The organism is Clostridium estertheticum, from assembly GCF_018861295.1.
Lineage (GTDB): Bacteria > Bacillota > Clostridia > Clostridiales > Clostridiaceae > Clostridium_AD > Clostridium_AD estertheticum_D.
Map to the genome: position 1 here is coordinate 1 of NZ_JAHLDM010000029.1, position 57,671 is coordinate 57,671.

Below are 57,671 nucleotides of genomic sequence, written 5' to 3' on the forward strand. Positions count from 1 at the left end.
GAAAAGCTTTAAGACTTATGAAACAGGCAGAAAAATTTAAAAGACCTGTTATTTGTTTTGTTGATACTCCAGGGGCATATTGTGGATTAGGCGCAGAAGAAAGAGGTCAAGGTGAAGCAATAGCTAGAAACCTTATGTATATGTCAACTTTAAAAACACCAATAATTTCAATAGTCATTGGTGAAGGTGGAAGTGGTGGAGCTTTAGCAATGGCGGTAGCAGATGAAGTTTGGATGCTCGAACATGCAATTTATTCTATTTTATCACCGGAAGGTTTTGCTAGCATATTATATAAAGATGCAAGTCTTGCGAGTGAAGCAGCGAGTGCCATGAAAATAACAGCTCAGGATTTGATAAATTACGAAATAATAGATAGAATTATAAAAGAACCTCTAGGTGGAGCACATACTAATGTAGATGAGATGTCAATTAGTATTAAACGCAACTTAGAGGAATCAATTGGTAGGTTAATACAGGAACCTGTAGAATCCCTACTTACCAAAAGATATTATAAATTTAGAAAAATTGGCAATGTTGTAGAATATTAAAAAGGTGATTACTTTATTGCATAATTAAGATATATACCTGGCTGCTTTAGGAGTAATGATTTTAATTTGCTGCTTGACTCCCAAATTGACTATTATAGAGTTTTTCATAGAAACCACTCCTTTTCATTAATTCATTATGGGTTCCTTGCTCTATAATATTTCCTTGATCTATAACCAATATTAAATCTGCGTTACGAATAGTTGAAAGTCTATGCGCAATAACAAAGCTAGTTCTTCCTTTCATTATATTCCTCATAGCTTTTTGAAGTAATATTTCTAATCTAGTGTCAACTGAACTAGTTGCTTCATCTAATATTAATATTGCTGGATTTGATATTATAGCTCTTGCTATAGTCAAAAGTTGTTTTTCTCCCTGGGATATGTTAGAAGCCTCTTCATTTAGGTACATGTCGTATCCATCTGGAAGGGTTTTAATAAAGTGATGTACGTTAGCTATTTTAGCTGCTTCAATAATTTCTTTATTGCTAGCTCCAAATCTACCATACTCAATATTATCATGAATTGTTCCATTATATAACCAAGTATCCTGAAGAACCATACCGAATATAGAACGTAAATCTTCACGTTTCATATCTCTAGTATCAACTCCATCTATTTTTATAGATCCACCTTGAATATCGTAAAATCTCATTAATAAATTCACTAATGTGGTTTTACCTGCTCCTGTTGGACCAACTATAGCAACCATCTGACCACTTTTTATCTCTGCATTTAAGTCCTCAATTAGAACCTCATCTTTGTTATATCCAAATTTCACATGCTCAAAAGTTACATTGCCACGTGGATTCTCAAGTTTTATAAAATTCACTTTATCTGGAATCTCTTCCTTTTCATCTAATATTTCAAATACACGTTCAATTGCTGCAAAGGCTGATTGTATTGCAGAAGATAATTGCGTCACCTCAGAAATTGGTTGATTTATTTGCCAAATATACCGCATAAAAGCTTGAAGATTACCAACTGTCATTATTCCACTTATAACATATATCGCACCAAGAATTCCAATGACTGCAACTGCCAAATAAGTTACTAATGAAACTAGGGGAGACATTATACTTGATATGAATTGTGCTTTGAATCCAGTATTAAAGAGTTCTTCATTAATATTTTCAAAATCTTTTATAGCATCTTCTTGTTTTCCATATAATTTTATTTCATTAAACCCAGTATATATTTCTTGCACCTTACCATTTAATTTACCCAAAATATTTTGCTGTTTATTAAATAGGTTTTGGGATTTACTAACTATAAATTTTGATATTAAATAACTTATTGGCACTATAAGTATAACTAACAGCGCAAGTTTCATATTAATTGTAAACATCATAACACTGGCTAAAGTTAGTGCCAATATTGTATTTATAACTTGACTAAAACTTTGTTGAAGTGCATTAGAAATAGTATCTATATCATTTGTTATACGGCTCAGTACATTACCATAGCTATTTTTATCAAAATAACTTATAGGTAATTTTCTTATTTTACCTTGAACGGCATTTCTTAAATCTTTCATAGTATTTTGAATAGCATTAGCTAATAATAGACTTGCTAAATAAGTGGATAATGCTCCAAATACATAGATAAAAGCCAATATTATTAAGATCCTTAAAATATAATTAAAATTAACGAAAGTTCTATTTGTACCTTTCACTATATTCATAACATCTTTGGCAAGACTAGTTGTAATTAATCCTTCTATTCTTGGAGCAATAGTAGTGAAAATGGCAGCTATTACTATAAATAAAATTGCGGCAATAAATGGTTTCCTATATGGCTTTAAGAAGGGCGAAATTTTTCTTATAGAATACTTTAACTTTTTCATTGTGCAAGTTCCTCCTTTGTAAGTTGAGATGATGCAATTTCATGGTAGATTTCACAGGTTTTTAGTAATTCTTTATGAGTTCCTATTCCTACTACTTCTCCTTCATTTAATACAATTATTTTATTAGCATCAAGTATAGATCCCATCCTCTGTGCAACTATTAAAACTATGGACTCTTTAGTTTCGTCCTTTAATCTTTTTCTAAGCATTGCATCTGTTTTAAAATCTAGGGCGGAAAAACTATCATCAAAAATATAAATTTCAGGTTTTCTAACTAATGCTCTTGCAATAGACAACCTTTGCTTTTGACCTCCCGACACATTAGATCCACTTTCACTTATTAGTTCCTCAAATTTTTTTGGTTTACTATTAATAAAATCATAAGCCTGAGCTACCTTTGCAGAATGTTCAACTTCTTCTTTATCTGCATCATTTTTACCAAATCTAATGTTAGTGTCTATACTGCCAGCAAATAGCAATGTCTTTTGAGGTATAAATCCCATTTTTTCACGTAATGCCTTTAAATCATAATCTCTCACATCTACTCCATCTATCTTTATGCTACCTTTTGTAACATCATAAAATCTTGGAATTAAATTAATTAACGTACTTTTACCACTGCCTGTACTTCCTATAAATGCTACTGTTTCTCCTTTTACTGCTGTAAAGGAAATATCTTTTAATACTGGTATTTCTCCATCTGGATACGTAAAGGTAACATTATTAAATTCTACAATACCCTTAATATCGGTATCTTTAATACCATCTATAGGATTTTTAATAATAGGTTCTTCATCTAATATCTCTTGAATTCTATTGGCTGAAATTTGTGCTTTGGGATACATGATAAACACCATTGAAAAAAGAATAATAGAGAACATTGCATGGAACAAATATTCTATAAATGCTACCAATTGTCCAACTTGCAATGTTCCTAAATTTATCATTTTGCTAGAAACCCAAAAAATAACTAACACAGCGAAATTCAACAAGATAAAGAAAGCTGGTTGAGGAATTGACATAAGTTTATATAACTTTTTAGATACACTGGCATAATCATTATTTATCTTTTCAAATCTTTGGTTTTCATGATCATCGTTACCAAATGCCCTGATTACTCTAGTTCCAGTTAAATTTTCTCTTGAAATTCTATTTAATCCATCTAATTTTTTCTGTTGCTTTTCTGAAATCGGATAAGATTTTTTAGCTATAATAACTACTCCACCCACAATGAATGGTACAGTTATTGCTAATACTGCGGATAACTGTAAGCTGGTTCTAAGAATCATCACTAAACTTACAATAAACATAACCGGCGTAAGTAATGCTGTTCTTAACAGAGTATTTGTAAACTGTTGCAATTGAAAAACATCATTGGTTGTTCGAGTTATCATTGATGATATTCCAAACTTATCATATTCACTATGTGAAAATTCCTGAGATTTTCTAAAAATATCATTTCTTATATCTCTAATCATACTAGTAGAAATTTTTGAAGAACAGTACCCTAATAATATTGAACCCATAGACCCAACTATAGATATTACCACAATTACAATTCCCATATGCCTTATATATGCTATATCCTTATTAGCTATCCCTATGTCAATAACTCTAGCCATTATTGTTGGAATTCCGAGTTCCACTAATGCAAATCCAAAAATTGATATTACATTCAACACTAGAAGTAGTTTATATTTCTTTATGTATTTTAATATTAGTTTCATTCCTTCTTTTCACTCCTTTTTAAGTACCCTTGAAATATTATTGCAATAATATTATAATAAAGTATACAGTTACCGTATAGTCAAGAGGAGAAACAATCTATGAATGAAAAGTTTAATAAATATTTCACTACTGGAGATTTTGCGAAGTTATGTAATGTAAAGAAACAAACTCTTTTCCATTACGATGATATAGGCATTTTTTCACCAGAAATAAGAGATGATAATGGATATAGATATTATTCTCAACAACAATTTGATCTTTTTGATGTTATTACTAATTTAAAAGAAATAAACATGCCTTTGAAGGAGATTAAATCTTATCTCGACAATAGGAGCCCAAATGCATTAGTTAAGTTATTTAAAAATAAAATACTAGATATTGATATTGAGATAGAAAACCTAAAAAGAATACGTAAACTTATGGAAACAAAAATTTCTATAACAGAATATGCGTGTAAAATAGATTATTCTAAAATCCATTTAGAATTTTTTGATGAGGAGTATCTTCTTTTAAGCAATTCAATAGAAAATGTGAGCGATAATGAATATTTTAAAACATTGTCCGAACATATGAACTATTGCACTTCAAACCATATTAACTCTGGATATTCTAGTTGCATTATGATAAGTAAGGCTAATATATTAAAGGGAGTAGCTAAAAATTATTCATATTTATATACAAAGTTAAATTCTAAAGATGATGTTCCATTTACTTTTACTAAACCAAAGGGGACCTATTGTGTAGCGTATCATAAAGGGGACTATAACAATATCGACAAAACATATAATAAAATACTTCAATTTTTAAAAACCTCTAATTTTGATATAAAAAAATATTCTTATGAAGAATTTCTTTTAGATGAAATAACAGTAAAAGGATATGAAAATTATTTAACTCAAATTTCAGTTGAGGTTGAAAGCTTAATAGAAGGGGAGAATAGTATAAATATTTGACTAAAACAATAAAAAATACTCCATAATAGCTATGGAGTATTTTTACTACTAATAATATTATTACGCTTTTTTATTTCTGAATATAAACACGATAATATTAACAGCAGATAGTCCTACTAAGATGTATATAAATCTAGCAAGAAATGGAATAGCTCCAAAGATGGCGCTAACTAGATTAAAATTTAATAACCCCAAAAGTCCCCAGTTTAATGCGCCGACTAATACTAATATAAATGATAGTTTGTCTATATTATTAAGCTTATACATAATTACCCCCACACTATTATAATTATTTCTAGTTGTTTAAATTATATTAGAAATATAATATTTTAGAACTATTTAATGACTTCTTTAGAGTATTATTAATATGAGGGGAGATGAATTTATAATTTCAAAGTTTATTTAGATTTTATAGCTAGTATATACGAACATTTACATTACTATTTACAATATTGTATGTTATAATATGAATGATAATCGTTTTATATCTTAATACGTACGTGTGGAGGCAAAATATGAGAAATACTTATAATACACCATTAAATAGTAGATACGCATCAAAAGAAATGAGTTTTTTATTCTCAGATGATATGAAATTTAAAACTTGGAGAAAGCTTTGGGTAGCATTAGCTGAAGGTGAAAAATTATTAGGACTTAATATAACGCAGGATCAAATTGATGAGCTTAAAGCCAATGTTGATAATGTAAATTATGAAGTGGCTGAGGAAAAAGAAAAAGAAATAAGACATGATGTAATGAGCCATGTATATGCATACGGCGTACAATGCCCAACTGCAAAGGGGATAATCCATTTAGGAGCTACTAGCTGTTATGTAGGTGATAACACAGACCTTATCATCATGAAAAAGGCTTTATTATTAATTAAGAAGAAATTAGTTAATGTAATTAGTAAATCTTCAACATTTGCATTAAAATATAAAGATATTCCTACTTTAGGTTACACGCATTTACAACCAGCACAATTAACTACTGTAGGTAAAAGAGCAACACTATGGATTCAAGATTTAGTAATGGATCTAGAAAATTTGGACTTCGTAATTGATAATATTAAGTTACTTGGAGTAAAGGGAACTACCGGAACTCAAGCTAGCTTTATGAATTTATTTGAAAATGATGAGAAGAAGGTTAAAGACTTAGATAAATATGTAGCAAACAAAATGGGATTTGGTGATACATATCCAGTTACTGGTCAAACTTATTCTAGAAAAGTAGATTCTATAATACTAAATACACTTTCAGAAATAGCTCAAAGTGCTTATAAATTTAGTAATGATTTAAGAATACTTCAAAGTATGAAAGAAGTAGAAGAGCCATTTGAGAAAAAACAAATCGGATCTTCGGCAATGGCATACAAAAGAAATCCTATGCGTTCTGAGCGAATTAGTTCTTTAGCTAGATATATTATAGTAGATTCATTAAATCCTGCTATAACAGCTGCAACACAATGGTTTGAGAGAACGCTAGATGATTCAGCTAATAAGAGAATATCTGTGGCTGAAGCTTTTCTTGCACTTGATGGAGTTTTAAATTTATATATGAATATAGCAGGGAACATGGTTGTATATGAAAAGGTAATTACTTCTCATGTAAACCACGAGCTACCATTTATGGCAACAGAAAATATCCTTATGGAAGCAGTTAAAAAGGGCGGAGACAGACAAGATCTTCATGAACACATTAGAGTTCATTCTATGGATGCAGCTAAACGTGTTAAAGAAGAAGGTTTAAATAATGATCTTATAGAGAGAATTATAAATGATCCAATCTTTAAGATGTCAAAAGAAGAGATTATAGCTGTAATTGATCCAATTAAATTTGTTGGAAGAGCTCCAAGTCAAGTAGTAGACTTTATAGCTGAATATGTAAATCCAATACTCGCAGCTAATAAAGATGCAATTGGTGTTGAAACTTCAATAAACGTATAATTTAACTGTAAAAAGCTATCAGGAATATAAAACTGATAGCTTTTTAATTTTATAAAAATTAAAAGTAAATCACTATTAATACAATAGTAAAAACCATAGATAAAAAATAAATTTAATAATATTTTAAAATAAACATGATTTTACCCCCTCTTTTGTAGTATAATAATGTCGTGAAATGTAAGTTTCACGACATTATTACGTATTTTGGAGGTTACTATGAAATCTGATCTAAATGGTATTTATAACAATGAACTACCACCGTTTCTAAATGATTATTTTAATTATTTATCTACTATTAAAGGCTGTTCTATTAATACTATAGTTGCTTATACTGCTGATTTGTCATTACTTTTAAAGTTTCTAAAAATGTATAAAGGTTTAATTCCTTCAGATAAAAATATAAAGCTTGAAGACATTGTAATTAGTGACTTAACCTTAGATACATTAAAAACTCTTACATTACAGGATTTATACGCCTTTATCTCTTATCTTGGTAAATATAGGGCTAATGGCAATTATGCTAAGGCTAGAAAAATTGCATCCATAAAGTCCCTATTTAAATATTTAACTACTAAGGCTAAAGTACTAACTGTAGACCCAACAATAGATTTAGAGTCCCCTAAGATTGGAAAAAGAAGCCCGGTTTTTTTAACATTAAATGAAAGTAAGGACTTACTCGAGGCTACAATCTCTCGAGATAAACATTCTATTCGGGATCATAGTATTATTACATTATTCTTAAATTGTGGTCTCAGATTGTCAGAACTTTGTAGTATAAATTTATCCGATATGAAAGAAGATACATTATCTGTAATTGGGAAAGGAAATAAAGAGCGAACAATTTATTTAAATAAAGCATCACTTAGGGCAATCTATAAATATTTACCTATTAGAAATATGAACATAGATAAAATTCATGAGGAGGATAAAGATGCCCTCTTTATCAGTGGCAAGTTTGGAAGGATTAATAAAAGAACTGTTGAAAGAATTGTTAAAAAGCATATAGGAGATGCTGGGCTCAACAAAAATAAATATACTCCTCATAAATTAAGACATACTTCAGCCACCCTTATGTATAAGTATGGAAACGTAGATATTAGAAGTTTACAAGACATATTAGGACATGAAAATATTTCTACCACTCAGATATATACTCATGCTGACGATGAAAAACTAAGAAATGCTGTTAAGTCGAATCCCCTCTCTGATGAATAATAAAAAGGAGTATATACTATCACATCCGTGATAGTATATACTCCTATGCCCTCTTAATCTATACTTTTTATACCTTCTTTAGTCTTATAAGTCCTGGAAATTCCTCTTGAAGAAATTCTGAGTTATCTTCTTCATCCTCAAGTAACTCCTTTGCCCCATCTATATCATCTATAAATTCCCAAACTTCATTATTTTCAGGTATGTATTTATCTTTATTTAGCTTCTCTTGCTTTTCCTCTGCTAAAAACGCTTCGTAAGCTTCAATTTTTGATGCTTCCTCATCTTTAGATGTTTCTTCATCTTTATTTTCTATGGTCTCTTCAAAAGCAGATTCATCAATTTCATCCACGTTATAAATATCATCATCTAACTTTCCAGTGCCAGCATCCTCAAAGACTTCATCAATTTTTATAGCTTTAACATCAAAACCTTCAAGTTCTAAACATTTTCCGCAATTATCGCATTTCTTATTTGAATTTAATTCGCAGACTTCACAATCACCACAGTCATTACAAATTTTCTTATTATTAAATATACAGTTTTTAGACATACAACACCCCGCTACATTTATTTCTAATACTATTATAATAGACTATTATAACAAATAAGGTATCATTAATCAAATACTTATAACTTTTTATACGTATACCCTAAAATAGAACATTTGTTTGATGTTTTTGAACTTATATGGTATAATTATACCATGAATGAGAGGTGTTTACATGTTAACTCCAAAAAAAGATAAACAGAGTGAAATATATAACTTTATAAAAGATCAAGTTCAATTAAAAGGATATCCACCCTCAGTAAGAGAAATATGTGTAGCTGTAGGATTGAAATCCACCTCAACTGTTCATGGTCATTTAGAAAGATTAGAAAAAAAAGGATATATACGTAGGGACCCAGCTAAACCTCGTGCAATAGAATTATTAAAGGATGCTGTTATAAGAAATGAACTTATAGATATACCTATTATAGGAAAAATTACAGCTGGGGTACCAATCCTTGCGGTTGAGAATGTTGAAGATACATTTACTATACCTTTAAATTTTACAAAAACTAATAATGAGTTATTTATGCTTAAAGTTTCTGGTAGTAGCATGATTGAAGCCGGAATATTAGATGGTGATCTTGCTATAATCGAGAAAGTTAATTCAGCTAAAAATGGAGATATAGTTGTAGCACTTATTGAGAATGAAGCAACTATTAAAAGATTTTTTAGGGAAAAAGGACATATAAGGCTTCAGCCTGAGAATTCATCAATGTCCCCTATCATATTAGACGACTGTTCAATTTTAGGTATACTCGTCGGCATTTATAGAAAGTATTAATTATTTCATTAAAAGAAACAAAAGAGACTACAATGATTTTAATTGTAGTCTCTTTTTCTATCCTATATTGAAGTATTTACTCGAAATTTATATAACTTTTGAAAGAGCTATTAATATTCCAATTTTAGCATGATCAAATGTTAATCCACCCTGTAAATATGCTATATAAGGCTCTCTTATTGGCGCATCTGCAGATAATTCAATAGATGCTCCTTGAATAAAGGCACCTGCTGCCATTATAACCTTATCTTCATATCCTGGCATATCCCATGGTTCACACTGAGCAAATGAATCAATTGGAGAACCTGCTTGTATCCCCTTGATAAAATTAATTAGCATCTCCTTATTTCCAAATTTAATAGCTTGTATTATATCACTTCTTTTATCATTGTATTTAGGAAGAACATCGAACCCTGCAAGTTCCATAATCCTTGCACAGAAAATAGCACCCTTCAATGCTTCCATAGTTACGTGTGGAGCTAGAAATAATCCTTGAAATAAAGAACGCATTACACCAAATGTTGAACCACATTCTCCACCTATGCCTGGAATTGTTAGTCTATATGAAGCTTGCACTACGTATTCTTCTTTACCTGCAATATATCCACCCGTTGGTGCAATTCCGCCACCAATATTTTTAATTAGAGAACCCGCAACTAAGTCTGCTCCAACATCTGTAGGCTCTGTAGTTTCAATAAATTCTCCATAACAATTGTCTACAAAACAAATTACATTTGGATTTATAGATTTTGCTGCTTTTATAATTTCTTTTATTTCAGAAATTAACAAAGCTTTTCTCCATCCATACCCAGTAGATCTTTGAATATGAACGAGTTTTATTGATTTATCAGCAAGCATTGTTTTTTTCATTAGATCTATATCAACCTTAGAATTATTTAATTCTAATTGTTTATATTTTACGCCAAAATCTTTTAATGATCCTATATCTTTCTTATTAGTTATACCAATTATGTTATGTAATGTATCATAAGGCGTTCCACATACAGATAGCATTGTATCATTAGGTCTTAAATTACCAAACAATGCTGCCCCAATTGCGTGTGTTCCATTAACAAAATGTGGCCTAACTAGTGCACTCTCGCAATTGAAGATTCGTGCATATACTTTATCTAATGAATCTCGTCCTATATCGCCATAACCGTATCCAGAAGAGTTTGTAAAATGAGATTCGCTAATTCTCTCATCTTGAAGTGCAGTCAAAACCTTAAGTTGGTTAAACTCCCTTACTTCATCAAGCTTATCAAACTCCCATTGCACATCTTTTATTGCTATATCATAGAGTCCTATCGTTTTTGAATTTATTTTATATTTCTTTTGTAGGTATTCTTTTGTTATGTCTAACATGATCCATGTCCCCTTTGTATTATATATTTTAATTTACCTCATTAATAATAACATACATCTATACTATTTTATTAATATTGTGCCCTTTATTTGAATTACCTCAGAATTAATGGTTTCTTTATGTGGTTTCATCCGCTGCTTTGCTATATTGGGGTACAGCCACCCTCATGCTTTACTATTCTTAACCCAATAAACTAATAATGATGAAATTATTAGAACTACTGCTGCTACAAGCAGATAATACTTTTCTTTAAAGCTATTATTCATCAAAGAAAATAGAAACAAATTCTTTGTGTATTTACCCTTTGTCATGATATCAAAGACAAAATAAACTATTGGTATCATATACCCTATGCTTATATTTTCAGTAAGAGAAGCAACAAATAATCCTAATCCGCCTAGAAATAATGCAGATACAAATGTTCCCATTATCAACCTTCCTGAAGTAAAGGTTCCACCAAGATAAATCAATATATTAACAAATAATGCTATTAGTGATACTAGTAAGATTACTGCTATTAGTATTCTTATTATATAAACAAATATAGGAGAAATAGCCTTTGCGTTTATTGTCTCCTTTATATTTTCATCTTCCTCTGGTGTAAATATTGGCACTAGAATCACTACTCCAATCATTACAGTAAATTGCTCACATATCTTTGCAGCCATTGAAAAGTCCAGATTAGTAATGCTAAAGATTATTGGAGTTGAAATTAATATTGCAATTGAGAATAAAATATTATTTTGAAAAGTTATTCTTAAATTTACTTTTGAAATTTGTAAAATATTTCGAATACTTATCATAAAAATCAATCCTTCCTATTCTTTTTAAATTTAATATATAAATAGATGCAATCACAAAAATTGCCGATAGCGAAATAAAGAACATTCTATTTAAAAATATATTATATATAATGGAAACGAATTCATCTCTATGATATATAGTATTGAATCTTATCACTAATTGACTTAAATCATAACTACCAATCAATATGCCTTTAAATACAGAGGAGTACCACCAAATCATCTGAACTGGAATAGCTATTGCTGTTTCTGTAAGAAGAGTTAAAAACATCCCTACCGCAGTTACTGCCATAAGCGTTGGCATAAGCCATCCTATTGAATATTTAAAAAACGCAAAATAATCTACCGTTAAATTAAGTTTTTCACTAAAACTGACGGCCTGAAGTGTTGAGACGCCTGCAAGTAAGAAAATTGGAATCATCATCATTATAATTAACGCACTATATTTCGACAGGATTAACTTAGCAGAACTTACTCTTCTACTATAAATGAGCTCGTTCATATTGCTTTTTCTATCTTTCCTAATAAAAGGTACTACAACAAACACCGGAAATAAGCCCATTACGATTCCCATAAAATCAGAAAATAGCCTTGCAAACCCATTTGTAATCTTATCCTTTTCTATTAAATCTTTGTAAGTTTTCATTGATTCCTCATATGTTATTGGTTTAACTCCAAAACGCTTTAAATTTCCTTTTGAATAATTAGATTGCTTTCCTATTATATTATTAGCTTCCTCCATTAAATTTTTAAAGCTAGCATAGTCTTTTGAGCTGCTGCTAAAATGTATTTCATTCCATTTCCCATTCTTATTTAATTTATCTAACTCGCTTAGAGATGCTCCTGTTGTTTGACATAAAATTTCTTCTATCCTTTTCGTATGTTCTTTACTTAATTTAACCTTTTTAAGGAAATCATATGGATAGGCTCTATATATTCCTTGAGTATACTCTTCATATAGTTTTGATGTTGCTTTAGGCATAACTTGTTCTGGAATCTCTTCACTCGTAGTTCCATAAGGATAGATATTATTCTCTTTTTTGTACTTTTCAAGATTTTGTACATAAGAAGGCTTTAACAAAGCACTTCCTAGATACTGTGGATCATTTCCTTTTATACCTGAAAAGTATTGGGTAATATAAAATAATATGGTGATACAAATAAAAACTATATAAATCAAACTCTTACCTAATTGCGTGCATTCCTTTAAAAATAGATTAAACATTATCTATCCCTCCAACCATAAGCATATACGAATCTTCAATATTGGGTTCGCAAGTTTGTGCATTATCGCTTGGAGGAACATCTGAGATAACCCTAATGGAGACACTGTCCCCTAACATAATCATACCTGTTATAATATATTTTTGTTTTATTCTTTCTAATTCATCTGGTTTAACGTTCATAGAAAAGACCTTTCCTTCTGCTTTGTTTTTTAATTCTTGAACAGTTCCTTTAAATATAAGGCTACCATTGTCTAATATTCCAATGTTTTTGCAGGTGGCCTCAATGTCTCCGATTATATGTGTTGAAAGAATAACTATCTTATCCTTTGCTAGTTCACAAAGAAGGTTTCTAAAACGAATTCTCTCTTTTGGATCTAACCCTGCAGTTGGCTCATCAACTATTAAAACTTTTGGATTATGTAAAATTGCTTGAGCTATTCCAAGTCTTCTTTTCATTCCACCAGATAGAGCCCTAACCTTTACCTTTTTACAATCTAACAAGTTAACCTTTTCTAAAAGTTCTGGTATTATTTTTTTTCTCTCACTTGATGGAACCTCTGATAAAACTCCTAAATAATCCATAGCTTCATAAACGGATAGATTTGGATAAACGCAGAAGTCTTGAGGAAGATATCCAATAATTTTTCTTATTTCTTTAGTTTTTAAAATATTTATTCCACAAATGCTGATTTCGCCACTACTTTTATTAAGCAGAGTTGCTAGTATCCTCATCAAAGTAGTTTTGCCTGCTCCATTTCTTCCAAGTAGTCCAAACATCCCCTGATCTATTGTTAAATTAACATCCTTTAATGCACTCTTACCACTAAATTTCTTTGATAAGTCATTTATATTAATTTGCATGATTTCTACCTCCTAATTAATTACTGGCGCAAATTTCATTGATTTAGAATCATAATTCATTGATGATAAAATGGTAATGAATGATAAAACAACAATTATAGATATATCAATATAAACAAATAAAGAAAGAACTGAAATTCCTATAAACATTAGAATTAAACCCAAATAGATAAAACACTGTTTTTTCTTAATTTTCTTATCTCTTATTAAAATTCTTTCTATTTCCAATTGCTCATTTTCAAATATTTCAACCTTCTGCCACATTAAGCTTAGAAATTCTTCATCTTTTAACATCTATAATCCTCCCTCGCAAGTTTTTGTAGTTTTTTTCTTGCTCTAAAAATAATAATTTTCACTTGACCTACAGACTTAATCATTATCGTTGCAATCTTCTTATAAGACATGTCCTCATATTCATAAAGATACAATGCAGTCTTATACTCCTTATTTAATTTACCTAATAATTCCGTTACAAATAATCTGTCTTCCTTTTTCATAACAATATCCTCTGCGGACGGTGTCCGTAGCTTTATATCATCAATATTTACAGTCTTTTGTTTTCTTAGATAATCGATGCACTTGTTCCTTATCACTGTGTACAAGAATGTTTTAAAACTGCATTTATTGTTATAACTCATTCTTTTTATATAGATTAAAGCAAAACTATCCTGTATTATATCTTCTGCTATAAATTCTTCTTTTACATATTTCTGTGCAAATCTTAGAGCCTTTAATCTGTGTCTAATTACAAGCTCTTCAAAAATTTTCTTATCGCCACTTTTAATTAGATCCATTATTGTATTATCGTCAATCAAATCTTCACCTCTTTGTGGAAAAACATATGCTAACTGTTTTATTATACTTCTTACACGTATAAGTTCACAAAAAGTTACACTATAAAAAATTTATTTTGATTTATTTATCTTTTATCAGAAGTAACTTTATACGTCAATAGACTAACCTCCAAATTATATATATTAACAATGTGGAGGTTAGTCTATTTTCTATATTTATTATTTAGTTTTTATTCTTCATTCTTCATTCTTCATTCTTCTTAACTTCTTCAATAATTTCTTCAACAGTTTCCTTTAATTCCTCCCCCACTTTTTTATATTCAATTTCAAATTTTTCATCCTGATTTTTTATAAAGTACATTAAGACATAATAGGTAGGCTTAAACTTATCCTTTAGCATAAATTTCTTTTCATTAAATACATTTAATAAAGAGTTATACTGTTTTTTAGCCATTAGTAATATAAAATACTCATTAATAAACATATTATATTTATCTGTATTATTAGCTACTTGTAAAAACAAGGGAGCCTTTTTAATGGATTCTTCTATTTTATCATTCAAAAGTAAGGTTCTTGATAATTCATAGATACTGATAAAATCATTACGGTTTTTATCATAATTTAAATCCTGTTCTTTGTTTTTACTTTTATTAATTAAAGTTTCCCTACTACACCAGTTTTCTAAAAAATCTACAAGCCATAACACCTGCTGTTTTTCTTTTTCTCCTCCAAATCTTATTAGATACCATATGTTAAAGAATCGATCCTTAGTTTGATACATATAATTTTTCTTATTCATAGGTGTTTTATTTATTACACCATTCTTTTCTAATTGATTTAGCTGAGCTGACACTTCTTTGCTTTGCATTCTTATTTTGTCTGCAATTTCTTTTGTAGTTATGGCCTCCCAGCTTAATGCTATAACATCAACAATTTCTTGCTGCACTGGAGATAAATTATCCATTACGTGTTTATAAAGAGGTGTTACTCTATCCGATAATGTATCTATGTCTTTAAAGGCTAGTCCCCTATCAGAACATACACTACTGAAAAGTAATGACATTATTCTAGGCACCCCACCAGTTAACCGCCTTATGGCTTCTATTTTACCTTTATTGCTTTTGATTAGTTCCTTCATATCTTTCTTATTAAAAATTTCTCCTAATTTTTCAAAAAATTCATTAGTTTCTTCTGTAGTTAATCCTTTTAATTTTATTAACTTAAAGAAGTCATAGAAGGGTTTTTCATAATTAAAAGTGAATTCTAAAACCTCTGAAGATGCTCCTATAAAACGAATTTCAGCTGAAGTTAATAAAATTTCTCTAAGTTTTTGCTGCTCAATAAGTTTAAACTTCTTCAAAATATCTTCAGTATTATCTATTAGAAGTATTAACTTTTTATTTTTTTCATTAAGTCTTTGTTCGATTATTTTAAAACATATATCTTCGTAGTTTTCTTCCTTTGCATGTTTATCCATTTTCTTATAAAGTCCTATAAATTCATTACTTTCTAGTTCAAGATTTTGTGCTACGACCTCCCAAAGCTTAAATAATCTACGTATATTATATTGTTCCTCTGGTAATATAACAGGAATAAGCCTTTTTTTTAATTCTGTATCCCTTTTAATTTCAAAGTATAATCTTTTAAGTAAAGTTGTTTTACCATATCCTCTTTGAGCCTCTATCATATAATGCTGCTCTGGATATTTCATATCTGAACTTTTTATATCATTTATAATTTTTTGAAATTCTTTTTTTCTTATTACAAAACTATCAATTAGTTCTTTCTCTGTTAAATTGTTGGGGTTATAAAAACTTACACTACTAGTTTGCATTTTTTTTACACCACCACATTCTTAATATTGGAGAAGTAAATGTATAAAATTTTCCTTCATCATCATTATTTATATAACCATCATCTATAAGAGTATTTAAGAGGTCTTTATATGTTTCACAAAGATTATATTTCACAGCTAAATTGTGTATTTCATTATAAGTTATCTTTTTAGCCTCTGATATAGATATTTGATCTAATGTTTCTATAATAAACTTATAATCATTATTTTTGTACACAACAAGCCTCTCATGCCAACTACTAAATTTATTGTTTTCTTCTATCATACGTTTAATTGCAATATCTACTGATTTATTATGTATGACGCATAAATTATCTTCATCGTAGATATCTTGGATTTTATCCATAGCAAGTTGAATATAAAAAGGAATTAACCACTTAATCTCATTAAGCATATGATTTATAGTACCCTCGTCCATAGTAAAATCCAGTCCTTTAAGTAACTCATTTATAAGATTTTTACCTTCGGATTTACTTAGTGGAGTGACTTTTACTATATCTAGGTCATTTATAAACTTTGAAGAATCCATTCGTCTTGCAATACCCTCGAGGCTTATGGAACCTGTATATATAAATTGAAATTTATTATTTATATCACTATTTTGTCTTAAAACTCTATTACTCTGAAGGAGATGAACTGCATATGCGGTGCCTTCTTTTTGTTGAATGTTTTCTATTGTTTGAGCAAATTCATCTATCATTATAATCAATTTGTGACCTTCTAAATCAATAGATCTCATGATTTCTATAAATTTATCATAATAATTATATTCAATATTTTTACTGAACTTAACGGAGTCTATACCAACCTCATCTATACTTTTAAAAATATTTTTAGCTATGTCCTTTATTGAATTTATTACCTTATCTCTTTTTCTTATTGAATCACAATTTAAAATGGCCTTTACAATTTCCTTATAATACTTATTCTCATTATATACTGACTCTGTAATTACATAAACTACATAGTACTTCTCCCTTGGATTATCTTCTATATACCTCATTAAAGATGTCTTTCCTACTCTTCTTGGAGCTGAAATTATAATGCTGCTATCTGAATCAATTTTTCTCCATAATTTATTTATTAAAATAGGCCTTTTAAAAAAGTTTTCCCCTCGAGCAGCTTGCCCAGTTGTAATTTTCATAATTAACGCCTCCCATTCATCCTTATATTTACAATTATACTTAACAAAAAATATCTTGTCAAGTATTTTGACAAGATATTTTTTGTTAAGTTAACCAAGAATGTAAAAAATAAATGTTTCTTATATAACCTTATTCATTTTTTATACCCAAAGCAATAAAATAAGAAACTACCTATTGAAAATAATATTAAGTCATAGAATATAATCCCTATGCCTGTAATTTTACTGTATATATCAATTTGAAATAATGTCATAACATTTAACTGCTCAACTAAACAAGTGTTTGGTAATATAACCGCCGTAACTACAACATAAAACAAAGGTAATAATAGTATCAAAAATTTACTTTTTGTTAACGTCGATATTCCTAAAATAAATGTTGAAAATGAAGCTGCACTAACAAAGGTTATAAGGAGTGAAATAATAATATAAGCAATTTTAGACTTATTATAAATAGGACTAAATGCCCCTGTTACATCCATATGAATATTGTTAATGCCATAAGCACTGATTAAGAATATAAGTAATATAGTTTTAGTTATTAAAAATACAAACCCACTAACTAAGGCATTTACTATCAACCGACTAGTGAAATATACTTTTGGTTCTATTATTGTAAAAAATTTGCTAAAAACATCCTTTTCCTTATCTATAATATAAGAATTAGAAAATGGAATACTAGCAAGTAATGGCGCAATAAAAGGAAGATAAGTAAAATCACCAATTCTTATAAAATAATTAATGCCGTCTAGTCCAGGATGTGGAAATTTAATTTGACTAAAATAGGGTATTAATAGTAATGCTAAAACTATTAGACTTGATATTAAGGTTTTCTTAGAAAAAAAAGCTCTCTTAAGATCAAATTTAAAAAACATTTTCATTTTTTTACTCCTCTCAATTATAAATTATACAAGCAGTTGACATTTATAATTAGTATTTATCACCCACTGCTCCAAGGCTAGAAGCCTTAATAAAAGATTTATTTTTAAGGAGTTTTAAAGAATCCTTATCACCTGTAACTACAACTCCTAAAATTTTTATGTTATCTTTCGTAATTTTCACTTTATCTTTACTTAACTTACTAAATAACGTTTCATAGAGTTGCTGATTTTTTCCTTTATTTGTTTTTCCATAAGAAATTGTATCAATAAAGTCTTTTTCAGGTGTTTCTTTATTTTTCCCCGCTTCATCTATTGCTTTAATACCATATACTTCATCCTCATATAGTATAATATTAGGGCTTATATGTTTTTCTCTTTTATTTACGGGAATCTCCTCTTCATTTCCTATTTTTTCAATATGAGAACTCAATTCAGTAACTTTACTTTTCGTATACGTATCCACCCAATACCAATTCAATGTTATGTTTTGTGGTATCATACTTTTCACCTGAGAAATACTATAAGATTTATCAAATGATAACGACATTTCCATAACTTTATCTTCTTCAATTTTATTAATCATTGATAAATCATCTCTATATTTAGTATATCTTACACTAGGATGGTAAAATTGCATTACATTTTTGCCAACCTTGCTATATCTTTTTGATTCATATAATGCTTGTTCTGACTCTCCACTAGACTCATACAACAGCCCGCTAATATCACCATAAAGACCATTTATTAACGGTAGATAAGTATAAGATTCTTTGTTGTTACCATCAACAATAGGTTTGTTACCTAAAAATCTATAAGTAACATAATCAAGCTCACCAGTCAATAAGCCATCATCCATTTGGTCACTTCCAATATATGAATTAGGGTGGGCTATTCTGTAATAATTTTCTAGCTCAGTCTTCTTCTCATTTCCCAATTTGTTTAAAGTTGTAGCATTAAAGACTAAACCAACGAAACTTACTACTGTAAATACTAATATACTTGTTATAACCCCTCTTATGATAGAGAAAAGTTTTGCCTTTTTTATAACCTTATCAAAATTAGACGGATCTTTATCTTCAAACAATTTTTTTAATTTTTCTTCATCATTCATTATACATAACACCCCACTTATTTTTAAATTGCGCTCTTGCTCTAAATAAATATGTTTTCACTGTACTTTCATTTATATCTAAGACATTAGATATTTCTTTATAGGATAAGTCCATATTATATTTTAGAATTAATAAATTTTTTTGAATATTATTTAATGAATTAAGTATTTTTAGCACATCCCCTTTTCTCTCTAGATCTATTATATAATCTTCGCATAAATTGTTATCTGATTTAAATATTTCTTCATCTATAATTACCTGTACATGTCTTTTTTTTGTTCTACATAGATCATAATATCTATTAATTGCAACTCTAAAAAGCCATGATGATATTTGAGAAACATCTATTCCATCAATATATTTTAATGCTTTATAAAAAGTATCTTGTGTTATATCCTCTGCATCCTCCTGATTGCAACCTAACTTTATTAAATAACAATGTATAATATTCATCTTATCCATAAATATTTTGCTTATTAAATCGTTTTTCATTTTATCCCCCTAACCTAAAGCAAAATATATGTTGAAATAACCATTTTAGAAGCCCCTCTATTACTAAAACGATTATAGGGCTAAAAAGTATACAATTAATTCATATATTGTTTAATAATATAATTTAGATGTTTTTTAGAACAGTTAAAAAACTATAAGAATTTATTATAAACTCTTATAGTTTCTATAGGTAGGAATTATAAATTAAGCAAACACCAAATTGCAGCTTTAAGCGTAATTATAACGTAAAATTTTCTTTTTCAACATTAGATTTTCTATTTCTTACACTTAATTCTTTATAAATCATAAAGCCAGCGAAAACGATAGCTGAATACCCTGCCAAAGGATATAGAATATTTACCAATTTATCAAAAGGAAGTACCCCTCCAAAGAACATACCAATAACAGTTAGTACTGTCGCAATGATATTAAACTTTTTAGTTTTGTCAGTAGCAAACTTTCTAACCACCATTAAAAGGAATGAAGCCACTGCTGAATAGATACTTAGTACTATTAACACTGAAAAAATCAATCCCAAGATAGGAGATATGTGGTTAGCAATTGCTAATGTTGGAACTTGTTGTCCTATAATCAATTTGTAATAAACAAGTTCACCTATTACAAGCGAAATAATTGCAATAGAAAAAGCAACAGTTCCAACAAAAGCTGCAGTTCTTGCTTCTTTTAAACTTCCTGCAGACGCTCCACAATTAACCTGAAATGGTATGCTAACCATAAGAGCAAGAAATGCATATAACGCTCCTGACCATGCCCAATTAGAAGAAGCGGATTTAAACCCTAACGTTGGCATAAGCCTGGTGGCTTCTGCCAATAAAGTCGGTTGTCCAAAAAGAGTAATAATCCCACAAATGCCTACTATTGCTACAAATAAAATTTTAATAGGCCCTATAATGCCTATTATGTCGATAAGTTTTTCTGCTCCTAACAATGTTGTCCCTAATGCAAGAATAGCTATAGCCCCAGTACCTATATATGTTGGTAATCCATAATATTGATGAATTGTTGCACCTCCACCTGCGAGCATAACTACAAATATAGCATACACTAATACAACACTATACCATACATAAACTTTACCTATAACTGTACCACAATAATATTCAAAAACATCATATGGATTAGGAAATTTCTTTTTCTGGCCTATTCCATATAAAATGTACGTTGAGGGAATCATTACAACTAGAAAAATAAAAGCTGCTATAATACCTTTTGTTCCATGTGCTGCGAAAAATTGCAAAACCTCCTGTCCTGTTGCAAACCCAGATCCAATCCAATATGCACACAATGCTCCCGCAAGAATTATTACTTTTTTTATACTAATTGGTTTTTTATCCACTTTTATTCACTCCTTGTATTTAAATTAGTTATTGCAAGGCTTCTTACACTATTTTTCATTAATAATTTTAGAAACGGTGTAAGAAATAAGTTTGTTTATTTTTATAAATCTCAAGTTTTAAATTACCATGTACTAATATAAGAAATCTTAATGATCAAACTACCGGCACGCCGGTAGTTATGATCTGTAAATTACCTTCCTATCATAATATTAAGGATTTCCACATCGGTGGATTTCATACCCTCACGGCCCATACGACCGATGTTCTGGATTGTCTTTTCGTAATCTTTTTCTACGAGACCTTCTCCAAATGGAAATACCTGATCGTATTTTGCCATCTCATAACCCATGATGCCTGCATCTACTGCACTGGAAATTTTTGCTGCACAGGAAGCCTTAGCGCCATCACACACAATGCCACCCACATTACCTAGAGTATTGATGATTGTCTTTCCAATGACATCATAATCAGCACCATTTAGATAGGCAATGCCACAAGCTGCAGATGCTCCAGCTGATACGGCTCCACAGTAAGCAGACAGGTTTCCAATATAATGCTTCTGATGCATAGACAGAAGGTTGCTCAAGATAAGAGCCCTGTAGAGGGTATCCTCATCTGCTTTCATATCTTGTGCATAAACGACAATCGGCATGGTACAGGTGATCCCCTGGTTGCCACTTCCTGAGTTGATAACTACCGGGAGAGCACAGCCATTCATTCTAGCATCGGAACCTGCTGCTGCTGCTGCTCTCGCCATGATTCGGACATCGTTATTGCCAGATTTTAGAAGAGTTCGTCCAACCTGAGCACTCCATTTATGATTCAGGCCTTCTTCTGATATGGCAGAATTGTACTTAATCTGTCTACTGATAATTTTTCTTACATCATCCAAGTTTACTTCATTGGCAAATTCGAGTATGTCCTTGATATTGAGCTTTGACTTATCTCCAGACTCTTGAGTTGTAATATCAGGTTGTGCAAATATCACCTCACCATTTTTTTCAATTCTAGCAATGTGATTATGCTTGATTTTGACCTCCACAGCTGCCGTTTTCTGTCCAGCTGTCAATTCCGCGCGAATGAAAAGATTTTCTTCGCTTTCTTCCAGCTCACAACTACAGAATCCCTGACTGTATAACACTCTGGTCTTATCGATATCTTCCTGTTTTACTTTGCTGATGACCTGAAGCTCCAGGTCTGCATTCCCTGCGACAACACCTAAGATGGCTGCAACTTCCACGCCTTTTTGGCCGCCAGAATTAGGTACGACAACGCCTTTCGCATTTTTAATAATATTACCGCTGCAGCGGATAACCATCCGTTCCGGCATCTGCCCAAGGACCTCTCTTGCCTTTGCGGCTGTAAACGCAATTGCAATCGGTTCTGTACATCCCATAGCTGGAATCAGTTCTATTTTTAATATTTTAACATAATTATCATATTGAATTTTATCCATTTACAAATTCTCCTTTTGGTACTGCTTAATTATTTATTTTTTAAAATATGTTATCTGACAAGTCTTGCATCCGTTAGCGATAGTATCTTCCAATTTAAATTCAAATCCCATGGTCTCTGCAATTGTTCTGTCACCGTCCATAGCCATGTCGCATAATTTCTCACAGGTTGCATCATCAAAGCCTAAATCCTGCCATGCTTTTAGCAGTGGACAGTGATGGAATTCCAAATACACTTTATCTTCTGTTTTGGTCTTGTATTCAACTTCATAAGTCTTTACGGCATTAGGACTTAGAAAAGTTTCTATAAAACAGGTAACGTTTTCTGGATCCTGACATTTGGATTTGATTTCAGCGCCCTGGACCTTACCTGTTTCTACAATTGCTTCACGTATTATTTTTTCTGCTTCTTTTGCCATGCCTGCATCTCTAGCCTTTGTGTATGTTAAACCGGTCCAGGTTGAACGATGTCCAATTGCACCTCGCGTAATGTCTACTACTGGATCACCTATTATACTAATTTTATTATCAATCATAATCTTTTTCTCCTTTTCTTCTTAAATTTTAACGCTTATTGGCGAATGTTCATCATAACTTAATTTTTAAATTTCTTTAGCTTCGAGTCTGTTATATGTGAATGTTGGGTTCAGCGTCATGTTGCATTCTCCAAATACTTCGATTGTTGATGCAATCGCATCGCTGACTACATCATGTTACAGTAAACCTTGTCATAACATAGGGAACACGTACATGGCTTGTACAATATTCACCTGCAAAGGTATTGGTCAGATTGTTAATAGCGGAGTTCATTAGTCTAGACTAATGAATCTATCATTTACGTAATCCATAAAACTGTAAACGTCTTTACTAAGGACAACGTCAATTTCCTCATAATATATTTTGCCATAACAACTACTCCAATAAATATTAGAGGTCTGTTCACTTCTGATATGACCACTAGCATGCCTAGTATATATAAAATATCAGCGATTAGCATCTCATACTATGTAACTCCATACTCAAGTACGTATTGTAATCATATCACGAAAAGTTGTATGAATCAACAGAATATTCAATGTTTTTGCAATATTTTTGTTTTACACTGGACATTCTATATAAATATTGTAATTTACACCTAAATATAACAACGATTACTGCTTTGTGATATGACCAGTGGCACTATTTTCATCGATATTTATACACTCCTCTTCTTTTCATATTGACTTTCCTTCTTTTTAACTCTATAATAATTTGAAAACAACAACATTAGGAGGTGGGTTTATGGTTGAAAAAAACTTCAATACATTAAAGAAACAAGTTTATGATGCTTTGTTTTCTGATATTATCAATGGAGTGTCTCCTGCCGATACTATCTTAACCGAAAAATTTTTGATGGAAAAATATAATGTCAGTCGTGCACCAATACGGGAAGCACTTACCCAACTAGCTGGAATTCATATCGTGTCCAGTATACCAAGACAGGGGTATAAAATTCTTCAGCCGAATAGACAACAGTTATTGGAAATCACTAAATTCCGTTCTGCCCTGGAATGTTCTTTTTTAGAAAGTTATTGTATCTATATCGATGAATCCTGGATCAAAGAACTGCGAACCATCTGTATGGACTACGTCAACTGTCCAGCCAATGATTTCATGACCCACTGGCATCACAACTGCCAATTTCATCTGAAATTGTTCTCTATTTACGGCAACCATTATGCCTATAAACTCTTGGAAGACGCTCTAAATATCCAGACTATCTTTTTCGTACAGAAAAAGTATTCCACTACCATGGATTTGCACCTTGCTTTAATTGACTATCTGGGAAAAGGCGAAATTGCAACAGCTGTTACCATTTTAAAAGCAGATATTGAAAACCTTCTGCTCCCGGCCATTGCTCCTACACCCATTGACAAGGACAGAAAGGTTCTCAATTTATAATAGCTACTCTTTTGCCTATAATAATGTCTTATTGTACACAAAAGAGACCTGCTCACGAATTTTATCCATGAGTAGGTCTCCAATTTATGTTTTTCTATGTTTTTGAGAGAGATACGCTAAGCTGATTGGCAAGATTTTCAACATAATCACGGTTACCTATTTCCAGCTACTCCTGGAAGTAAACTGTAGATTGATTTTCCTATTTTCTCTTCAAAATAATCTTTAACTTCTCAAATCTAAACGAAGAAGTCCGCAATTATTAAAATAATCTTTAGAATCTCTATGAAATAACTCTATTGTTCCACTTGCAATATTATCTTTTTTATCTACAATAGCCCATCTTACAAAACCTTTTTGGTCATAGTAGAATTTCCAATAATTAAGAGCCTGCTTCATTCTTTCACGTGTATTATAGTAAAAATCATCTCCGCCACAATTATCGCTATTAAATAAGGGAACTGCTTTTTATCAGAATATACTTTTAATAAGCTATCACAGTCATCTATAGAAATAAATCTTAAATTGAATCGTTTATTTTCAAATTCGGGGCAACTTACATATACACTATCCATATTTATTCTCCTTTTCAAATTACTACTTGTTTGCTGATTATATAACTAATCTTTTCCTCGCAGTTTTTTTACATTTGCGACATAAAATACTTGTCTATTGTACTATTAATAATTTATCACCCCTTATTCCATTTTACTTATAAGGTATACTGCATATATCAAAGATTGTTGCAGATTATTTCCGTTTTCATGGAATATAAAATTTTAATGCTTCCAGCCTTTTTGCTCGCTCAAACACTTTATGTAAAAACTCTTTAGCCGATAAATCCTCATAATCCCAATTCATGGCCTCTATTGCGGTAATCCTTCTGACCGAAGCCGTCACGACCAAAGCCATCACTTCACCATAATAAAAAAGGAACCGTTATCTAAAATATCGGTCCCTTTACATTACTTTTCTATTATCCTACTTTTACAACAGTTACTGTTGTGTCTATGAAGCCCATAACTTGAGAGCTTGTACTTATTAAAGTTAAACATGAGTTTCTAGTAGTTACTGGAACAAGAACTGTCTTAGCTAAATTTGATTTTTGGTTTTCCACAGGCTGTGGTGTTAACACTTGAACTCTAGTTTCTGAACCATCTAATAGCGTTTGATTGAGTTTTAATTGGACTATCGCCTCATTGGTTCCATAGGGAAGCGTGGTCCATACTGCAGATGTGCTATACGTTACTAAATATAGGCCTGGTACACTGAAAATTAATCTATTTCCTTTTAGTTGTATACTCCTGCCCATTTTTGTTCTATCAACTACTGAACCTAAAAATATTGGACTATTTGAAACTATATTCTGTAGACCTGGATATGAAGTTTCAATTGTGGCTAGCGATCTATCAGGTCTATCGTTGCATTGGTTATCACAATCTAAACATTCATAAGAATTTGTAGTACCCATTTATTTAAGCACCCCCTAATTTAGAAGATTTATTAATCACTATAAAGTATGCTACATTGCTAATATTGTTTACATAATTTTATATATATTTTTCGGTGTATTGAATTTTTGTTAATTGAAAAATTTATGTTTTTTACAGATTTGTTTTTACAAAAAATAGAGCTTATTTATATAATTAGAATTATACATGTGTATTATATAAATAAGCCCATGGAACTAGTAATAAATCTTATACTATTTACTGCTTACTTCTTTGTATTTTTCTTGCTTTTCTGCAATCTGGGCATCTTTTAGGTTCATTTTCGAATCCTTTTTCTTTATAGAATCCTTGTTCACCCTCAGTAAATATGAATTCCTTACCACAATTACTACAAACTAAAGTCTTATCTGCCATTATAAAATTGCCTCCAATTTAATTATGTTAACCCTGTTATATATTATGTCATACGGCAACATTTCGTACCATAAACAACCACAAAAGTTATTAACATTCTATACAATCTGATGCATGATATTTCAACTTCTAAAAATGATCTCTTGCCAATTCATCCCATGACATACAATGAAGGTCGCAATAATGGCTCTCATTCTAGTATGATCATTTAAATCATCTTGATTTACAACTTCATCGAATATAAAATTAAAGTAGTAAGTTTTTCTATTTATCATATTGACATAAGTAAAAAAAAAGTATACACTGTGTACATACAGTTAGCACAGTTAACACAGATGCACATGTTTCTTTAAAGGAGACTTAAAATGAAAATAATAATTTCAAACTCATCTGATGAGCCAATATACGAACAGATTACAACACAGATAAAAAATCATATTTTTAATGAACAATTAAATGAGGGCGATGCGCTTCCATCTATTAGAAGTTTAGCTATTGAGCTTCGAATTAGTGTTAGTACAACTAAACGGGCTTATGAAAAGCTTGAAGGGGAAGGATTTATAAACACTGTACCTGGAAAAGGATCTTATGTAGCAGGGCAAAACAAGGAGTTATTGAGGGAAAGAAAGATGAAAATTATTGAGGATAAATTAACAGAAGTTATTGAAGAAAGCAAATTTATTGATTTGTCTTTAGACGATTTGAAAGAATTACTTGATATTTTATCTGAAAATACTAAATAGAGGTGGGGATTAATACGGATAATATTTTAGAAGTTAAAAATTTAACCAAAAATTATAAAGATTTTACTTTAAAGGATGTAAATTTTGAATTGAAAAAAGGTTATATTATGGGATTTATAGGGCCAAATGGTTCCGGTAAAAGTACTACACTAAACCTTATAATGAATTTGATTAAAAAAGATTCGGGAGATGTGAAAATTTTTGGTCTTGATAACATAAAAAGTGAAAAAGATATTAAACAGAGAATAGGTTTTGTATACGATGAAACATACTGTTATGAAAATTTAAAATTAATTGAAATGAAAAATATAATAGCTCGGTTCTATAAAAACTGGGATGATAATGCATTTAATAAATATCTTTTAGATTTTAACTTACCTAAAAATAAAAAGATAAAAGAATTGTCAAAAGGTATGAAAATAAAATATTCTCTTGCTATTGCACTTTCACATAAAGCTGAACTTATTTTAATGGATGAACCAACTTCAGGGTTAGATCCTGTATTTAGAAGTGAATTATTACAAATTCTTCGTTTTATCATTCAAGATGAAAATAAGAGTATATTTTTTTCAACGCATATAACTACAGATTTAGAGAAGGTGGCTGATTCAATCACCTTTATTAATAATGGCAAGATAGTTTTTTCTGATTCTAAAGATGATATATTAGAAAAATACAAAATGGTGAAAGGTGATCGATCACTTATAACTGATAATATAAAACGAGAATTTATTGGAATAAATGAAAGTTCTTTTGGATTTGAAGCTTTAACTGACAACGCTGAAAGAATAAAAAAGGTTATTGGCAAAGACATTTTAATTGAAAGAGCAAGTTTAGAGGATATTATGGTTTATACGGTTAAGGGAGGTAGGAATGGGTAACTTAGTTCTAAAGGATATTCTTATGCAGAAAAAAAGTACTAAGGATTTAATGATAGCAATCTTATTAAATTTTATTATCATTTGTATTCTACAATTTCTAGGAGCTGCATCTGTTTATATTTTAACACCATCTATATTTGCAATTTCATTAATTACAAGCAGTTGCGGATTTGGTGAAAGAAATGATGTTGATAGGATGATTAACAGTTTGCCAGTAAGCCGAAAAGAAATAGTTATTAGCAAATATTTATCTAGTTTTATTTTTCTTATTATTGGAATTGCTATTACCATACTATTTGCTTCTATAATCAAATTTTCTGGACTTAGCCATATTAATAGATTTATGAATTTAACTGATATAATAATAGTTTCAATTTTTACTGTTGCTTATAGCTGCGTATATTTACCCATTTATCTATGGCTTGGATACTTAAAATCACAATTGATTAACAAGATTTTAAATTATTTTATGTTTATTTGTGTAGCTATAACAGTTGTGCTAGTTACTGTCATTGACAATGGGACTGCAAAAGACTCTATAATGAATTTTGTGATTTTGCCTAATTTTGAATTATTTATGGTTATATCATTTATATGTTTCTCAATCATATTAATTTCAATATCAATTTTTACTTCATTCAAGGTTTATATTAATAAGGATTTATAAATTAAATAATAAGTTTAAAAACTTATTAAAATTCAATATTTGGGGGTAGTAAATTGTTAATAGCAACTATTACAGATTATATTGTGAGAAAGCAATCTGCATTTTTTTTCTTAGGAATCGCAATTATATTATCAATAGGAATATATATAAGAATAAAAAATAAGTAAGGGTTTAATGGAGGGAGTAATATGTTTAATTTAGTTTTAAAGGACCTTAGCATTACCAAAGGAACTTTTCCAGTAGTTTTAATACTATGTTTTACAAATAATATGTTTTTCATAAATGCTCCAGCATTTATTTATATAATAGTTCCACCACTTATTGCCTATGAGTATTTTAAGAACTCTTGTGGAAATGATTATAAGTATAATTCCAATATTATGTTTAGTAGTTTACCAGTAAACAGAAGAGAGGTAGTATTTTCAAAATATATAGAATCCATGCTATTTTTAATTTTTGCTATTATTTGCACTATAGTTTTCACATTTGTATTTAGGCGTATAGGGCTTTCTGGTTTAGGCGGTGGTACTTTTATTCATTTAAGTAAGTTAATGCATCTTGATGATTTTAGCAAACTTATGAATTTCAAAAGTATAATTATGTATTCTCTTTTAAGTACTATATTGTTAATATCTATTTATTTCCCGATTTATTTCAAATTAGAATATTTAAAAGTACGAAATATTTTTGCTCTTGTAAGTCTTCTTATTTGTTTTGTTCCAATCTTATTTTTGTACATTATAGGCATTGAAAATGTTTATAATATTATTAAATATTTTATTGGTATACCAGGTATAATAGCTAATGTTGCCATCATAGGTATATTACTTATAATATTGTACACATCGGTGAATATATCAATTAAATATTATGAGAACAAAGATTTAATTCTTTAAAAGAACATTTGTTCTTATTATAGAAGCCTAAAGTCCAATTCTCATAAAGCCTACTGTGAAAGGTAAATGTTTATACTTTCTTGTACCTGTATGTATAAATCCTAAACTGCTGTACCAATTCCTTAATTTTGTATTTTCTTCAATTAATCCAATAGTCATTTTAGTGCTTCCCATTTCTCTGACTCTATGCAATGCAAAAATGATTATTTCTCTGCCATAACCTTTATGACGATATTCTACCAATATAGCAAGATTATTCAGTTCAAAACTCCCACCATCATTCTTGCTAAGCGAAAAATAACCTACAACTACACCATTATCAAGATAAGCAAACATTAATCGACCTCCATCATACTGCTTATATAATTTTTCAGCCTTCATAAAACTTGCATTTCCAGGGCAATTCTCTTTTGTAAGATTAAATTGTTGTGCTATAGTTTCAAAACTTTTTCTAATTACTTCTACACACACTTTAATCTCATCTCTTTCTATCTGCCTTATCATTTTTATCGGCTCCTTAACACATATTACTTAATATAAAACGTTCTCTCTACACAATTAAATAAACATTCTTAATTATACCATGATTACCATAAATTAAGCATACTTACAACTCTTTAAAAATGATTAATAGCCCCTGTGAATCGAAGCACATTTTCTAAACATAAGTCATATGATAATTTTATAATACTATAAAAGGAATAGAAATATGTATAAGGATTATGGACCAAAACCATTTGTAGTTAATATTGAGGAGGCTACTAAGCTAAACAATACTTATCGTACTGCTTTATGGACAGGAAGCCATTTGCAACTTGCCTTGATGAGCATCAAGATTGGGGAAGACATAGGTTTAGAGGTTCATCCCGATCTTGATCAATTCATACGTATTGAACAAGGTCAAGGAATAGTTGAAATGGGTGATAGAAAAGATATGTTGGATTTTAAAGAAAGAGTCTATGATGACTTTGCCTTCGTTATACCCGCGGGTAAATGGCACAATTTAATCAATACAGGTTATGAACCACTTAAATTGTACTCTATTTATGCGCCACCTCAGCATCTACGTGGTACAGTTCATGTAACTAAAGCAGATGCAAAAGCTGCTGAAGATCAACGCGGTGACTACTATCAAAAGGGACAAAGAACTCATAGGCAAACCAAGGAATTTACCTTAAGTGAACTTGCTCAGTATGATGGTGCTATGGGAAAACCTGCTTATGTAGCAGTTAATGGAATTGTATATGATGTAAGCGATAATTCAAAATGGAGCGGAGCTACACACTTTGGCTTAACTGCTGGTAAAGATTTAAGCTTACAGTTTGAAAGTTGCCATGGAGTTGCAAGCAAACTAGTTAATATTACTACGGTAGGTGTACTTAAATGGGGATTATAAAAATCATGTAAATATGTTTATTCATATATTAATCATGAAGGGGTGGTATTATATGAACATTTATAGCAGTATAAAATTTGCTGATATTGTATTTGAGGGCGGTGGTGTAAAGGGTATCGGTCTTGTCGGTGCCTTAAAACCATTTGAGCAAAAAGGATATCAGTGGAAAAATATTTCTGGAAATTCTGCGGGGTCTATTGTTGCTGCACTAGTTGCAGTCGGCTACTCAAGTTATGAGATAAAAAAATTAATGATAGATCTAGATTATACAAAAATTGCCGATAAAAATTATTCTATCATGCCTTTTTTCTCTAATGCTCACAATTTACTTTTTAAAAAGGGTCTTTTTAAAGGAGATTATATAAAAAACTGGATTGATGATGCTCTTTCAAATAAACTTAAACTACGCAGTAAAAAAAAAGTAACTTTTGGAGATTTGATAATTCCAGATGAGCAAGGTATTCTTTTGAATAATAAAAAGTATAAAAGAAAATATAAACTGCACATTATAGCAACGGACATAAGCCGCGGAAAGATGATAATACTACCTGAAGATATTGCTGAATATGGCATAAATCCTGATGAGTTTGAGGTAAGTTTGGCAATTAGAATGAGCATATCTATTCCATATTTTTTTCAGCCTGTAAAGTTATTTAAAAAAAATTCTAATAGAAAATCTCTAATTGTTGATGGTGGTGTTTTAAGCAATTACCCAGTTTGGATTTTTGATGTAAATGGTATACCAGACTGGCCAACCATTGGTTTTAAACTTGGAGGGAATAAAGAAATACGAGAACATAAAATTACAAATATTTTAAACTTCACTAGCTCAATAATTGAGACTATGCTAGAAGCACAAGATGATATTCATATAAGCGAGATGGATTTTTTACGAACAGTAAAAATCGATACTCTTGATATAAAAACTACAGATTTCAATATAGAAAGTAAAAAAATAATTGATTTATATAATTCCGGTGAAGCTTGTGCTAGGAGTTTTCTCCAAACCTTTGAAAGCGACTTTAAAAAGCATAGAATTATGAGAGTTAATTCTCTTAATAATAGAACTTTTAAACGTATTTGTGACAGTTTTACATCAGATGATATTTGTTAAATTTTTACTTTGAAATTTTTAGAATTTAACTTGTAACGAAACCATTTACTTTTGAAAATATCATAAAAAAAACGTAACAAGCAGAAATTCACTTGGTACGTTTTTTATTTTAAATCCATATTGTTACATGTATAAAGCGATTTTTACATTTCTTTTTTTATACCGCGACTTATTGTGTTTTCATAATCTATAAATTCATATACGTCTTTCTCAAATAAATCACTAAAACTTTTAAGTTCATCTAAATTTAATTCTTCAATTGCCTTATTTTTTTTCTCACATGTAATAACAATATTTCCTATAACGGAGTGAGCATCTCTAAATGCCATTCCCTTATTAACAAGATAATCTGCAGCTTCCGTAGCATTTAAAAAACCTCTTTTAACGGCATTATGCATATTAGCTTTTTTAATTTTTAAAGTCCCTAACATTTCATTCATAATTTTTATGCATTTTAATACTGTATCAACAGCATCAAAGAAAGGTTCTTTATCTTCTTGCATATCTTTATTATAGGCAAGTGGGATTCCCTTCATAGTTGTAAGGAGACTCATTAAATCTCCGTACACTCTTCCAGTTTTTCCTCTTATTAATTCTGCTGCATCTGGGTTTCTTTTTTGAGGCATTATACTACTACCTGTGGAGAACTCATCACTAATTTCAATGAAATTAAATTCTTTAGTACTCCATAAAATTAATTCCTCACTAAGTCTACTAAAATGCATCATTATTATAGAGAAGGCAGATAGAAGTTCTAACAAATAATCTCTATCACTTACTCCATCCATAAAATTATCTACAGGCTTTTTAAACTCTAACTCTTTTGTTGTAAATTTTCTGTCAGTATCATACGTTGTTCCAGCAAGAGCACAACATCCAAGAGGATTTTCATCCATAATTTCAATAGCACTAGTAAGCCTTTTTTTATCTCGACTAAGCATACTGTAATATGCCATTATATGTTGCTTAAATGTTACTACCTGAGCTCTTTGCATATGTGTATAACCTGGCATTATAACAGCATTTTCATTCCCTAATATTTTAATTGTTTCTAAAATTATATCTAAATTATCAATAACATCCAAGGCCTTATATTTTGAATATAATCTCATATCTACTGCAACTTGGTCATTTCTGCTTCTTGCTGTATGGAGTTTCTTACCTACTTCACCTACAGTTTTAATAAGGTTTATTTCCATAAAGCTATGAATATCCTCATAATCGCCTTCGATTTTTAATTTACCTTCTTTAATGTCTGACATTATAGAATTTAAACCGTCAACTATAGTTTTACTTTCTTCATTTTTTAAAATGTTGCATTTTGCAAGCATTTCAACATGAGCAATACTTCCCATAATATCTTCATAATACAATTTTTTATCAAAGCTAAGAGAACTATTAAAGTCCTCCATAAGCTTACTTTCTTTACTCAAAAATCTTCCGCCCCAAAGTTTCATATTGTCACCCACTTTACCTTTTGTATATTTTGTAATTTTTATTTAAAATTATTTAAATGTTTATATGCTTTTATTTTACTTGGTAATGCGAACAAGTTAATAAATCCTTCTGCATCTTTATGATCATATAATACGCTAGCTCCAAATGAAGAGATACTTGCATCGTATAGTGCATTAGGTGATTCTTTACTTGCTACCATAATATTTCCTTTATAAAGCTTCAATGTAACAGATCCTGTTACAGTTTCTTGAGTTTTATCTACAAAGGCATCAAGAGCTTCTCTCATTGTAGTAAACCAAAGTCCATCATAAACAAGTTCTCCGTATTTTTGTGATACTTGGTATTTATAGTGAAGAGTATCTTTATCTATAGTTATTTCCTCTAGCTCTTTATGAGCTGCATAAAGAACAGTACCACCTGGTGTTTCATATATTCCTCTTGATTTCATTCCAACAAGTCTATTCTCTACTAAATCTACAATACCTATTCCATTTTCTCCACCAATTTTATTTAATATCTTAACGATATCTATTGGTTCAAGCTCAACTCCGTTAACTTTTGTAGCAATTCCCTTTTCAAAATATATATCTACAAGAGTAGGTTCATCTGGAGCTTGTTCTGGGGGTGTAACCATAAGGTACATTTCTCTTTTGTGATCATTTTTAAAATCTTCAATATCTCCGCCTTCGTGACTTGCATGCCATAAGTTTTGATCAACTGAATATATTTTTTCCTTACTAACATTTATTTCTATACCTCTAGCATTAGCATAATCTATAGCATCTTCTCTTGACTTTATATCCCAAATTCTCCAAGGAGCAATAATCTTAATAGATGGATCTATAGCTGCTATTGCAACTTCAAATCTAACTTGATCATTTCCCTTACCAGTACATCCGTGACATATATATTTGGCCCCTTCTTTATGTGCAATTTCTACAAGTTTTTTAGCTATTAATGGTCTTGCATAAGCTGTACCTAATAAATACTTTCCTTCATATGTAGCATTTGCTTTAACTCCTTTAAATACATACTCTTTGATGAACTGCGCTGTTAAGTTCTCAATATATATTTTCACAGCTCCTGAACTCATAGCCTTTTTCTCAATTGCTTTCATATCATCTTCTTGTCCAACATTAATACATGCCGCTATAACATCCATATCATAGTTTTCCTTAAGCCAAGCTATTATTATAGAAGTATCTAATCCTCCTGAATATGCTAAAACTACTTTTTCTTTCATTTTAATTTCCCCTTTCGATTTTGTTTATTTTATACTAATATCAACCTATTAATTATTTTGATTAATAATCATGTTTACTAACTTGTAATTAAATATATGTGGATATAAGCTTTACCCTAAAGCACTTTATTTAAAAACTCTCTAGTTCGCCGCTCTTTAGGAGCCATAAACAATTCTTCTGGCGTTCCCTCTTCTACTATTTTTCCTCCGTCCATGAAAATAACTTTATCTGCTACATCTTTTGCAAACCCCATTTCATGGGTTACAACAACCATTGTCATGCCTTCTTTTGCAAGATCTTTCATTACTCCTAGAACCTCTCCTACTAGTTCCGGGTCTAATGAAGAGGTTGGTTCATCAAATAACATTATGTCAGGTCTCATAGCGAGTGACCTTGCTATAGCTACTCTTTGTTTTTGACCTCCAGATAACTTGGACGGGTATTCATCTACCTTTTCTTTAAGTCCAACCTTTTCAATAATTATTTTTGCTCTTTTTAGCACTTCGTCTCTCTCTTCATGTTTAACTGTAATTGGAGCTTCGATTACATTTTGAATTACAGTCATATGATGAAATAAGTTAAAGTTTTGAAATACCATACCTACTTTTTCAATGGTATTTCTCATATGCTTTTTATTTTTAACATCTAACTTTTCTCCCTCAATAAAAACTTCACCATCATTGGGTACTTCAAGGTGATTTAAACACCTTAAAAATGTGCTTTTACCTGAACCGGAAGGACCTATTATAACTAACACTTCTCCTTTTTCAACAGTTACATTTAAACCTTCAAAGACTGTTAGTTTACCAAATTTTTTAGTTAAGTTTTTAGTCTCAATCATATACATCCTATATCACCTCTGCTAATATACTGACAGTTTTTTTTCGTAATGTGAAAATACTGTAGTAAAAATTGTTGTCATTAAAAGATACAAACATCCTGCTATAAAGAAAGCTTCCATTGGTCTAAATGTTGATGAAGATAAAATCTGTGCTTTTCTCATAACTTCCGACATAGTAATTGTTGACACCAATGACGTATCTTTAAGCATTGTTATAAACTCATTACCAACTGATGGAATAATTATCTTGAAAGTTTGTGGTAATACCACTCTTTTCATAGTATCTATATAGGTAAATCCTAATGATCTGCAAGCTTCAAATTGCCCCTTATCTACCGATAGTATTCCGCCTCTTATTATTTCTGCCATATATGCACCTGAATTTAAACTAAGTCCTATTATTGCCGTTTGAAAGGGTGAAAGCTGAACACCTACAAATGGTAGTACATAATAAAAAGCAAATAATTGAAGAAGCATAGGTGTTCCCCTGAATATCCAGGTGTAAAACCCTGCTACACAAGCCAGCAATTTATTTTTAGATAGTTTCATTAAGGCTGTAATTATCCCTATTAAAGTTCCGATTACTACTGATATTATAGTTAGTTCTATTGTAAGCAAACTTCCTTGTAATAACACAGGAAACATTTCTTTTAAAATACTTATATCCATTCTTGACCTCCCAATATTTCCCTAAAGCAAATAACAATTATTAATAGTTATTTCTTATATGCGTCAAATCCGAACCATTTTTGAGAAATCTTAGAAAGAGTTCCATCGGCTTTTAGTTCATTAAGTGCTTTTTGCACAGCTGCTTGTAATTCCTTATCTTGTTTTTTAAATCCAATTCCAATAGGTTCTTTACTAATTTGTTCATTTAAAACTTTAAATTGACCGGGCTTCTTGGCTACATAATATTGGCCAACTTGAGCATCCATAACTACTGCATCTACTCTTCCAATTGATAAGTCCTGGTATGCATCCGTAATTTTGTCATACCTTTTGACTTCCTTGAGTCCCTTCATCGCTGTTGCTGCAGTATCGCCTGTAGAACCTAACTGACAAGATACTATTTTGCCTTTTAAATCGTCTATTTTTGTTATTTTCGTATTTCCTTGTTTTACAATAGCAACTTGACCACCCATCACATAAGAGTCTGAGAAATTTATACTCTTTTTTCTAGCATCTGTAATACTCATAGCTGAAATTATAACATTGAATTTTGATGATCCAAGAGCTAAAACCATTCCATTAAAATCATTAGTAATATATTCTGTCTTTACTCCTAACTTCTTTCCTACTGCATCTCCTAAATCCACATCAAAACCAACTAACTTATTTTTAGAATCTCTAAATTCCATTGGAGGATAAGAATCATCTAGTCCTACCGTAAGTTTACCTGATGCCTTAACTGCTTCTAACGAATTAACCTTTGCTTGTTTCTGCCCACAACCGACAAGTAATACACTTGCCATAGTAACTATTAATATTATCGACATGAATTTTTTCAATTTAGCATTCCCCCATTTATAATATAATAACGCTATGAATATTTATACATTTAATTGTATATTGAATATTCTATTTATATTTTCTTTATTTACTGACAGTCGACTAGTGTTACTGGTTTGACTGGCTTTCTTTTATTTATTATATATTACTTTTAATAAAAATGCAATGTATTTTACTAATATTTATTCATTATATATGATAATTATGCATGGCGTGTTATGAAAACTTTTTCAAACTAGGCTATTTAATGATTTTCACAAAAAAACAAAAATGCCATTAGCTTTTATAATAAGCCACTGGCATTTTTATTTTTTTATAAAGCAGTTAATCAGCCATATTGAATACTTCTAAATCTTCACTTCTAATATTTTTCTTCATAATCTCTACTAATGCTTTTGCAGTGTCTAGGGATGTTAATACACCGAGTGAACTTTCAATTGCTGTTCTTCTAATTCTAAACCCGTCTGTTTTTGAATCATTTCCTTTTGTAGGGGTATTTATAACTAAATCAACCTGCCTGCCTTTAATTACATCAATTATATTAGGCGTTCCATCCGAAATCTTTTTAACCTCTATGGTATCAATTCCATTATCTCTTAATAGCTTAGCTGTACCTTTCGTCGCTATAAATTTATAATTTAGTTCACTAAATCCCTTAGCTATATATAAGAATTCATCATAATCTAGTGGGTTTATTGTTGCAAGTATAACCCCGTTTTCTTTTTTAATCTTCATACCAGATGCAATAAAACCTTTATATAAAGCCTCATCAAAAGTTCTTCCTATTCCTAAAACCTCTCCAGTTGATCTCATTTCCGGTCCAAGACATACCTCAACCTCTGGAAGTTTTTGAGTCGAAAATACTGGTACCTTAACCGACACTAATTTAGGTTCCTTGTAAATTCCGAATCCATACCCAAAATCCTTTAATTTTTCTCCAAGCATTACCCTTGTAGCAAGATCTACTATTGGGACTTTACTAACCTTACTTATGTATGGAACTGTACGGCTAGCCCTTGGATTAACCTCTATTATATAAAGTTCATCTTTGAATTCTATAAATTGAATATTAACCATACCTATAACTTCAAGGCCTATTGCTATTTTTTTTGTATATTCTAATATTTTATCTTTTATTGCATTCGATATGTTTTGGCTTGGATATATTGTAATACTATCTCCAGAATGAACCCCTGCTCTCTCTAGATGTTCCATAATTCCTGGAATTAATATTTCTTCCCCATCACAGATAGCATCAACTTCTATTTCTCTACCTAATAAATACCTATCAATTAGGACAGGATTTTTCTTATCCTTTTCAAATGCATTCTTTAAATAATGTCTTAGTTCCTTTTCTTCATAAGTGATTTCCATTCCCTGCCCACCTAATACATAAGATGGTCTAACTAAAACCGGGTATCCTATATTTTCAGCCTCACATAATCCATCTTTTATATTCCAAACTGCCTTTCCTTTGGGTCTGTTTATATTTAATTTTTCTAGTAATGCATCAAATTTCTCTCTGTCCTCTGCTGCATCTATTTGATCAGGTTTAGTTCCGTATATAGGTATCTTTTTTTCACTTAAGAACTGAGCAAGTTTAATAGCTGTTTGACCTCCAAATTGAAGTATAACTCCATCTGGTTTTTCTTTTTCAACAATATTAAATACTTCTTCCTCTGTTAGTGGTTCAAAATATAATTTATCTGAAATATTAAAATCCGTACTTACAGTCTCGGGGTTATTATTTACTATAATAGTTTCAATTCCTAGTTTTTTAAGGGCAATTACACTATGAACAGATGCATAATCGAACTCAATGCCTTGGCCTATCCTTATAGGACCTGATCCTATTACCATAACCTTTTTCCTATTACTCACTTCAACCTCATCATATTCATCATAAGTTGAAAAATAATATGGTGATAATGCTTCAAATTCCCCACCACATGTATCTACCATCTTATATACAGGTTTAATATCCAATGTGTTTCTGAGTTCATAAATTTCATTTGGGCATGTGCCTAATAAATCTGCTATTCCTTTATCAGAAAATCCTTTTTTCTTTAGTAGGTATAACCATTCTTTATTCATATCCTTTAGTGTAGATTTTTTTATCTTTTCTTCTTCATCTACTATCCATTTGATTTTATTTACAAAGAAATTATCTATTCCTGTAATTTCCGAAATCTTTTGGGCTCTATAATCACGACGGAGCATCTCAGCTAAATAGAATATTCGTTCATCATCAGCAGCCATTACTCTTTTCTTTAATTCGTTTAAGCTTTTCTCTTCTAATGAATCATATTGCATTGAATATTGTCCAATTTCTAGAGACCTAATCCCTTTTAATAGTGCTGCTTCAAAGTTACTCCCAATTGCCATTATTTCGCCAGTTGCCATCATTTTTGTACCAAGCACCCTATTTGCATCATCAAATTTATCAAAAGGCCACCTAGGGATTTTAACAACTACATAATCGAGGCTTGGTTCAAAACATGCGTAAGTTTTTTGTGTTACCGCATTTTTAATTTCATCTAGTGCATATCCTAATGCTATTTTGGTTGCTACTTTTGCAATAGGATATCCCGTAGCCTTTGAAGCTAGTGCTGAAGATCTACTTACCCTTGGATTAATTTCTATTACCGCATACTCAAAGCTTTTTGGATCAAGTGCAAGTTGAACATTACAACCACCTTCAATACCTACACTATTTATAATATCTATAGATGCACTTCTAAGCATTTGGTACTCTTTATCAGAAAGTGTTTGACTTGGTGCTACAACAATACTATCTCCAGTATGTATTCCAACAGGATCTATATTTTCCATATTACATATGGTAATGCAATTGCCTAAGCTATCCCTCATAACTTCATACTCTATTTCTTTCCATCCTTTAATACTCTTTTCTAAAAGAACTTGCCCTATAGAACTTAATTGTAATCCTAACTCTAGAATTTCAATTAGTTCCTCCTCAGTTTCAGCAATTCCACCTCCACTACCGCCCATAGTATATGCGGGTCTTACAATTACAGGATAACCTATTTCACTTGCAAACTTTACTCCAGAGGCTACATCTGTAGCAATTTCACTTTCTACAACCGGCTGATTAATTTCTTGCATCAAATCTCTAAAAAGTTCTCTATCTTCACCTTTTTTTATTGCTTCAATAGAGGTTCCAATTACTTTTACATTATATTTTTCCAAAATCCCTTTATCTGCCAATTCTACAGCTAAATTTAACCCTGTTTGACCGCCCATACCGGCAAGTAAACTATCCGGTCTTTCCTTTGCAATAACCTTCTCTAAAAATTCTATAGTTAAAGGCTCTATATAAACAATGCCAGCAATTTCTTTATCTGTCATTATTGTTGCTGGATTGCTATTTACAAGTACAACTTCTACGCCTTCCTCTTCTAATGCTTGACAAGCCTGTGTTCCAGAATAATCGAACTCCGCAGCTTGACCTATTATTATTGGACCTGATCCAACTACTAATACTTTTTTAATATTTTTATCTAATGGCATATGAATTCCTCCCGTATAATCTGTTATTATCTTTTTTTATGTATTTTATCTTATAAAAATGGCTGTTTAAATTATTCTATATAAATGAAAGAAATTTATCAAAGATTACATCTATATCCCTTGGTCCAGGGCAAGCTTCCGGATGAAACTGAACGCTAAACATTGGAAGACTTTTATGTCTCATTCCCTCTATGGTTCCATCATTTACACTAACATGTGTAACCTTCATATTTTCAGGAAGTTTGCTTACATAATAACCATGGTTCTGTGATGTAATATAAACCTTATTCTCTTCTATATCTTTAACTGGATGATTACATCCTCTATGACCAAATTTAAGTTTTGCCGTTTCCCCACCAAGGGCTAATGCTAAAAGTTGATGTCCTAGACATATTCCTACTATAGGCTTTTTACCTATAATCTCTTTTATCATTTTAATAACATCTTGTAAATCTTTTGGGTCGCCAGGTCCATTTGATAAAAACACCAAATCTGGGTTAACGTTTAATATTTGCTCCGCCGTAGTATCTGCTGGAAAAATTGTTAGTTTACAATTTCTTTTTTTAAACGACCTAAGTATGTTCTCTTTTATTCCAAAATCTACAATAGCTACATGTTGACCGCTGCCCTCAATTGTATAACACTTCTTTGGTGTAACCTTCATTACTGCATTACTATTACTAAAATTCATAAGTTTTTGATCTATTTCATCTTTTGTAAGCTCTGTAGTCGCTATGATTCCTTTCATAGTACCATTTTCTCTAAGTATTTTTGTTAATGCTCTTGTATCAATACCTTCAAGTCCTATTATTTTATTTTGTTTAAAATAACCTTCGAGATCCATTTCGCATCTCCAGTTACTAGGATAATCACATTTTTCTCTGACAATAAAACCTTTCACCTTAGGAGACTTTGATTCTACATCTTCTAAATTAATTCCGTAATTCCCGATAAGTGGATAAGTCATAGTTACTATTTGGCCATAATAAGATGGATCCGTTAAAATTTCTTCATATCCAGTCATACCTGTATTAAAAACCACTTCTCCAACACTTTCTTCTAAATATCCAAACAAATTACCTTCAAAGATTATTCCGTTTTCTAAAATCAACTTACCTTTCATATTAAATCCTCCTTAAATTGCATAAAAGTACATATTATTCCAAGTATATTAAGAAAGATAACAAAGCAACTATTAAAATAATCACTCTGTTATCTTTCTTAATATGGTAATCGCATTTATTAATGAAATAAAAAATATACTTACAGTTTTATTGCACAAAGCAGCAGCGGCTGCATTATATTTAATAATATTAAATTTAAAATTGACAGAATAAATAACACATGCCATAATTATCTATACTCCTTCCTAGCCTCACAGGGCTAACTTAAAAGTGTACCTTTGTTTAATTTGTAATTTCTTCTTATTTTAATGTAAATTTTACGATTTGTCAATGTATAATTATAAAATTTAATTGCAACTTTATTCAAAGTCAATAATGTATAACTATATTTATTATTATTTATAAATCACTTCAATACACCTTTATCATAGAATATATAAGGATTTAACACGTTTTTTTAAAAATAGGAATGAGAAATAGAAAAACCGTAATTTAGGCTTTTCTATGTATAATTATACTAAGAGCTTTCCATGTTACTTCTCCATTTTACGTATGTTTAGATGTTATAATTACAATGTATTTTTAATTTAAACTAATTAATTTTATAAATCAGACTCAGTATAGTATACAATACCCAACGCACCAGGTCCAACGTGAGTTCCGATTACTGGTCCGATAGGAGCTATGTCCACTTTTTTTCCTATATATTTTTCAACTATTTTTGCAAATTCAATTGCTCCTTCAACATCATTTATGTGATGGATGATTACTTCTCCTAGTCCATGTTTTGTTATATCCTCAATAAATTTATCAACCATAGTTTGAATCGCACGTTTTTTAGTCCTTACTTTATCAAATAGTTCTGTTTTCCCATTTATTACAGTAAGAATAGGCTTTATCTGAAAGATAGTACCAAGTAATGCACTTGCACCTCCTATTCTACCTCCTTTTTTTAAATATTCTAAAGTGTCAGGTATAAACATGAATTTACTTCTTTTGATGTTATCTTGCGTTATATTAATTACTTCATTTATTGACTTTCCTTGATAGACTGCCCTCGCTGCTGTCAATACTGCAAAGCCAAGTTGCATTGAGTTGGATCTCGAATCTATAATTTTTATCACTGCATTTGGGTACTTTTCAAGAATCATGCTCTTTGCAAGGCATGCATTTGAATAAGTTCCACTCATATCCGACGACATAAAAATACAAACCACTTCATTATTATCACTTACTTGGTTTTCTAGAATAGTATACATTTCAGCAAGTGGTGGTTGCGATGAAGTTGGAATACTTAAGTTTTTACCTAGTTTTTCATAAAAAGTTTCATTTTCAATATTTATCTCTTTAAATTCCTCGTTTTTAAAAATAACACTTAACGAAACTATAGAAATATCATATTTTTCTTTTAGGTCAGCATTTATATATGAAGTGCTATCTGTTATTATTTTTATAGGCATAATCAATCCCTCGCTTATTAAATATTAAGTATATTATACTACAAATATATGTTTCAAAATGTATATAAAAAAATTAAACCACGCTTATATTACATAAACGGATAATAAGATGTAATATATTACATAAATTATTAAATTATTTTGAACTTTTACAAATAGCACTCAAATACCTCGCCATATGTTATACTTATAGTGTTAAAAGTGGGTGGTATAAATAATATGATATATTAGATCAATTAAAATGAATAATATTTATAGTTAAGGCTTTAATATAATACAAAGGGAGGTGCTGCAAAAATATAGGTTAACACTAAGATTTTTACCTATATTACTGAGCAGAAAAATATGAATAAAGATGACGTAAAAAATGAAGAAAATAAGGATAATAGTGAAAGTATAAATAAATTGTATTCGAATGACGACAAATCGGAAAATTATAACTCTAAAACTGGGTATGGTGCATCAAACAAGTTGAAAGATGATCCGGAAAGTAAAAAATACATAAAAGAAATGCAGGATATTGCAGACAAAAATGAGTTTAAAAATAACATAGTATTTATAGGGTTTGGAATAGTTATAGTGTCTATAATTATATTTTCTATTTTAATGAACACTTCATTCATGAAACCCAAAACAGATGTAGTTGTAAATAAACCCGTTACAAAAAGTTCTGATACTACTACTACTACTACTACTGCTGCTGACGCAACTAAACCTAAACCTATTATTGCTCCTACTAATATTTATGAATATTTAAATGTCGAAGCTAACAGAACCTCGCTTTTAAAAAAAGCAATTACTTTAAATCACGGAAGTAAAAAGGGACTTAACGTATACCTCTTATCTGAAATTTTAAGATCTAATACCTACGCTATTCCCGCAGAAACAACAACTGTTAAGCAATTGATGGCATCCTTATTATCTATGGATTGGAAAAAGAATCGTGACGTCTCGCAGCTGAAAAAGGGTGATATATGTTTCACTACAGATATGCCAGACAAAGTCGGTACACCTTCTCATGCGTACATATTTATGGGTTGGGTAAAAGAAGGCAAGACTGATTATGCTAACATATGTGATGGACAAGTCGAAGAATTTGGTAATATACTTCATAAACGGAATTTATCTATTGATACTACAGAAAAAGATAAATTTAGCTTTTTTATTAGAAAATAGAATGTTTTTATCAAACCTAATAAAAATAATACCCTAGGATATCCTGGGGTATTATTTTTATTAAGTTTTTTTAATAAAATAAAGAGCCGTGTATATCTGAAACAAAAAATATCTTCACTTATAAAAACTCCCTTTTTAAGAAATTAATTCTTATGTTTTATAATTCCTATAGCTGTACCTATAATATATGTATCTTCACTATCAATAACAATAGGTTTATATTTTTCATTTTCAGGCATTAGTAATATTCTATCACGACCTATGGAAAGTCTCTTTAGGGTAGCATTTCCACCTATATATACTGCCACAATATCCTTATTGTTTGCTGCTTGTTCCTGCCTTATAACCACATAATCCCCATCATCTATGTTAGCTCCAATCATACTATCACCTTTAACTTTTAAAATAAAAGGATTCTTAACTCCCTTTAACCAATACTTTGGAATGTAGAAATTGCCTTCTATTTCGGAATTAATCTGTATAGGTTCCCCTGCTGCTATATCACTGTATACAGGAAGTTCCACTAATTCCTCGTTTATGTACTCATAGTCACCTTTTTCATCATTTACTATAATATCAGATATTCTACTGTAATCCCTCATAAAGTCATATGCTCTGCCATGTCTTATATCACAATATTGAAAATTCTCTAGATCATCAACATTCAAATTGTTAACTATTATATCCTCATTGGTTTCCATAGGTTTTTCTTGAGGTTCATAATTATTTTTAAATATATATGATTTTACTTTTTCTCCTAGAGGCCTAATATTAACTCTTTTGCCTTTTACCATCCATGAATTAGCATTATATTCTCCATCTATATCAATAAGAAATGTCATAGTAGAATAAGATTTCTGTTTATAAAGAGCATTAATAAACTCCAATTGTACCTTAGTTAAATGTTCACTTTTGTCAATTATAATATGAGTATACTCGCCCATTGAAACAGACTCTAACATTTTCAGTGCATATATATTAACATCTTCGTCATCAACGAAGTTTTTTAAATTAAGCTTTTCATTATACATAATCATAAGTTCATATATCGCTTTTCTAGCAGTAGAATTTTTATTAATTCTTTGTGGACCTTGGCCTTTTTCACATTTTCTACCTATTCTATTTACTTGTAGATACAAATCGGTTTTCAAGTAATTACAACTTTTAATCCACTTTACCTCATCTATAAAAAACTGAGTATAATCGATCTGTAGTATTCTTAATCTCGGATAATTCTCCTTAACTTTCAATATACAATCTTTCATAATGTTTTTCTTATCATTCTCTATGATTATTTCTTTTTTTAATTTATATCTATCTTCATATTTCAAAAAATATTTATGTATAATACTTTCTAATGTAAGTACTTGGGGCTTTATTTTTTCATTAGAAAATATACTTAAATACTCGAATCTAGTTTCTTCCTGTGCTGCTATGTATGTATTTTTAATAGAATTTATATCCTCTTCATTAGATGTGAGAATTAATACTTTATCATCATCGTATAAACAATAGTTATTTTTTAAATAGAGGCTTCTATAAATGGCTGCAGTTGTTTTGCCTGTTCCTTTAGCACCTCTAATTAAACTATAGCTTGAGGGCTTACTATGAATCATTCTATATTGTTTTAAACCTAGTTCCATTTAATCACCTCCACTGTCGATATAATAATATTATACAATAATATCACCATTAAAGTAAAATTTTTATTGATTAACTTATAAAATTTTGCAATTTCATTTTTTATATATAAAATATAAATTCAAATAAACTAATCAAAAAAATTGAAAAATTACCAATATAACAACATTGAATTTATGAATATCTTAACGCATTTACTGAGCATAATAAGTAATATATTAAATAATTAATTTATCTAAATATATTAAATTAGAGGTGATTTATATGAATGTAAAAATGATGAGTCTTATTATTTCTTCAACTATTGTAGCTAATAGTTTTACAGGTGTTTGTTATAGTAAAGGTTTAAAAAAAATCCCAAGTGAAAATTCAAAAACTGAATCCATTGGATATAATAAATTCGTTGATACAAAAACACACGGTATATTAAATTCATTTAAAAATGCATTTAATAATAAAACGCCTGATGGAGTAAATACTAAAGAATATAGTTGGTATTTTCAGCCTAAAAACGATAATACTCCACCTGATGGACCTAAAGAAACTAGTCAACTTATAGCTAAATATGATTGTTTTCATTTAGGCGATACATCAAAAAAAGTATTATATCTAACATTTGATGAAGGGTATGAAGCTGGATATACTGCTCCAATACTAGATGTTTTAAAAAAACATAATGTAAAAGCGGCATTTTTTGTAGTAAAGCCATATGTTACTTCTAGTCCAGACATAATCAAACGAATGGTAGCCGAAGGGCATTTAGTATGTAATCATAGTAATCATCATCTCTCAATGGCATCTATAAAAGATGAAGAAAAATTTGATAAAGAATTATCCGATGTGGAAGATGCTTTTGAAAGTGTTACTGGCAAAAAAATGTCCAAGTATTTTAGACCTCCTATGGGTAAATATAGTGAATTATCCCTCCTATACACTAAAAACTATGGATATAAAACTATATTTTGGAGTTTTGCTTATATGGATTGGCTTGCAGGCAAACAACCATCACATGAAGATGCAAAAAAACGTATAATGCAAAGAACCCACAATGGCGGAATTATGTTGCTACACGCAGTATCAAAAACCAATGCTGAAATATTAGATGATGTGATAACTCAGTGGGAGAAGCAAGGTTACGTATTAAAAAGCTTAGATGAATTGCCTATTAAAAATTAATTATCACATATGGTGATATAATTTATTTTTTTTAGTAATATAATGTATTTTAACGATTCTAAATACTACAATTTATTAAAATTAATATAAATTGTAGTATTTATATTTAAACAATCTATTAGTATTATAGAATTTTATTAAGATCAATCATTATTTTTATTAAACCTAATATTAATAAATGCATTGGATAAAATACATAAAAAGCATATTTTAAATCTTTACCCTTCTTACCATTATATTTAAATATAAAAATCAATGATAAAATTGATAATATTTGAATAAACCAACTAGGATTTATTGATTTACCTTGAATTTCAAACACATATAACAAAATTTCTGATGCGTTAAATACTAAGTATACAATGACTTGCGATAAAAGTATTTTAAATTTGCTATCTCTAAAAATATAAAAAGATAATATAATAGCAACTCCATAAAATCCATAATCTGTATTAAAAGTTTCAGCTATTATGCCTAATGCTAAAACACTCATTATTTTAAAAGACTTTGACTCCCCTTTGTCCCATATACGGATTGCAATTAGCCCAATCGCTAAAGTAAAGAAAATATTTAAATGTAGATTTGGACTACCAATAAGGAAGGTTAAAAAGTCAAAGAAACTATGAATTTTAATTTGTTCACTAAAAACTAATGAAAATGGTACTTGAGATGCTGCTGCAAATATCAAAAGTCTATATAAATACCTATAAAAAGAGTTTGTTTTAGAATACCCTACAGCAATCAAATAAGCAAATATAGGAAATGATAATCTACCTATCATTCTAAGGATTATAACTCTTGGGAAAATCACTGCCCCTATATGATCAATTAGCATTAATATACATGCAATAAATTTTAACATGCTAGTTGTCATAAATAGCGCCCCCAATAAATACATATTCATTTAATTATAGCATTTATTTTATAGCTTTGTCTTATTATGCTTTAATATTACCCGTGTTATTAATAAATAAATAAAAAGATTACTTGTATTTAAAGATGCAAAAATCCCCCAAAACCAATAGTATTTCTCTCCACGTTTTCTTGCATCACGAAATACCCAAGCCCCTTCCATTAATACAATAGGAATAGCTATCGTTAGTACTAAAATTAATTTCATTTTTGAAATACCCATTAAAATTCACTCTCTTTTCTTCTGGCAACTGAAATAGGTATTATTATACAAGGAGCAATGATTGCTATAAAAACCTGAGATATAGTTAATATCCTATAATCGATTTTAATTATTGCTATTGCATATAAAGAAACAATTATAAAAGATGATAATATAAACAAAATAAATTCTTTACTAGTTTTCCTGCTTTCTTTTATAGACTCTCCTTTTTCTATTATGCCTAAGGTATCTATATTAAAATCAAATATATCTTCATTTAGCACATCCATTTTTATAGCTGTAGAATTTAGTTTATTTTTAAACTCTAAAGCTTCATCACTATACTTTATGTCTTTATCTACATTCTTCTGATTTTCATTGTAGAATTCATTAATTAAAGAATTTTTAACCTTATCAGATAAAGAATTTTTATTACTACCCGAATCCTTCATTTATATTATCTCCTTTCTCTCAATTTCTTTTATTATATATTTGACAGCATTATGAAGTCTTGACCGAACTGTCCCAAGGGGACAATTTATAATTTCTGATATTTCAACATACTTATAACCATAATAGTGTTTTAAAATAAATACGATTCTTTTCTCGTAGGATAACTCTAAGATTATTTTCATTATCTCTTTGTACTCATAATTTTGTATTACAATATCCTCCAATTGCATGCCATTATCAACTAAAATCTCATCTGATAACTTAAACCCTTTGTTTTTTCTTAAATAATCTCTGTAAACATTAGTAGCTATTTTTATTAACCAGGTAGAAAATTTAGCCTTAGGCTCAAACTTGTTTATATTAAGTACAGCTTTGAGCAATGCATCCTGAATAATATCTTGTGCTAAATAGGGGTCTCCTGCCATTTTAATAACATATCCTTTTAAAATATTAAGATTATCTTTGAAAAGAGTATTTAATGCGTTCTTATTTCCATTCTTAGCTTTATTAATAAGTTCTACCTCATCCAAATAATAACCACCCCTAACAATCCTTTAACGAAAAAATGCGCTAAATAGTTCATTATATTTATAATTATTTGTTAATAAAAATAGTAGGGAGGTCACCGCTTAGTGTCCTCCCTACTATTTTATTTATTGTTGTATGATTTACTATTTCTATTTATCAGAAGCCTTTTTCCCATAAATTTTATGTAATATTAAATCATATTGTCCTAATTTATCTGCTAACATATGCCAATTTTTATGTTCAGCATTTGCCACATTTGCTTGATTATTTTCAACATTTTTTAGTCTCAAACCAATATCTTTAATATCCTTTTGCATTTCTATTAGCATTTCTTTTATTTCGTTATCCATAATGTTCTCCTTATGACCTGCCATCTTAGATTCTGTTAACAAATGTCCTACTATCATAACATTTTGCATGCATAATCTTCACATCACTATAATTTATTTTTTATAGAATTCCTTAATAGTTTGACAAACAAATTCTACTTCTTCCTCAGTTATTTCTGGATATATAGGAAGTGCAATGATGCTCTCACATGTTTTTTCAGCTATTGGAAAATCTCCTTTTTTATAGCCGAGGTACGCAAAACATTTTTGAAGATGAAGTGGGATTGGATAATAAATACTAGTTCCTATTTCATTTGCTTTCAAATATTCTGAAAGCTCATCTCGCTTGTCAGCTAATATGTTAAATGCATAATAAACTGATTTCTGATTACCTATTATTTTAGGTATTTTAATAAACTCGCATTCTTGTAACCTTTTCATATATAATTTTGCAATATGATCTCTTTTTTTAATTGCATCATTTATATACTTAATTTTAACTTGTAATATAGATGCTTGAATTGCATCTAGTCTTGAATTATATCCAATAAAATCATAATGGTATTTTCTAGACGCTCCATGAACTCTATACATCTTAGCAAGGTTTGCTAAGTTTTCATCATTGGTTACTATCATCCCTGCATCGCCATATGCTCCCAAAGTCTTTGTTGGGAAAAATGAGAATACACCAAAATCTCCTATAGTACCTGCATGTTTATAATCAGCTCCGTTACCTTTCCATCTCATACCAAAAGATTCTGCTGAGTCTTCAAGAACTCTTAAATTGTGCCTGTTAGCTATATCCATAATTTTATCCATATCACTCATTTGTGAAAATAAATGGATTGGAAGGATTCCTACAGTATCCTTTGTTATTTTCTCCTCAATCTTGCTGGCATCTATACCAAAAGTTTCTTCTTCAATATCAACAAATACAGGTTTTGCGCCATTTTTTGCTATGCAAGATGCAGAAGCTAAGAAAGTAAATGGTGAAGTTATTACTTCCTTTCCCTCTTTAAAACCAAGTATGTCAGATGCCATTACCAAGGCATCGGTACCTGATGCAACACCAATTGCATATTTAGCTCCAGTAAATTCTTTAACTGATTCTTCAAAGTCAGTTACTTCTTTACCAAGCATTGATACTCCTCTTTCCATAAATCCTAGAACAGCATTGTCGAATTCTGATTTTTTCTCTTGATATTCTCTTGTCGGTGTAAAAAATTTAACTTTCATAATATGGCCTCCATTTTAATCTTTATTATTTAGCTATTATTGCTTCTGCGCATTTTATTACATTGTTTACTACGTACTCTGCATCCTCTAATTTAAGTGTTGAGTATACTGGAAGTGTTATTTCATTCGCATACTGATTATATGCATTTGGATAATCCTTTATAGAATAACCAAGATTTTTATAAAGTGTAAACATTGGTAAAGGCGTAAAATGAACATTTGTAGCTATACCCATATCTGCAAGCTTTTGTATTAACTCATCTCTTTGTGCTTCTTTGAATCCTTTTAACCTTAATGTATATAAATGATATGAAGTCTCTCTAATTTCATCCTTTGTAAAAGGAATAATTGCCCACTCTTTAGTGCTAAGAGCTTTAGTATATATCGCAAAGATTTCTTTACGCCTTGTAATCATTGCTTCATATCTTCCAAGTTGTCCAAGCCCTATAGCTGCGTTTATATCTGTCATATTGCATTTCATACCATCTGTTATAATATCATATTTCCAAGCTCCTGCCTTCATCTTAGCCAAAGCATCTTTTGACTGACCTTGAAGTGAAGTTATTTTAAATTCTTTTACTAAATCTTCCTTACCTTTAAATTTATTATCATTAAAAGTAATTGCCCCACCTTCTGCAGTTATTAAATTTTTTACTGCATGGAATGAAAAGACATTAAAATCAGCTTGTGCTCCAACTTTTTTACCCTTATATATTCCACCGAAAGAGTGAGCTGAATCTGATATAAATATAATATCTTCTCTATTTTTAGCCTTAAGAATTGCCCTTATAGCATCATAATCAACAGGAACTCCTGCGATATCTACAGTTATTATTGCTTTAGTTTTTGGTGTAATTGCCATAGCTAATTTTTGCTCATCTATTAGAAAACTATCTTTTCTAACATCTACAAAAGTTGGTTTAACTCCTCTATGAAGTATTACATTTGATGTCGCGGTATATGTGTAAGGGGTTGTAATAACCTCATCACCCTCGCAAATGTTATAAACCTTTAATATAAGTTCTAAACATGCACTTGCACTTGCAAGTGCTACAGCATTATTTGCATCACAATAGTTAGCAATCTTATCTTCAAACTCTTTAGTCTTAGGTCCTGTTGTAACCCAACCTGAATCTAAAACCTCCATTACAAGTTTTTTCTCCACATCTGTTATGTCTGGTGGTGAGAAAGGAATATTCTTTATTTTCATATATATCCGACCTTTCATATTAAATTTTATTTTAAAATATAGTTATTATCTTATTTATTTCTAGCTTTAATCTTATAATTAAAAAGCAAAAGAAAAAAGCGTAGTTTTTATAAATTTTAAAATTATAAACCCCTTTGGCTCTTAAAAAACCCAGTATCCTTAGTTATATAAATTCCACCTTCTGTAGCAATTCTCTCTTCTAAATATTTAGTAAGTTCATAAAGTCTTTCCTTGTTAAAACTTTGCCGTACATTTCCAGGCATTGAAAAAATGTAATCAATAATAGGTGTAGCTTCTGTTACAATTAAATTATCCTTATATCTTTTCATTTCAATATTGTCAAACAATTTTTCTAGTTTTTCAACGCCATTTTCGAGTTTAAACCTTGAAGTAATATCAGAACTTCTAATATCCATTGTTTCTGATTTAAATTTAACCATTATATCTCTAATTTCAATCATATGATTTTCTCCAACAGTTGAAGAATAAAAATACCCACCCGGTTTTAACACTCTATATATTTCAGACAATGCCTTACCTATATTCTCCACATGATAAAGCATATGATTCGCAATTACAACGTCAAAACTGCAATCGCCACAGGGTATATCCTCTGCATCTATAATTTGGAACTTGAAATTTTCAGACTCTTTGCCTAAGTTTATTTTAGCATCATTTAACATTCCTTTAGAAAAATCACTCAATGTTATATCGAGTTCTTTAGGAATGTTATCTTTATTTTTTTTCCATAAACTAGCATCGCCACATCCAAGTTCAAGGATTTTGCACTTATTAGGTAATTTTAATTTTTCAAAACACCATCTCATCCAGCCATATTTGTTTACACTATACATTTCATGAATATTCATTCTAGCTCTTAAATTCGAGGCATTCTCATATTGCTCAAGTAATTTTTTATCCGAATTTATAACATTTATAATGTTGGTAAACTTATCCCAACTTACATCTGCTTTATTCTCCATTTCAATTGCTTCATCAATTGCCTTAATTACCATTAAAGTATGCTGAACTCTTTGCTTCATAATTTTCTTTTGTATTTCCAAAGATTTCACAAAGTTTTTATCCGTTACATCACTTTGCGCTATTTGCTTTATATCATCTAGAGAAAATCCAATAAACTTCAAAGTCAAAATTTGCTGAAGCCTTGCAAAATCTTGATTACTATATAATCTGTGCCCCGCAGCGCTGTAAGAACTTGGTTTCATTAAAGCTATTTTATCGTAATACCTAAGTGTCCTTAAGGTAACACCTGCTTTTTCTGCGAATACACCAATTGTAAAAAAATCGGGTTCATTCTTTTCCAATATGATCACTCCTAATTATGGACATTTGATCAATAACAATACTTGATTAATGACTCTATAATTATATTAACACATTACGTTACGTCATATGCAATAGTTTTTTTTGAATATTTAAAGAACTTTTATAAAATCAACTTTTCATTTTAAAATTCAGGATTATATAAACAAAGGTATATACTATTATAATTACTTAATTATAACAATATATACCTCTATTCTTAACATTCTTATTTGTAAAATATCACTACTATCTAATACCGTTCATTTTGCCCTTCAAAGCTTTAACTCGCCCATTTACATAATTAGTAAGTTCTCGCATATTATCTTTTATTTCTGTTGGAGCACTAGTAACCATAGTAATTATATCTAATTTATTACCTTTTATTTCTTTGGCAACTTCATAAGCCAAGCACTTATTTTTCATTTTCCAATAGGTAACGTTAAATTGATCCGCTTGGCGTTTATTATAATATCCTTTTTCAATACCAAACTGAAATAAATCTGCTGCCGATTCTAATTCTTCTAAATCTTGGACATCTAAAGTCTCTTTCACTAAATCTTGAAATGTTTTCATTATAGCTCTCCTTTTTAACAGGTAATATTATTTATCATCTATATTACAATTAATATATTCTATAAATCCTAGTTGTTTATTTAAAAAAATCACCCTTTAACAAATCTTTTCCACAACTTTAACATTTTAACACATATCAAAGAAAATTTGAATTATATTTATAAATAATATTATAACTCTATGGTTATTTTTTCAAATTAGAACGTTTGTTGTCATTTAAAATATAAAAAATAAGAACACACATTTCCTTATATAAATATGAGTCTTTGTAAAATACTTCTAATCAAATATATACTTTACAAATTATTAAAAAATATTCATAAATGTAGTATTATATATAGTTCTGCTAGCATATATTAATACACTATGATATTCAACTACTTATTATTTGTTTAAATTTTATCAAAATAAAAATGAGATAGATAATTAATTTATCTATCTCATTTCTATTTTGGGTTATATATTAAATACTATTTATTAGCCTTCTCAACCCTAATAGTTTTTCCTTTTATTGTACCATTTTTAAGGGCTTTTAACACTAAATCACCCTTTCCATTCATAATATCTACATGTGAAAAACTATCTTGAATATCTATAATACCTATGTCATCAGAACTAACTCCTTCTATATTGCAAATAGTACCTACAATATCCAGAGTCCTTATTTTTTTCTTTTTTCCTGCACTGATATACATTTTCATTATATCACTATTAAAATTCGATAATTTAGTCTTTTTAATAATAGGTTTAGCATCATGTTTTGCATAAAATGCTACTCTAAAAGGCTCTGAATCTTCCTTTGTTGGAATTGATCCTTTTGGTATCTCCATACCAATATACTGTTCTATGGCTTGCAAGAATCTATTTTCATTATGGGTAACAAAAGTTATAGCTTTTCCTTTTTTTCCAGCACGTCCAGTTCTACCTATTCTATGTACGTAATTACCTCTTTCAAGTGGTAAATCATAATTTATAATATGAGTTATGTTTTCAACATCTATTCCTCTTGCGGCAACATCTGTAGCCACCAAGAATCTAAATTCACCTTTTCTAAATCTCTCCATAGCATCTAATCTATCATTTTGAATCATACCTCCATGTATCTTAATACATGAATAATGACGGTTCTTCATTTGAACAGTAATTTCGTCAACATTTTCTTTTGTTCTGCAAAATACAATACAAGAATCTGGATTTTCAATATAAAGCAATCTCTTAAGTAGACTGAACTTTTTATCCTCATCTACTTCATAACATATTTGGTCGATTTTCTCAACCGTTAACTTTTCAGGATTTATTTCTACTTTAACAGGGTTAACCATATATTGCTTACAAATTGCTTCAATAGATTCTGGTATTGTTGCTGAAAATAACATAGTAACTCTGTTTTTAGGGACAGCCTTAATAACTTCTTCCACTTGTTCTATAAAGCCCATGCTAAGCATTTCATCTGCTTCATCTAATATTAGGTATTTTATCTTTTCCAAATTAATAGTACCTCTTTCAATATGGTCTAGAGTTCTTCCTGGTGTACCTACTACTACATGTACTCTTTGCTTAAGCTGTTTCTTTTGCATTTCTATTGGTTGCTTACCGAAAACAGCTATTGCTCTAATCTTTTTATATCTTCCTATGTTTGTTATATCTTGACTTACCTGAAGTGCTAGTTCTCTAGTAGGTGTTAATACTAAAGCTTGTGGCTCAGTTTCCCCTACATCAGCACTTTCGCAAAGTGGTATAGCGAATGCAGCTGTTTTTCCACTACCAGTTTGTGATTTTACTATAATATCTCTGCCTTCAAGAGCTATAGGTATTACGGCTGCTTGTACATCTGAAGGTTTTTTATATTCTAAATTATTAATTGCTTTTAATATTTCTTCACTGATTTTAAATTCCTCAAATTTCATGTTACTCATTTTAACTTCCTCTCTTGTTTCATATATAATTTTAAGCTCATAAGTCTACATTATACCATGATTAAGACTACAATTCATATTATAATTTTTAAAATACTATAAATTTCTTTATTTAACATTGATATATTCTAATGCAATTCTAATCTTCTACTAATAATTCTTTAATTCTCGGGTCTTATAATAAAGACATAGAAAACAAATAAACAGCTACAGTGACATAAAATTGTTATCTACTAAATTAAAAAGGGAGGAATAAATATGTCAATAAATTTAGAACAAATTGATGAATTAAGAAAAAGAGCAAATGTAAGTTATGAGGATGCTAAAAATGCCTTGGAGCAAAACGAGGGTAATCTCATTAAATCCTTAATATATCTTGAAAAACAAAATAAAATTAAGCCAGATGAAAAACCTTGTACTAATAACACATTTTTTAACAATGTAAAATCACTTATAAAAAAAGGCAATGAAACAAAATTAATAATCAAAAAAAATGATAATGTGGTTTTAAATATCTGCGTAACACTAGCTGTTATTATAACTATCTCAGCTGCCCCCATAGTAATTGTAGGATTAATACTCGCAATAATAACTAATCACAAAATAAGAATTGTAAAGAAAAACAATGAGGATTCGCAGGTGAACAAAATCTTTGATAAAGTGTCTGTTGTTGTTAATAAGGTAACTACAAAAATTAATGAGGAACTGAAAACTGAATAAAACTTATAATTACCTACATTTTGCTAATGTAGGTTGTTTTTTTAAGAATTTTTTTATTGCATAAGTCTGATTATCTGCAATTATATTCAAAATAATATATAATAATACTATTATTATAAAATTAATAATTTGATAAGAAAATTATAATGTAGATTAATATAATATGTTTTGGAGGTATAGTTATATATGAATGGACAAAAGATTTTAATAATTGAAGATGAGATAAAAATAGCACGATTTCTTGAGTTAGAGCTAAAGTATGAAGGTTATTTAGTTTCACAAAGCCATGATGGACGTGAGGGTTTAGATAAGGCTATGAATGAAGTCTTTGATCTTATACTTCTTGATATTATGTTGCCTTCTTTAAACGGTCTAGAGGTGTTAAGAAGACTAAGGCAAGTATCAGATATACCCATCATAATGCTTACTGCGAAAGATGAGATAATGGACAAAGTTACTGGCCTTGACATAGGTGCAAATGATTATATGACTAAACCTTTTGCAATTGAAGAATTACTTGCAAGAATAAGAACAGCATTAAAAAAGAACACACAAGTAAATAAAAGTTCAAATATATTATCTGTTGGAGAATTAATCATAGACTTAGATCAACATATGGTTAGTTTTAATAACAACTCTATAGATCTAACTAAGACAGAATTTGATTTACTTAAATTACTAGTAGATAATAAAAAT

58 protein-coding genes and 2 pseudogenes (1 of these 60 running past the window's edge) are annotated in these 57,671 nt (G+C 29.9%); 17 read left to right on the forward strand and 43 right to left on the reverse strand.

Features of this window, described 5'->3' with window-relative positions:
• A partial coding sequence (locus tag KPL54_RS21315) for a carboxyl transferase domain-containing protein (RefSeq protein WP_216108526.1) occupies positions 1-548 on the forward strand: 548 nt, incomplete at its 5' end.
• 61 nt (positions 549-609) lie between these two features.
• Here KPL54_RS21315 and KPL54_RS21320 read toward each other — a convergent pair.
• Positions 610-2,391, reverse strand: a complete 1,782-nt coding sequence (locus KPL54_RS21320) for an ABC transporter ATP-binding protein (protein WP_216108527.1) — start codon at positions 2,389-2,391, stop codon at positions 610-612.
• A complete protein-coding gene (locus tag KPL54_RS21325) occupies positions 2,388-4,118 on the reverse strand; it encodes an ABC transporter ATP-binding protein (RefSeq protein ID WP_216108528.1) in 1,731 nt (576 codons plus the stop codon). The genes KPL54_RS21320 and KPL54_RS21325 overlap by 4 nt, the downstream gene beginning before the upstream one ends.
• Before the next feature lie 99 nt (positions 4,119-4,217).
• On the opposite strand from KPL54_RS21325, the gene KPL54_RS21330 reads away from it, so the two are divergent.
• Positions 4,218-5,072 carry a MerR family transcriptional regulator gene (locus KPL54_RS21330; protein WP_216108529.1) on the forward strand — a complete coding sequence of 285 codons (855 nt, stop codon included), beginning with the start codon at positions 4,218-4,220 and terminating at the stop codon, positions 5,070-5,072.
• A gap of 60 nt (positions 5,073-5,132) precedes the next feature.
• Here the strand turns inward: KPL54_RS21330 and KPL54_RS21335 are convergent, their stop codons facing one another.
• A complete protein-coding gene (locus KPL54_RS21335; RefSeq protein ID WP_216108530.1) occupies positions 5,133-5,339 on the reverse strand; it encodes a DUF378 domain-containing protein in 207 nt (68 codons plus the stop codon).
• Positions 5,340-5,587: 248 nt separating this feature from the next.
• Here KPL54_RS21335 and purB point away from each other — a divergent pair, with 248 nt between their 5' ends.
• Positions 5,588-7,018 carry an adenylosuccinate lyase gene (gene purB / locus KPL54_RS21340; RefSeq protein WP_171298850.1) on the forward strand — a complete coding sequence of 477 codons (1,431 nt, stop codon included), beginning with the start codon at positions 5,588-5,590 and terminating at the stop codon, positions 7,016-7,018.
• A gap of 216 nt (positions 7,019-7,234) precedes the next feature.
• Positions 7,235-8,233 carry a tyrosine recombinase XerC gene (locus tag KPL54_RS21345; RefSeq protein WP_216108531.1) on the forward strand — a complete coding sequence of 333 codons (999 nt, stop codon included), beginning with the start codon at positions 7,235-7,237 and terminating at the stop codon, positions 8,231-8,233.
• 67 nt (positions 8,234-8,300) lie between these two features.
• Here KPL54_RS21345 and KPL54_RS21350 read toward each other — a convergent pair whose 3' ends face one another.
• The gene (locus tag KPL54_RS21350; RefSeq protein ID WP_216108532.1) at positions 8,301-8,783 is read right to left on the reverse strand and encodes a hypothetical protein; all 483 of its coding nucleotides are present in this window, start codon (positions 8,781-8,783) and stop codon (positions 8,301-8,303) included.
• 172 nt (positions 8,784-8,955) lie between these two features.
• Between KPL54_RS21350 and lexA the strand changes: the two genes are divergently transcribed.
• Positions 8,956-9,564 carry a transcriptional repressor LexA gene (gene lexA / locus KPL54_RS21355; protein ID WP_216108533.1) on the forward strand — a complete coding sequence of 203 codons (609 nt, stop codon included), beginning with the start codon at positions 8,956-8,958 and terminating at the stop codon, positions 9,562-9,564.
• An 87-nt stretch (positions 9,565-9,651) separates the two neighbouring features.
• On the opposite strand, the gene KPL54_RS21360 is transcribed toward lexA, so the two are convergent.
• From KPL54_RS21360 to KPL54_RS21425, 14 genes are all read right to left on the reverse strand, one after another.
• Positions 9,652-10,929 (reverse strand): methionine gamma-lyase family protein, encoded by a 1,278-nt coding sequence (locus KPL54_RS21360; protein ID WP_216108534.1) that lies wholly within the window; start codon positions 10,927-10,929, stop codon positions 9,652-9,654.
• A 165-nt stretch (positions 10,930-11,094) separates the two neighbouring features.
• Complete coding sequence (locus KPL54_RS21365) at positions 11,095-11,733, reverse strand: ABC transporter permease (protein WP_216108535.1); 639 nt, start codon at positions 11,731-11,733, stop codon at positions 11,095-11,097.
• On the reverse strand, positions 11,669-12,958 hold the full coding sequence (locus KPL54_RS21370; RefSeq protein ID WP_216108536.1) for an ABC transporter permease: 1,290 nt from the start codon (positions 12,956-12,958) through the stop codon (positions 11,669-11,671). The genes KPL54_RS21365 and KPL54_RS21370 overlap by 65 nt, the downstream gene beginning before the upstream one ends.
• Positions 12,951-13,820 (reverse strand): ABC transporter ATP-binding protein, encoded by an 870-nt coding sequence (locus KPL54_RS21375; RefSeq protein WP_216108537.1) that lies wholly within the window; start codon positions 13,818-13,820, stop codon positions 12,951-12,953. Before KPL54_RS21375 ends, KPL54_RS21370 begins: the two co-directional genes overlap by 8 nt.
• 12 nt (positions 13,821-13,832) lie before the next feature.
• Positions 13,833-14,114 (reverse strand): hypothetical protein, encoded by a 282-nt coding sequence (locus KPL54_RS21380; protein ID WP_216108538.1) that lies wholly within the window; start codon positions 14,112-14,114, stop codon positions 13,833-13,835.
• The gene (locus KPL54_RS21385) at positions 14,108-14,635 is read right to left on the reverse strand and encodes an RNA polymerase sigma factor (protein ID WP_216108539.1); all 528 of its coding nucleotides are present in this window, start codon (positions 14,633-14,635) and stop codon (positions 14,108-14,110) included. The genes KPL54_RS21380 and KPL54_RS21385 overlap by 7 nt, the downstream gene beginning before the upstream one ends.
• Before the next feature lie 223 nt (positions 14,636-14,858).
• Positions 14,859-16,448, reverse strand: coding sequence for an ATP-binding protein (locus tag KPL54_RS21390; RefSeq protein ID WP_216108540.1), 1,590 nt, complete (start codon positions 16,446-16,448; stop codon positions 14,859-14,861).
• Entirely contained in the window at positions 16,438-17,613 is a 1,176-nt protein-coding gene (locus KPL54_RS21395; protein WP_216108541.1) for an ATP-binding protein, read from the reverse strand. Before KPL54_RS21395 ends, KPL54_RS21390 begins: the two co-directional genes overlap by 11 nt.
• A gap of 134 nt (positions 17,614-17,747) precedes the next feature.
• Positions 17,748-18,494: a hypothetical protein gene (locus KPL54_RS21400; protein WP_216108542.1), complete on the reverse strand. Its 747-nt coding sequence runs from the start codon at positions 18,492-18,494 to the stop codon at positions 17,748-17,750.
• A 49-nt stretch (positions 18,495-18,543) separates the two neighbouring features.
• The gene (locus tag KPL54_RS21405; RefSeq protein ID WP_216108543.1) at positions 18,544-19,605 is read right to left on the reverse strand and encodes an anti sigma factor C-terminal domain-containing protein; all 1,062 of its coding nucleotides are present in this window, start codon (positions 19,603-19,605) and stop codon (positions 18,544-18,546) included.
• The gene (locus KPL54_RS21410; protein ID WP_216108544.1) at positions 19,598-20,098 is read right to left on the reverse strand and encodes an RNA polymerase sigma factor; all 501 of its coding nucleotides are present in this window, start codon (positions 20,096-20,098) and stop codon (positions 19,598-19,600) included. Before KPL54_RS21410 ends, KPL54_RS21405 begins: the two co-directional genes overlap by 8 nt.
• A 238-nt stretch (positions 20,099-20,336) precedes the next feature.
• Positions 20,337-21,455 (reverse strand): YkvI family membrane protein, encoded by a 1,119-nt coding sequence (locus tag KPL54_RS21415; protein WP_216108545.1) that lies wholly within the window; start codon positions 21,453-21,455, stop codon positions 20,337-20,339.
• A 191-nt stretch (positions 21,456-21,646) separates the two neighbouring features.
• A complete protein-coding gene (locus tag KPL54_RS21420; RefSeq protein WP_216108546.1) occupies positions 21,647-22,912 on the reverse strand; it encodes an L-cysteine desulfidase family protein in 1,266 nt (421 codons plus the stop codon).
• Positions 22,913-22,945: 33 nt separating this feature from the next.
• Positions 22,946-23,446 carry an L-2-amino-thiazoline-4-carboxylic acid hydrolase gene (locus KPL54_RS21425; protein WP_216108547.1) on the reverse strand — a complete coding sequence of 167 codons (501 nt, stop codon included), beginning with the start codon at positions 23,444-23,446 and terminating at the stop codon, positions 22,946-22,948.
• 745 nt (positions 23,447-24,191) lie between these two features.
• Between KPL54_RS21425 and KPL54_RS21430 the strand changes: the two genes are divergently transcribed.
• Complete coding sequence (locus KPL54_RS21430) at positions 24,192-24,851, forward strand: GntR family transcriptional regulator (protein WP_216108548.1); 660 nt, start codon at positions 24,192-24,194, stop codon at positions 24,849-24,851.
• Positions 24,852-25,073: 222 nt separating this feature from the next.
• On the opposite strand, the gene KPL54_RS26250 is transcribed toward KPL54_RS21430, so the two are convergent.
• The 4 genes from KPL54_RS26250 to KPL54_RS21445 form a co-directional block, all read right to left on the reverse strand.
• Positions 25,074-25,247: a hypothetical protein gene (locus tag KPL54_RS26250; RefSeq protein ID WP_253203661.1), complete on the reverse strand. Its 174-nt coding sequence runs from the start codon at positions 25,245-25,247 to the stop codon at positions 25,074-25,076.
• A complete protein-coding gene (locus KPL54_RS26255; protein ID WP_253203663.1) occupies positions 25,244-25,423 on the reverse strand; it encodes a hypothetical protein in 180 nt (59 codons plus the stop codon). The genes KPL54_RS26250 and KPL54_RS26255 overlap by 4 nt, the downstream gene beginning before the upstream one ends.
• Before the next feature lie 401 nt (positions 25,424-25,824).
• Positions 25,825-26,319, reverse strand: coding sequence for a hypothetical protein (locus tag KPL54_RS21440; RefSeq protein ID WP_216108549.1), 495 nt, complete (start codon positions 26,317-26,319; stop codon positions 25,825-25,827).
• A 238-nt stretch (positions 26,320-26,557) separates the two neighbouring features.
• Positions 26,558-26,713 carry a zinc-ribbon domain-containing protein gene (locus KPL54_RS21445; protein ID WP_216108550.1) on the reverse strand — a complete coding sequence of 52 codons (156 nt, stop codon included), beginning with the start codon at positions 26,711-26,713 and terminating at the stop codon, positions 26,558-26,560.
• Between the two features lie 365 nt (positions 26,714-27,078).
• Between KPL54_RS21445 and KPL54_RS21450 the strand changes: the two genes are divergently transcribed.
• The 4 genes from KPL54_RS21450 (at position 27,079) to KPL54_RS21465 (ending at position 29,900) form a co-directional block, all read left to right on the forward strand.
• Positions 27,079-27,456 carry a GntR family transcriptional regulator gene (locus tag KPL54_RS21450; RefSeq protein WP_216108551.1) on the forward strand — a complete coding sequence of 126 codons (378 nt, stop codon included), beginning with the start codon at positions 27,079-27,081 and terminating at the stop codon, positions 27,454-27,456.
• A gap of 8 nt (positions 27,457-27,464) precedes the next feature.
• Complete coding sequence (locus tag KPL54_RS21455) at positions 27,465-28,337, forward strand: ABC transporter ATP-binding protein (RefSeq protein WP_309245411.1); 873 nt, start codon at positions 27,465-27,467, stop codon at positions 28,335-28,337.
• On the forward strand, positions 28,330-29,004 hold the full coding sequence (locus tag KPL54_RS21460) for an ABC-2 transporter permease (RefSeq protein ID WP_216108552.1): 675 nt from the start codon (positions 28,330-28,332) through the stop codon (positions 29,002-29,004). Before KPL54_RS21455 ends, KPL54_RS21460 begins: the two co-directional genes overlap by 8 nt.
• A 188-nt stretch (positions 29,005-29,192) precedes the next feature.
• Complete coding sequence (locus KPL54_RS21465; RefSeq protein ID WP_216108553.1) at positions 29,193-29,900, forward strand: ABC-2 transporter permease; 708 nt, start codon at positions 29,193-29,195, stop codon at positions 29,898-29,900.
• 27 nt (positions 29,901-29,927) lie between these two features.
• Here KPL54_RS21465 and KPL54_RS21470 read toward each other — a convergent pair whose 3' ends face one another.
• Positions 29,928-30,404 (reverse strand): GNAT family N-acetyltransferase, encoded by a 477-nt coding sequence (locus tag KPL54_RS21470; RefSeq protein ID WP_216108554.1) that lies wholly within the window; start codon positions 30,402-30,404, stop codon positions 29,928-29,930.
• A gap of 211 nt (positions 30,405-30,615) precedes the next feature.
• Here KPL54_RS21470 and KPL54_RS26260 point away from each other — a divergent pair.
• The 3 genes and pseudogenes from KPL54_RS26260 to KPL54_RS21480 form a co-directional block, all read left to right on the forward strand.
• Positions 30,616-31,014 (forward strand): annotated as a pseudogene (locus KPL54_RS26260) (cupin domain-containing protein); the annotation flags it as partial.
• Between the two features lie 69 nt (positions 31,015-31,083).
• Positions 31,084-31,296 (forward strand): annotated as a pseudogene (locus KPL54_RS26265) (cytochrome b5 domain-containing protein); the annotation flags it as partial.
• A 52-nt stretch (positions 31,297-31,348) separates the two neighbouring features.
• Positions 31,349-32,410: a patatin-like phospholipase family protein gene (locus tag KPL54_RS21480; RefSeq protein WP_216108556.1), complete on the forward strand. Its 1,062-nt coding sequence runs from the start codon at positions 31,349-31,351 to the stop codon at positions 32,408-32,410.
• A 143-nt stretch (positions 32,411-32,553) separates the two neighbouring features.
• Here KPL54_RS21480 and argH read toward each other — a convergent pair whose 3' ends face one another.
• The 9 genes from argH to KPL54_RS21525 form a co-directional block, all read right to left on the reverse strand.
• Positions 32,554-33,867: an argininosuccinate lyase gene (argH, locus tag KPL54_RS21485; protein ID WP_216108557.1), complete on the reverse strand. Its 1,314-nt coding sequence runs from the start codon at positions 33,865-33,867 to the stop codon at positions 32,554-32,556.
• A 38-nt stretch (positions 33,868-33,905) separates the two neighbouring features.
• Positions 33,906-35,111, reverse strand: a complete 1,206-nt coding sequence (locus KPL54_RS21490) for an argininosuccinate synthase (protein WP_216108558.1) — start codon at positions 35,109-35,111, stop codon at positions 33,906-33,908.
• Between the two features lie 116 nt (positions 35,112-35,227).
• Complete coding sequence (locus tag KPL54_RS21495) at positions 35,228-35,959, reverse strand: amino acid ABC transporter ATP-binding protein (RefSeq protein WP_290444459.1); 732 nt, start codon at positions 35,957-35,959, stop codon at positions 35,228-35,230.
• A 15-nt stretch (positions 35,960-35,974) separates the two neighbouring features.
• On the reverse strand, positions 35,975-36,622 hold the full coding sequence (locus KPL54_RS21500) for an amino acid ABC transporter permease (RefSeq protein ID WP_216108559.1): 648 nt from the start codon (positions 36,620-36,622) through the stop codon (positions 35,975-35,977).
• 47 nt (positions 36,623-36,669) lie between these two features.
• Entirely contained in the window at positions 36,670-37,461 is a 792-nt protein-coding gene (locus KPL54_RS21505; protein ID WP_216108560.1) for an ABC transporter substrate-binding protein, read from the reverse strand.
• Between the two features lie 325 nt (positions 37,462-37,786).
• Positions 37,787-40,993, reverse strand: a complete 3,207-nt coding sequence (carB, locus tag KPL54_RS21510; RefSeq protein WP_216108561.1) for a carbamoyl-phosphate synthase large subunit — start codon at positions 40,991-40,993, stop codon at positions 37,787-37,789.
• A gap of 76 nt (positions 40,994-41,069) precedes the next feature.
• A complete protein-coding gene (locus tag KPL54_RS21515; RefSeq protein WP_216108562.1) occupies positions 41,070-42,116 on the reverse strand; it encodes a carbamoyl phosphate synthase small subunit in 1,047 nt (348 codons plus the stop codon).
• 81 nt (positions 42,117-42,197) lie between these two features.
• Positions 42,198-42,344, reverse strand: coding sequence for a hypothetical protein (locus KPL54_RS21520; RefSeq protein WP_216108563.1), 147 nt, complete (start codon positions 42,342-42,344; stop codon positions 42,198-42,200).
• Positions 42,345-42,719: 375 nt separating this feature from the next.
• Complete coding sequence (locus KPL54_RS21525) at positions 42,720-43,577, reverse strand: DegV family protein (protein WP_216108564.1); 858 nt, start codon at positions 43,575-43,577, stop codon at positions 42,720-42,722.
• A 345-nt stretch (positions 43,578-43,922) separates the two neighbouring features.
• Between KPL54_RS21525 and KPL54_RS21530 the strand changes: the two genes are divergently transcribed.
• Entirely contained in the window at positions 43,923-44,753 is an 831-nt protein-coding gene (locus KPL54_RS21530) for a hypothetical protein (protein WP_216108565.1), read from the forward strand.
• A 143-nt stretch (positions 44,754-44,896) separates the two neighbouring features.
• Here KPL54_RS21530 and KPL54_RS21535 read toward each other — a convergent pair whose 3' ends face one another.
• Positions 44,897-46,396, reverse strand: a complete 1,500-nt coding sequence (locus KPL54_RS21535; RefSeq protein WP_216108566.1) for a S24 family peptidase — start codon at positions 46,394-46,396, stop codon at positions 44,897-44,899.
• Between the two features lie 262 nt (positions 46,397-46,658).
• On the opposite strand from KPL54_RS21535, the gene pdaA reads away from it, so the two are divergent.
• On the forward strand, positions 46,659-47,570 hold the full coding sequence (gene pdaA, locus KPL54_RS21540; protein ID WP_216108567.1) for a delta-lactam-biosynthetic de-N-acetylase: 912 nt from the start codon (positions 46,659-46,661) through the stop codon (positions 47,568-47,570).
• Positions 47,571-47,694: 124 nt separating this feature from the next.
• Here the strand turns inward: pdaA and KPL54_RS21545 are convergent, their stop codons facing one another.
• The 10 genes from KPL54_RS21545 to KPL54_RS21590 form a co-directional block, all read right to left on the reverse strand.
• Positions 47,695-48,444: a TraX family protein gene (locus tag KPL54_RS21545; RefSeq protein ID WP_216108568.1), complete on the reverse strand. Its 750-nt coding sequence runs from the start codon at positions 48,442-48,444 to the stop codon at positions 47,695-47,697.
• 48 nt (positions 48,445-48,492) lie between these two features.
• Positions 48,493-48,705: a hypothetical protein gene (locus tag KPL54_RS21550; protein WP_216108569.1), complete on the reverse strand. Its 213-nt coding sequence runs from the start codon at positions 48,703-48,705 to the stop codon at positions 48,493-48,495.
• Complete coding sequence (locus KPL54_RS21555; RefSeq protein WP_216108570.1) at positions 48,705-49,136, reverse strand: hypothetical protein; 432 nt, start codon at positions 49,134-49,136, stop codon at positions 48,705-48,707. The genes KPL54_RS21550 and KPL54_RS21555 overlap by 1 nt, the downstream gene beginning before the upstream one ends.
• Positions 49,137-49,667 carry an RNA polymerase sigma factor SigY gene (sigY, locus tag KPL54_RS21560; protein WP_216108571.1) on the reverse strand — a complete coding sequence of 177 codons (531 nt, stop codon included), beginning with the start codon at positions 49,665-49,667 and terminating at the stop codon, positions 49,137-49,139.
• A gap of 147 nt (positions 49,668-49,814) precedes the next feature.
• Positions 49,815-50,015: a hypothetical protein gene (locus KPL54_RS21565; protein WP_216108572.1), complete on the reverse strand. Its 201-nt coding sequence runs from the start codon at positions 50,013-50,015 to the stop codon at positions 49,815-49,817.
• Positions 50,016-50,108: 93 nt separating this feature from the next.
• Positions 50,109-51,230 (reverse strand): DegT/DnrJ/EryC1/StrS family aminotransferase, encoded by a 1,122-nt coding sequence (locus KPL54_RS21570; protein WP_216108573.1) that lies wholly within the window; start codon positions 51,228-51,230, stop codon positions 50,109-50,111.
• Between the two features lie 25 nt (positions 51,231-51,255).
• Positions 51,256-52,434 (reverse strand): DegT/DnrJ/EryC1/StrS family aminotransferase, encoded by a 1,179-nt coding sequence (locus tag KPL54_RS21575; protein WP_216108585.1) that lies wholly within the window; start codon positions 52,432-52,434, stop codon positions 51,256-51,258.
• A 128-nt stretch (positions 52,435-52,562) separates the two neighbouring features.
• Complete coding sequence (locus tag KPL54_RS21580; RefSeq protein WP_216108574.1) at positions 52,563-53,765, reverse strand: MerR family transcriptional regulator; 1,203 nt, start codon at positions 53,763-53,765, stop codon at positions 52,563-52,565.
• A gap of 247 nt (positions 53,766-54,012) precedes the next feature.
• On the reverse strand, positions 54,013-54,339 hold the full coding sequence (locus KPL54_RS21585; RefSeq protein ID WP_216108575.1) for a hypothetical protein: 327 nt from the start codon (positions 54,337-54,339) through the stop codon (positions 54,013-54,015).
• A 470-nt stretch (positions 54,340-54,809) separates the two neighbouring features.
• Complete coding sequence (locus KPL54_RS21590) at positions 54,810-56,255, reverse strand: DEAD/DEAH box helicase (RefSeq protein WP_216108576.1); 1,446 nt, start codon at positions 56,253-56,255, stop codon at positions 54,810-54,812.
• A 258-nt stretch (positions 56,256-56,513) separates the two neighbouring features.
• Here KPL54_RS21590 and KPL54_RS21595 point away from each other — a divergent pair, with 258 nt between their 5' ends.
• Both KPL54_RS21595 and KPL54_RS21600 read left to right on the forward strand, forming a co-directional pair.
• Complete coding sequence (locus tag KPL54_RS21595) at positions 56,514-56,975, forward strand: DUF4342 domain-containing protein (protein WP_216108577.1); 462 nt, start codon at positions 56,514-56,516, stop codon at positions 56,973-56,975.
• A 186-nt stretch (positions 56,976-57,161) separates the two neighbouring features.
• Positions 57,162-57,671, forward strand: the 5' portion of a protein-coding gene (locus KPL54_RS21600; protein ID WP_216108578.1) for a response regulator transcription factor. The gene runs 174 nt beyond the window's last position; only the first 510 of its 684 coding nucleotides appear in the window; it begins with the start codon at positions 57,162-57,164; its stop codon lies off the right edge, out of view.

Coding starts and splice junctions, on each gene's coding strand:
- KPL54_RS21320 (WP_216108527.1), bottom strand. CDS start 2,391: ATGAAAAAGTTAAAGTATTCTATAAGAAAAATTTCGCCCTTCTTAAAG.
- KPL54_RS21325 (WP_216108528.1), bottom strand. CDS start 4,118: ATGAAACTAATATTAAAATACATAAAGAAATATAAACTACTTCTAGTG.
- KPL54_RS21330 (WP_216108529.1), top strand. CDS start 4,218: ATGAATGAAAAGTTTAATAAATATTTCACTACTGGAGATTTTGCGAAG.
- KPL54_RS21335 (WP_216108530.1), bottom strand. CDS start 5,339: ATGTATAAGCTTAATAATATAGACAAACTATCATTTATATTAGTATTA.
- purB (WP_171298850.1), top strand. CDS start 5,588: ATGAGAAATACTTATAATACACCATTAAATAGTAGATACGCATCAAAA.
- KPL54_RS21345 (WP_216108531.1), top strand. CDS start 7,235: ATGAAATCTGATCTAAATGGTATTTATAACAATGAACTACCACCGTTT.
- KPL54_RS21350 (WP_216108532.1), bottom strand. CDS start 8,783: ATGTCTAAAAACTGTATATTTAATAATAAGAAAATTTGTAATGACTGT.
- lexA (WP_216108533.1), top strand. CDS start 8,956: ATGTTAACTCCAAAAAAAGATAAACAGAGTGAAATATATAACTTTATA.
- KPL54_RS21360 (WP_216108534.1), bottom strand. CDS start 10,929: ATGTTAGACATAACAAAAGAATACCTACAAAAGAAATATAAAATAAAT.
- KPL54_RS21365 (WP_216108535.1), bottom strand. CDS start 11,733: ATGATAAGTATTCGAAATATTTTACAAATTTCAAAAGTAAATTTAAGA.
- KPL54_RS21370 (WP_216108536.1), bottom strand. CDS start 12,958: ATGTTTAATCTATTTTTAAAGGAATGCACGCAATTAGGTAAGAGTTTG.
- KPL54_RS21375 (WP_216108537.1), bottom strand. CDS start 13,820: ATGCAAATTAATATAAATGACTTATCAAAGAAATTTAGTGGTAAGAGT.
- KPL54_RS21380 (WP_216108538.1), bottom strand. CDS start 14,114: ATGTTAAAAGATGAAGAATTTCTAAGCTTAATGTGGCAGAAGGTTGAA.
- KPL54_RS21390 (WP_216108540.1), bottom strand. CDS start 16,448: ATGCAAACTAGTAGTGTAAGTTTTTATAACCCCAACAATTTAACAGAG.
- KPL54_RS21395 (WP_216108541.1), bottom strand. CDS start 17,613: ATGAAAATTACAACTGGGCAAGCTGCTCGAGGGGAAAACTTTTTTAAA.
- KPL54_RS21400 (WP_216108542.1), bottom strand. CDS start 18,494: ATGAAAATGTTTTTTAAATTTGATCTTAAGAGAGCTTTTTTTTCTAAG.
- KPL54_RS21405 (WP_216108543.1), bottom strand. CDS start 19,605: ATGAATGATGAAGAAAAATTAAAAAAATTGTTTGAAGATAAAGATCCG.
- KPL54_RS21410 (WP_216108544.1), bottom strand. CDS start 20,098: ATGAAAAACGATTTAATAAGCAAAATATTTATGGATAAGATGAATATT.
- KPL54_RS21420 (WP_216108546.1), bottom strand. CDS start 22,912: ATGGATAAAATTCAATATGATAATTATGTTAAAATATTAAAAATAGAA.
- KPL54_RS21425 (WP_216108547.1), bottom strand. CDS start 23,446: ATGATTGATAATAAAATTAGTATAATAGGTGATCCAGTAGTAGACATT.
- KPL54_RS21430 (WP_216108548.1), top strand. CDS start 24,192: ATGGTTGAAAAAAACTTCAATACATTAAAGAAACAAGTTTATGATGCT.
- KPL54_RS26250 (WP_253203661.1), bottom strand. CDS start 25,247: ATGAAGCAGGCTCTTAATTATTGGAAATTCTACTATGACCAAAAAGGT.
- KPL54_RS26255 (WP_253203663.1), bottom strand. CDS start 25,423: ATGGATAGTGTATATGTAAGTTGCCCCGAATTTGAAAATAAACGATTC.
- KPL54_RS21440 (WP_216108549.1), bottom strand. CDS start 26,319: ATGGGTACTACAAATTCTTATGAATGTTTAGATTGTGATAACCAATGC.
- KPL54_RS21445 (WP_216108550.1), bottom strand. CDS start 26,713: ATGGCAGATAAGACTTTAGTTTGTAGTAATTGTGGTAAGGAATTCATA.
- KPL54_RS21450 (WP_216108551.1), top strand. CDS start 27,079: ATGAAAATAATAATTTCAAACTCATCTGATGAGCCAATATACGAACAG.
- KPL54_RS21460 (WP_216108552.1), top strand. CDS start 28,330: ATGGGTAACTTAGTTCTAAAGGATATTCTTATGCAGAAAAAAAGTACT.
- KPL54_RS21465 (WP_216108553.1), top strand. CDS start 29,193: ATGTTTAATTTAGTTTTAAAGGACCTTAGCATTACCAAAGGAACTTTT.
- KPL54_RS21470 (WP_216108554.1), bottom strand. CDS start 30,404: ATGATAAGGCAGATAGAAAGAGATGAGATTAAAGTGTGTGTAGAAGTA.
- KPL54_RS21480 (WP_216108556.1), top strand. CDS start 31,349: ATGAACATTTATAGCAGTATAAAATTTGCTGATATTGTATTTGAGGGC.
- argH (WP_216108557.1), bottom strand. CDS start 33,867: ATGAAACTTTGGGGCGGAAGATTTTTGAGTAAAGAAAGTAAGCTTATG.
- KPL54_RS21490 (WP_216108558.1), bottom strand. CDS start 35,111: ATGAAAGAAAAAGTAGTTTTAGCATATTCAGGAGGATTAGATACTTCT.
- KPL54_RS21495 (WP_290444459.1), bottom strand. CDS start 35,959: ATGTATATGATTGAGACTAAAAACTTAACTAAAAAATTTGGTAAACTA.
- KPL54_RS21500 (WP_216108559.1), bottom strand. CDS start 36,622: ATGGATATAAGTATTTTAAAAGAAATGTTTCCTGTGTTATTACAAGGA.
- carB (WP_216108561.1), bottom strand. CDS start 40,993: ATGCCATTAGATAAAAATATTAAAAAAGTATTAGTAGTTGGATCAGGT.
- KPL54_RS21515 (WP_216108562.1), bottom strand. CDS start 42,116: ATGAAAGGTAAGTTGATTTTAGAAAACGGAATAATCTTTGAAGGTAAT.
- KPL54_RS21520 (WP_216108563.1), bottom strand. CDS start 42,344: ATGGCATGTGTTATTTATTCTGTCAATTTTAAATTTAATATTATTAAA.
- KPL54_RS21525 (WP_216108564.1), bottom strand. CDS start 43,577: ATGCCTATAAAAATAATAACAGATAGCACTTCATATATAAATGCTGAC.
- KPL54_RS21530 (WP_216108565.1), top strand. CDS start 43,923: ATGAATAAAGATGACGTAAAAAATGAAGAAAATAAGGATAATAGTGAA.
- KPL54_RS21535 (WP_216108566.1), bottom strand. CDS start 46,396: ATGGAACTAGGTTTAAAACAATATAGAATGATTCATAGTAAGCCCTCA.
- pdaA (WP_216108567.1), top strand. CDS start 46,659: ATGAATGTAAAAATGATGAGTCTTATTATTTCTTCAACTATTGTAGCT.
- KPL54_RS21545 (WP_216108568.1), bottom strand. CDS start 48,444: ATGACAACTAGCATGTTAAAATTTATTGCATGTATATTAATGCTAATT.
- KPL54_RS21550 (WP_216108569.1), bottom strand. CDS start 48,705: ATGGGTATTTCAAAAATGAAATTAATTTTAGTACTAACGATAGCTATT.
- KPL54_RS21555 (WP_216108570.1), bottom strand. CDS start 49,136: ATGAAGGATTCGGGTAGTAATAAAAATTCTTTATCTGATAAGGTTAAA.
- KPL54_RS21565 (WP_216108572.1), bottom strand. CDS start 50,015: ATGGATAACGAAATAAAAGAAATGCTAATAGAAATGCAAAAGGATATT.
- KPL54_RS21570 (WP_216108573.1), bottom strand. CDS start 51,230: ATGAAAGTTAAATTTTTTACACCGACAAGAGAATATCAAGAGAAAAAA.
- KPL54_RS21585 (WP_216108575.1), bottom strand. CDS start 54,339: ATGAAAACATTTCAAGATTTAGTGAAAGAGACTTTAGATGTCCAAGAT.
- KPL54_RS21590 (WP_216108576.1), bottom strand. CDS start 56,255: ATGAGTAACATGAAATTTGAGGAATTTAAAATCAGTGAAGAAATATTA.
- KPL54_RS21595 (WP_216108577.1), top strand. CDS start 56,514: ATGTCAATAAATTTAGAACAAATTGATGAATTAAGAAAAAGAGCAAAT.